Source organism: Novosphingobium sp. UBA6272 (assembly GCF_002440635.1).
Lineage (GTDB): Bacteria > Pseudomonadota > Alphaproteobacteria > Sphingomonadales > Sphingomonadaceae > Novosphingobium.
This window is the reverse complement of sequence record NZ_DJUW01000007.1, coordinates 1-47,803: the sequence shown is the minus strand read 5'-3', so window position 1 is coordinate 47,803 and position 47,803 is coordinate 1. Positions and strand designations below refer to the sequence as shown.

General features: G+C 64.8%; 46 protein-coding genes and 1 pseudogene. 29 read left to right on the top strand and 18 right to left on the bottom strand.

Going from position 1 to position 47,803, the window contains the following annotated elements; genetic code table 11:
* On the top strand, positions 1-179 hold a 179-nt coding region (locus tag B2V17_RS05095), incomplete at its 5' end, for a winged helix-turn-helix domain-containing protein (protein ID WP_292995877.1).
* An 80-nt stretch (positions 180-259) separates the two neighbouring features.
* Here the strand turns inward: B2V17_RS05095 and B2V17_RS05090 are convergent.
* Positions 260-1,078, bottom strand: a complete 819-nt coding sequence (locus B2V17_RS05090; RefSeq protein WP_292995873.1) for a helix-turn-helix domain-containing protein — start codon at positions 1,076-1,078, stop codon at positions 260-262.
* A 131-nt stretch (positions 1,079-1,209) separates the two neighbouring features.
* Here B2V17_RS05090 and trmB point away from each other — a divergent pair, with 131 nt between their 5' ends.
* A complete protein-coding gene (trmB, locus tag B2V17_RS05085; protein ID WP_292995871.1) occupies positions 1,210-1,926 on the top strand; it encodes a tRNA (guanine(46)-N(7))-methyltransferase TrmB in 717 nt (238 codons plus the stop codon).
* Here the strand turns inward: trmB and B2V17_RS05080 are convergent.
* Positions 1,907-2,779 carry an HpcH/HpaI aldolase/citrate lyase family protein gene (locus B2V17_RS05080; RefSeq protein WP_292995869.1) on the bottom strand — a complete coding sequence of 291 codons (873 nt, stop codon included), beginning with the start codon at positions 2,777-2,779 and terminating at the stop codon, positions 1,907-1,909. The genes trmB and B2V17_RS05080 overlap by 20 nt on opposite strands.
* A gap of 144 nt (positions 2,780-2,923) precedes the next feature.
* On the opposite strand from B2V17_RS05080, the gene B2V17_RS05075 reads away from it, so the two are divergent.
* Complete coding sequence (locus tag B2V17_RS05075; protein ID WP_292995867.1) at positions 2,924-3,679, top strand: sulfite exporter TauE/SafE family protein; 756 nt, start codon at positions 2,924-2,926, stop codon at positions 3,677-3,679.
* A 41-nt stretch (positions 3,680-3,720) separates the two neighbouring features.
* The gene (locus tag B2V17_RS05070; RefSeq protein ID WP_292995865.1) at positions 3,721-4,524 is read left to right on the top strand and encodes a lipid II flippase Amj family protein; all 804 of its coding nucleotides are present in this window, start codon (positions 3,721-3,723) and stop codon (positions 4,522-4,524) included.
* A gap of 31 nt (positions 4,525-4,555) precedes the next feature.
* Here the strand turns inward: B2V17_RS05070 and B2V17_RS05065 are convergent, their stop codons facing one another.
* A complete protein-coding gene (locus B2V17_RS05065; RefSeq protein WP_292995863.1) occupies positions 4,556-6,838 on the bottom strand; it encodes an NADP-dependent malic enzyme in 2,283 nt (760 codons plus the stop codon).
* A 138-nt stretch (positions 6,839-6,976) separates the two neighbouring features.
* Here B2V17_RS05065 and mutS point away from each other — a divergent pair, with 138 nt between their 5' ends.
* Positions 6,977-9,547, top strand: coding sequence for a DNA mismatch repair protein MutS (gene mutS, locus B2V17_RS05060; protein WP_292995875.1), 2,571 nt, complete (start codon positions 6,977-6,979; stop codon positions 9,545-9,547).
* A gap of 24 nt (positions 9,548-9,571) precedes the next feature.
* The gene (locus B2V17_RS05055; protein ID WP_292995861.1) at positions 9,572-9,763 is read left to right on the top strand and encodes a hypothetical protein; all 192 of its coding nucleotides are present in this window, start codon (positions 9,572-9,574) and stop codon (positions 9,761-9,763) included.
* Between the two features lie 124 nt (positions 9,764-9,887).
* Here the strand turns inward: B2V17_RS05055 and B2V17_RS05050 are convergent, their stop codons facing one another.
* The 3 genes from B2V17_RS05050 to B2V17_RS05040 are packed head-to-tail and all read right to left on the bottom strand — an operon-like array spanning position 9,888 to position 11,755.
* Positions 9,888-10,478, bottom strand: coding sequence for an LptA/OstA family protein (locus B2V17_RS05050; RefSeq protein ID WP_292995859.1), 591 nt, complete (start codon positions 10,476-10,478; stop codon positions 9,888-9,890).
* Positions 10,475-11,122 carry an LPS export ABC transporter periplasmic protein LptC gene (lptC, locus tag B2V17_RS05045; RefSeq protein ID WP_292995857.1) on the bottom strand — a complete coding sequence of 216 codons (648 nt, stop codon included), beginning with the start codon at positions 11,120-11,122 and terminating at the stop codon, positions 10,475-10,477. Before lptC ends, B2V17_RS05050 begins: the two co-directional genes overlap by 4 nt.
* 12 nt (positions 11,123-11,134) lie before the next feature.
* Positions 11,135-11,755 carry a ribonuclease D gene (locus B2V17_RS05040; RefSeq protein WP_292995855.1) on the bottom strand — a complete coding sequence of 207 codons (621 nt, stop codon included), beginning with the start codon at positions 11,753-11,755 and terminating at the stop codon, positions 11,135-11,137.
* A gap of 63 nt (positions 11,756-11,818) precedes the next feature.
* Between B2V17_RS05040 and ung the strand changes: the two genes are divergently transcribed.
* Together ung and B2V17_RS05030 are read left to right on the top strand one after the other, a co-directional pair.
* Positions 11,819-12,505, top strand: coding sequence for a uracil-DNA glycosylase (ung, locus tag B2V17_RS05035; protein ID WP_292995853.1), 687 nt, complete (start codon positions 11,819-11,821; stop codon positions 12,503-12,505).
* An 18-nt stretch (positions 12,506-12,523) separates the two neighbouring features.
* Positions 12,524-13,492 (top strand): acyl-CoA dehydrogenase family protein, encoded by a 969-nt coding sequence (locus B2V17_RS05030; RefSeq protein ID WP_292995851.1) that lies wholly within the window; start codon positions 12,524-12,526, stop codon positions 13,490-13,492.
* On the opposite strand, the gene B2V17_RS05025 is transcribed toward B2V17_RS05030, so the two are convergent.
* Entirely contained in the window at positions 13,489-14,625 is a 1,137-nt protein-coding gene (locus tag B2V17_RS05025; RefSeq protein WP_292995849.1) for an acyl-CoA dehydrogenase family protein, read from the bottom strand. The two genes, B2V17_RS05030 and B2V17_RS05025, sit on opposite strands and share 4 nt — an antisense overlap.
* A gap of 505 nt (positions 14,626-15,130) precedes the next feature.
* Between B2V17_RS05025 and B2V17_RS05020 the strand changes: the two genes are divergently transcribed.
* A complete protein-coding gene (locus tag B2V17_RS05020) occupies positions 15,131-15,457 on the top strand; it encodes a hypothetical protein (protein ID WP_292995847.1) in 327 nt (108 codons plus the stop codon).
* 1 nt (position 15,458) lies between these two features.
* Positions 15,459-16,016, top strand: a complete 558-nt coding sequence (locus tag B2V17_RS05015; RefSeq protein ID WP_292995845.1) for a DUF4760 domain-containing protein — start codon at positions 15,459-15,461, stop codon at positions 16,014-16,016.
* Here the strand turns inward: B2V17_RS05015 and B2V17_RS05010 are convergent.
* The gene (locus B2V17_RS05010) at positions 16,013-17,683 is read right to left on the bottom strand and encodes a hypothetical protein (RefSeq protein ID WP_292995843.1); all 1,671 of its coding nucleotides are present in this window, start codon (positions 17,681-17,683) and stop codon (positions 16,013-16,015) included. The genes B2V17_RS05015 and B2V17_RS05010 overlap by 4 nt on opposite strands.
* Before the next feature lie 53 nt (positions 17,684-17,736).
* Positions 17,737-18,627: an ATP-grasp domain-containing protein gene (locus tag B2V17_RS05005; RefSeq protein WP_292995841.1), complete on the bottom strand. Its 891-nt coding sequence runs from the start codon at positions 18,625-18,627 to the stop codon at positions 17,737-17,739.
* 153 nt (positions 18,628-18,780) lie between these two features.
* On the opposite strand from B2V17_RS05005, the gene B2V17_RS05000 reads away from it, so the two are divergent.
* Positions 18,781-19,479, top strand: coding sequence for a pirin family protein (locus B2V17_RS05000; RefSeq protein WP_292995840.1), 699 nt, complete (start codon positions 18,781-18,783; stop codon positions 19,477-19,479).
* 24 nt (positions 19,480-19,503) lie between these two features.
* On the opposite strand, the gene B2V17_RS04995 is transcribed toward B2V17_RS05000, so the two are convergent.
* From B2V17_RS04995 to B2V17_RS04980, 4 genes are all read right to left on the bottom strand, one after another.
* Positions 19,504-20,940, bottom strand: a complete 1,437-nt coding sequence (locus tag B2V17_RS04995; protein WP_292995838.1) for a glutamate synthase subunit beta — start codon at positions 20,938-20,940, stop codon at positions 19,504-19,506.
* Between the two features lie 5 nt (positions 20,941-20,945).
* Complete coding sequence (gene gltB / locus B2V17_RS04990; RefSeq protein WP_292995836.1) at positions 20,946-25,586, bottom strand: glutamate synthase large subunit; 4,641 nt, start codon at positions 25,584-25,586, stop codon at positions 20,946-20,948.
* A 226-nt stretch (positions 25,587-25,812) separates the two neighbouring features.
* Positions 25,813-27,789, bottom strand: coding sequence for a hypothetical protein (locus B2V17_RS04985; protein WP_292995834.1), 1,977 nt, complete (start codon positions 27,787-27,789; stop codon positions 25,813-25,815).
* 47 nt (positions 27,790-27,836) lie between these two features.
* Positions 27,837-29,066 carry a TIGR04063 family PEP-CTERM/XrtA system glycosyltransferase gene (locus B2V17_RS04980; RefSeq protein ID WP_292995832.1) on the bottom strand — a complete coding sequence of 410 codons (1,230 nt, stop codon included), beginning with the start codon at positions 29,064-29,066 and terminating at the stop codon, positions 27,837-27,839.
* A gap of 66 nt (positions 29,067-29,132) precedes the next feature.
* Here B2V17_RS04980 and B2V17_RS04975 point away from each other — a divergent pair, with 66 nt between their 5' ends.
* The 7 genes from B2V17_RS04975 (at position 29,133) to B2V17_RS04945 (ending at position 34,877) form a co-directional block, all read left to right on the top strand.
* The gene (locus tag B2V17_RS04975; RefSeq protein WP_292995830.1) at positions 29,133-29,255 is read left to right on the top strand and encodes a hypothetical protein; all 123 of its coding nucleotides are present in this window, start codon (positions 29,133-29,135) and stop codon (positions 29,253-29,255) included.
* Positions 29,248-30,609 carry a putative O-glycosylation ligase, exosortase A system-associated gene (locus B2V17_RS04970; protein WP_292995828.1) on the top strand — a complete coding sequence of 454 codons (1,362 nt, stop codon included), beginning with the start codon at positions 29,248-29,250 and terminating at the stop codon, positions 30,607-30,609. The genes B2V17_RS04975 and B2V17_RS04970 overlap by 8 nt, the downstream gene beginning before the upstream one ends.
* Complete coding sequence (locus tag B2V17_RS04965; protein WP_292995826.1) at positions 30,606-31,703, top strand: acyltransferase family protein; 1,098 nt, start codon at positions 30,606-30,608, stop codon at positions 31,701-31,703. Before B2V17_RS04970 ends, B2V17_RS04965 begins: the two co-directional genes overlap by 4 nt.
* Positions 31,704-31,810: 107 nt before the next feature.
* Complete coding sequence (locus tag B2V17_RS04960; protein WP_292995824.1) at positions 31,811-32,260, top strand: MaoC family dehydratase; 450 nt, start codon at positions 31,811-31,813, stop codon at positions 32,258-32,260.
* A 171-nt stretch (positions 32,261-32,431) separates the two neighbouring features.
* On the top strand, positions 32,432-33,616 hold the full coding sequence (locus tag B2V17_RS04955; RefSeq protein ID WP_292995822.1) for an acetyl-CoA C-acyltransferase: 1,185 nt from the start codon (positions 32,432-32,434) through the stop codon (positions 33,614-33,616).
* 3 nt (positions 33,617-33,619) lie between these two features.
* Positions 33,620-34,180, top strand: a complete 561-nt coding sequence (locus B2V17_RS04950; protein WP_292995820.1) for a carboxymuconolactone decarboxylase family protein — start codon at positions 33,620-33,622, stop codon at positions 34,178-34,180.
* Positions 34,181-34,247: 67 nt separating this feature from the next.
* Positions 34,248-34,877: a DUF4126 domain-containing protein gene (locus tag B2V17_RS04945; RefSeq protein WP_292995818.1), complete on the top strand. Its 630-nt coding sequence runs from the start codon at positions 34,248-34,250 to the stop codon at positions 34,875-34,877.
* Here B2V17_RS04945 and B2V17_RS04940 read toward each other — a convergent pair.
* Positions 34,874-36,118, bottom strand: a complete 1,245-nt coding sequence (locus tag B2V17_RS04940; RefSeq protein WP_292995816.1) for a polyhydroxyalkanoate depolymerase — start codon at positions 36,116-36,118, stop codon at positions 34,874-34,876. The genes B2V17_RS04945 and B2V17_RS04940 overlap by 4 nt on opposite strands.
* Positions 36,119-36,264: 146 nt before the next feature.
* On the opposite strand from B2V17_RS04940, the gene B2V17_RS04935 reads away from it, so the two are divergent.
* Positions 36,265-38,106, top strand: a complete 1,842-nt coding sequence (locus B2V17_RS04935) for an ABC transporter transmembrane domain-containing protein (protein WP_292995814.1) — start codon at positions 36,265-36,267, stop codon at positions 38,104-38,106.
* Positions 38,106-38,915: an undecaprenyl-diphosphate phosphatase gene (locus tag B2V17_RS04930; RefSeq protein ID WP_292995812.1), complete on the top strand. Its 810-nt coding sequence runs from the start codon at positions 38,106-38,108 to the stop codon at positions 38,913-38,915. Before B2V17_RS04935 ends, B2V17_RS04930 begins: the two co-directional genes overlap by 1 nt.
* Here the strand turns inward: B2V17_RS04930 and phhA are convergent.
* Positions 38,912-39,835, bottom strand: a complete 924-nt coding sequence (phhA, locus tag B2V17_RS04925) for a phenylalanine 4-monooxygenase (protein ID WP_292995810.1) — start codon at positions 39,833-39,835, stop codon at positions 38,912-38,914. The two genes, B2V17_RS04930 and phhA, sit on opposite strands and share 4 nt — an antisense overlap.
* A 104-nt stretch (positions 39,836-39,939) precedes the next feature.
* On the opposite strand from phhA, the gene ppk2 reads away from it, so the two are divergent.
* The 6 genes from ppk2 to B2V17_RS04895 all read left to right on the top strand — a co-directional run bounded on the left by ppk2 (position 39,940) and on the right by B2V17_RS04895 (position 44,488).
* Entirely contained in the window at positions 39,940-40,737 is a 798-nt protein-coding gene (ppk2, locus tag B2V17_RS04920; protein ID WP_292995808.1) for a polyphosphate kinase 2, read from the top strand.
* Positions 40,738-40,847: 110 nt separating this feature from the next.
* Positions 40,848-41,015, top strand: a complete 168-nt coding sequence (gene rpmG, locus B2V17_RS04915) for a 50S ribosomal protein L33 (RefSeq protein WP_054945942.1) — start codon at positions 40,848-40,850, stop codon at positions 41,013-41,015.
* 69 nt (positions 41,016-41,084) lie between these two features.
* Complete coding sequence (locus B2V17_RS04910; RefSeq protein ID WP_292995806.1) at positions 41,085-41,741, top strand: LolA family protein; 657 nt, start codon at positions 41,085-41,087, stop codon at positions 41,739-41,741.
* Between the two features lie 403 nt (positions 41,742-42,144).
* Entirely contained in the window at positions 42,145-42,936 is a 792-nt protein-coding gene (locus B2V17_RS04905; RefSeq protein ID WP_292995804.1) for an exodeoxyribonuclease III, read from the top strand.
* Positions 42,933-43,985 carry a GTP cyclohydrolase II gene (ribA, locus tag B2V17_RS04900; protein WP_292995802.1) on the top strand — a complete coding sequence of 351 codons (1,053 nt, stop codon included), beginning with the start codon at positions 42,933-42,935 and terminating at the stop codon, positions 43,983-43,985. The genes B2V17_RS04905 and ribA overlap by 4 nt, the downstream gene beginning before the upstream one ends.
* Positions 43,982-44,488 (top strand): GNAT family N-acetyltransferase, encoded by a 507-nt coding sequence (locus B2V17_RS04895; RefSeq protein ID WP_292995800.1) that lies wholly within the window; start codon positions 43,982-43,984, stop codon positions 44,486-44,488. The genes ribA and B2V17_RS04895 overlap by 4 nt, the downstream gene beginning before the upstream one ends.
* A gap of 33 nt (positions 44,489-44,521) precedes the next feature.
* Here B2V17_RS04895 and B2V17_RS04890 read toward each other — a convergent pair whose 3' ends face one another.
* From B2V17_RS04890 to B2V17_RS04880, 3 genes are read right to left on the bottom strand one after another with little or no spacing between them, the layout of a single operon-like run.
* Positions 44,522-44,740: a PF20097 family protein gene (locus tag B2V17_RS04890; RefSeq protein WP_292995798.1), complete on the bottom strand. Its 219-nt coding sequence runs from the start codon at positions 44,738-44,740 to the stop codon at positions 44,522-44,524.
* A 1-nt stretch (position 44,741) separates the two neighbouring features.
* Positions 44,742-44,942, bottom strand: a complete 201-nt coding sequence (locus tag B2V17_RS04885) for a toxin-antitoxin system HicB family antitoxin (RefSeq protein ID WP_292995796.1) — start codon at positions 44,940-44,942, stop codon at positions 44,742-44,744.
* Between the two features lie 17 nt (positions 44,943-44,959).
* Positions 44,960-45,868: an SPFH domain-containing protein gene (locus B2V17_RS04880; RefSeq protein WP_292995794.1), complete on the bottom strand. Its 909-nt coding sequence runs from the start codon at positions 45,866-45,868 to the stop codon at positions 44,960-44,962.
* Positions 45,869-46,145: 277 nt separating this feature from the next.
* Between B2V17_RS04880 and B2V17_RS04875 the strand changes: the two genes are divergently transcribed.
* From B2V17_RS04875 to B2V17_RS04865, 3 genes and pseudogenes are all read left to right on the top strand, one after another.
* Positions 46,146-46,325, top strand: a complete 180-nt coding sequence (locus B2V17_RS04875) for a YdcH family protein (protein ID WP_292995792.1) — start codon at positions 46,146-46,148, stop codon at positions 46,323-46,325.
* 76 nt (positions 46,326-46,401) lie between these two features.
* Positions 46,402-47,412: a TerC family protein gene (locus B2V17_RS04870; protein ID WP_292995790.1), complete on the top strand. Its 1,011-nt coding sequence runs from the start codon at positions 46,402-46,404 to the stop codon at positions 47,410-47,412.
* A 30-nt stretch (positions 47,413-47,442) separates the two neighbouring features.
* A pseudogene (locus tag B2V17_RS04865) lies at positions 47,443-47,803 on the top strand (hypothetical protein); the annotation flags it as partial.

Sequence of the window (47,803 nt, the reverse complement as noted above, 5' to 3'; positions counted from 1 at the left end):
TGTTCCTCAACCACCTTTATGGTGGGATGGACGAACCCGAACTCAAGATCATCGACGTCTTCATCTGCAAGCTGCGCAAGAAACTGGCGCACGCCTGCGGTGGAGAAAACTACATCGAAACCGTCTGGGGCCGCGGCTATGTGCTGCGCGATCCGGGCGAAGAGGCTCAGGCCGCCTAAGAAATTACCCGCAATTTCGTCACACAGACGGCCCGCTTCCCGAAGGAGGCGGGCCGTTCTGCTTTGCCCGAGATCGCGGCTCAGTCGATCCGGTTGAAGTAGGTCGTTTCCAGTTTCGGAATGCCGGTGCTGGCCCAGATGATCGTTTCGGTCATCGTCTTGCCATCCTTCCCGACAGTGTAGACCCGGGTTGAAACCGGTGCGCCGCTTTTGCCCAGCGTCATCACCAGGGTATCGGGTGCCGGGTGACGCAGCGAAACCGTATCGAGAAATGGCATGTTCCCGGTGCCGGCGACGGGGACACCGTCAGGTGCCGCAGTCGAATCAGCATGCATGGTGGTGCCATCCTTGCCAACGATTTCGACATGGGTGGTCCACTTCCGGTCCGGCGAGACCCTGAAATCGATGGTCACGCGTTGCGGCCGTTCGTCTTCAGGGATGCGCATGACGTCCAGCGACCAGCGCCCCGCGAGCGGCGACTGCTGGGAGATGGAGACCTGCGAAGCTTCCGGCGAAGCGGCCTGCGGTGCGGTGACCGGCCCGGCCATAAGAAGGCCAAGGGCGGCGGCGATTGGCAAAGTAACAGCCATGACAAGTGTTCCTTTCGGTCTGATGCGCCCCGCACTTGGGGGCTGCATCGGACCGTGAGGCGCGCTGCCGTTCGCCGCCAGATCGATATTTTTGTCCCAATTTTTCTGGGCGTCGATCAGCCGGGCCAGTTCGCGGCTGCTGCCGACACCGGTCTTGCGCCGGGCATCGCGCAGCCGTTCGTTGATCGAGGCTTCGGAGCGGCCAAGGCTGGCAGCGATCGACTTGACCGTGTGCCCCGCAGCCAGCAGGCGCAACACTTCGAGTTCCTTTTCGCTAAGCGCAGTAAGCGAGCTGGGCAGGCGTTCCATGACCGACATGCTGCCTGATCACCACAGGCCCTGCCAAGCGTCCATCCCAATTTTCTTGTCCGGCACACCGCCAGGCATTCACTGGCGTGCGAACTTGACCCTTGCCGGGCCGACTGCCAGACGGCGCGGCCATGACTGCGTATAAATCCGGCGATCCGACCACGATCAACCGCCTCTACGGCCGCGCCAAGGGCAAGCCGCTCCGGGCCGGGCAGCAAAGCCTGGTCGATACGCTGTTGCCGCGAATTGCGATGCCCGATGAGGGGCCGATCACATCCGAAGCGCTGTTTGGCGATGTGCGTCCGCTCCATTTCGAGATCGGCTTCGGCGGGGGCGAGCATATGGCGGCGCGGGCCGACATGCTGCCCGACCACGGTTTTGTCGGTGCGGAGCCGTTCCTCAACGGGGTTGCCCAGGCGCTGACCCATGTCGACGGCGACAACGGCGCGCACCCGCCGTTGGGCAATGTCCGGATCCATCACGGCGATGCGCTTGAAGTGCTGCGGCGGATCCCGGACGGATCGCTATCGTTTCTCTATCTGCTCCACCCGGACCCCTGGCCCAAGGCTCGCCATGCCAAACGGCGGATGATGAACGATGGCCCGGTCGATCTGTTCGCGGCCAAGCTGAGGCCTGGCGGCGAATTCCGCTTTGGTACCGATCATGCGATCTATGTCCGCCATGCGTTGATGGTGATGCGCCGCCATACCGATCAGTTCGAATGGCTGATCGAGGGTCCGCAGGACTTCCAGAAGCGGCCCTGCGGCTGGCCTGAAACGCGTTACGAGCACAAGGCCCGCTCCGTTTACCGGCATGAAGTCTGGTACTTCAGGTTTCGCCGGAAATAGCCGCCACCACCGCCAGCACGCGGCGCGCCTGATCGAGGTGCAACAATTCCACCATCTTGCCATCGACCTTGATCGCCCCCTTGCCGGCGTTTTCGGGCAGGACAAAGGCGGCCTCGACGGCTTCGGCCCAGGCGATCTCGGCGGGGCTGGGAGAGAACACCGCGTTGCAGGGCTCGATCTGGTCGGGGTGAATCAGGGTCTTGCCGTCGAAGCCGAATTCCAGCCCCTGCTCGGCCTCGGCGCGGAACAGGTCGAGGTCGCGGAATTCGTTGCAGACCCCGTCGAGCACGACCAAGCCGTGCGCGCGCGCGGCGGCGACTGTCATGGTCAGCACCGGCAGGAACGGGGTCCGGGCCGGGGACAGCCGGGCGTGCATTTCCTTGGCGAGATCATTGGTGCCCAGCACGAATCCGCTGAGCCGCGTTTCGGCGGCGCAAGCGGCTAGGTCATGCAGCAAAGGCAGGCAGGCGCAGGTCTCGATCATGATCCACAGCTGGGTGTGGGCGGGAGCGGCTGCAAGGGCCGCATCGTAAGCGCGCACCTCGGCAACCGAACTGACTTTGGGCACCAGCACTGCATCGGGTCCGGCAGCGGCGATCGCCGAGAGGTCATCTTCGCCCCAGGACGTGCCAAGACCGTTGGCCCGGATGACCAGCTCGCGCCGCCCGAAGCCGTCCTCGGCGACGGCGACAACGGCCATGGCTCTGGCCTCGGCCTTGTGTTCGGGCGCAACCGAATCCTCGAGATCGAGGATCACCACGTCGGCCGGCAGGGTCCGCGCCTTGGCCAGGGCCTTGGGATTGGATGCGGGCAGATAAAGGGCCGAGCGGCGAGGGCGGATGGGCTGGATCATGCCGTGTCATCGCCCGGTCAGGATGATCGCGCAAGCTGCCTGCCGCAGGAAAATTTCGCTTCGGCGCTGCACTGAAAAACTTTCTCGCTGTCGCCGCAACGGAACTCTATCGAAATGGTCGACATAGCCTTGGAGCGACTCGCGATGGAATTCGATCTGGCCGCACTCTTGCCGTTCATAGCCGTCGGCTTTGCCGCCCAGGCGGTTGATGGCGCGCTCGGGATGGCTTTCGGGGTGATTTCCAACACCCTGCTGGTCGGTGTGCTGGGGGTGCCGCCGGCCCACGCCTCGCAGCGGGTCCACGTGGTCGAATGCTTCACCACGGCGACATCAGGGCTCAGCCACCTGCTCCACGGCAACGTCGACAAGGCGCTGTTTTTCAAACTGCTGGTGCCGGGCATGGTCGGCGGCGCAGCCGGGGCCTACGTCCTGACCTCGCTCGATGCCGAGGTGGTCAAGCCGTTCGTGCTGGTCTACCTTTCCGCAATCGGCCTGATGCTGCTGTGGCGCGGCCTGAAGTATCCGCCGCAGGCCAAGCCGGCCAAGGTCGTCGCCCCGCTCGGGCTGCTGGGCGGGTTCCTCGATGCCGCCGGTGGGGGCGGCTGGGGGCCAGTGGTCACGTCGAACCTGCTGATCCAGGGCGCTGATCCGCGCCGGGTGGTCGGCACGGTCAATGCGGTCGAATTCTTCCTGACCCTGACGATCAGCGCCACCTTCATCTATCACCTTGGCTTTGCCGACCTCGCCGGGGCCACCCTTGGCCTGCTCATCGGCGGACTCGCCGCAGCGCCGCTGGGGGCCTGGGCGGCGAAGCACATCCCGGCCAAGCCGATGCTGGTGATGGTCGGCGTGGTCCTGACCGCAACCAGCGCCTTCGGAGTGTGGAAGGCCTGGGGCTAGCCCTGTCCAAGCGCAACCGGCTCGCCTAGAAGGCGGCGGACATGGACAACCAGCTGCTGCTCATCTGCCTGCTGACCGCGGTGATCAACCTGATCGGCGCGCTTGCCTATGCCGCGCGGATCGCCGGGGTGCGGACCGGGCGGATCGCGATGAGTTTTGCCCTGTTCAACCTGCTGGTCCTGGTCAGCCGGATGTCTAATTCGTTCCTCGGGCCGTTCCTGGCCAAGCGGATCGAACTGCGGCTGGCCTCGGGCGGCGGCGATGCGCTGGCCGGAGATTTCCGGCTGGTGCTGGCCAGCGCCACTTTCGCCGTTTTCATCGGCATCCTGCTGGTCCCCACTGCTCAGCGGCTGTTTGCACAGGCGATCGGCTGGTTCCAGCACAACCGCTCGACCGCGCGGCTGGTGCTGCGCACCGCCTCGCCCGCGGGGCTCTCGGCAATCCGCCAGTCGCTGACCATGCCATCGGCCGAAAACCTCAAGCAGCTGGGCAAGCCGAAGGATATCGGTTGGGGTGTGCTGATCGCCAACATGCTGGCGCAGGGGCTGATCACGGTCGGCGTGCTGGCCTCGCTCTATGCCGGTTACCTTAATCCCGAATTCCGCGTCACCGCTTCGCAGCTTTCTGCGGTGATCAACGGCTTTGCCACGATCCTGCTGTTCGCGTTCATCGATCCGCAGATTTCGGTGATGACCGACGACGTGGTCGAAGGGCGGATGGACGCGAATGTGTTCCGCCGCGCGATCATCTGGATTTCGCTGAGCCGCCTGGCCGGCACAGTGGCCGCGCAGGTGTTCTTCATCCCCTCGGCGATGGCGGTCGCCTGGATTGCGAACTACGTTTGATCTGTTTCGGCGTGGCCGAAGAAAACAAACCCTAACCCACCACTCCTGAAGCCGCGAGCACCGCCAGGGTCAGCACGTCCGGTGCAATCGCGGTCATCGGCACGATCTGGACCGGCTTTTCCATCCCCAGCAGCATCGGGCCGATCGTGGCGTTGCCGGCCAGTTCGCGCAGCAGCTTGGCCGAGATGTTGGCCGATTGCAGCCCCGGGAAGACCAGCACGTTGGCCGGTTGCGACAGACGGCTGAACGGATAGTTCTTCATCACCGTCGGATTGAGCGCGGCATCGGGGGCAATATCGCCTTCGTACTCGAACGGCTGCTGCTCGGCATCGAGCAGCGCCACCGCGTCGCGAATCGGCTCCAGCCAGCGCCCCGGCGGATTGCCGAAGGTCGAATAGGACAGGAAGGCAACCCGCGGTTCATGACCCAGGCGCCGGGCTACCGCGGCGGTCTCCTTGGCGATCCGGGCGAGGTCTTCGGCGCCGGGGCGCTCGTTGACGGTCGTGTCGGCCAGGAAGGTGGTATAGTTCTTGCCGATCATCAGGTGGATCCCGAAGGGCAGCTGGCCGTCCTTGGGATCGAGCACCTGCCGGACTTCGCGCATCGTCTGGGCAAAGGTCCGGGTCATGCCGGTGACCATGGCATCGCCGATGCCGAGCTTGAGCAGCAGCGAGGCGAAGACGTTGCGATCCTGGTTGACCATCCGCCGCACGTCCCGTTCAAGGAAGCCGCGCCGCTGCAGCCGATCGTAGAGCAGCTCGACCATCGCCGGAACGTGCTCGCTGATCGCCGAATTCTCGATGTGGAAGGAGTCGGTATCGTCGATCCCGAGCTCGGCCAGCTTGGCCTTGACCTGATCGGTCCGCCCGACCAGCACCGGCTCGCCATAGCCGAAGTCGCGGTACTGGATCGCCGCGCGCAGCACGATCTCGTTCTCGGCCTCCGCGAAGATAACCCGCTTGGGATTGGCCTTGACCGTTTCATAGACCTGGGTGAGCACCGAGGTGGTCGGGTTGAGCCGGGCCTTCAGGCTGTGGCGATAGGCGTCGAAATCCTCAATCGGCTTGCCGGCGACGCCAGTCTCCATCGCCGCCTTGGCGACGGCCGAGGAAACTACCTCCATCAGCCGGGGGTCGAACGGGGCGGGGATGATATAGTCGGGCCCGAACTGGTGCTTTTTGCCATAGGCCGCAGCCACTTCCTCAGGCACGGTTTCGCGGGCCAGCTCGGCGATTGCGCGGGCGGCGGCGATCTTCATTTCCTCGTTGATCGCGGTTGCGCGCACGTCGAGTGCGCCGCGGAAGATGAAGGGGAAGCCCAGCACGTTGTTGACCTGGTTGGGATAGTCGCTGCGCCCGGTTGCGACGATCGCATCGGGCCGCACCGCCTTGGCATCGGGCGGGGTGATTTCGGGATCGGGATTGGCCATGGCGAAGATGATCGGCTTCGGCGCCATCTTCTTGACCCATTCGGGCTTGAGCGCCCCGGCTGCCGACAGGCCGAGGAAGATGTCCGCCCCTTCCAGCGCTTCTTCCAGGCTGCGCGCGGCAGTGTCGATCGCGTGCGCGCTCTTCCACTGGTCCATTCCGCCTTCGCGGCCGCGATAGATGACGCCCGTGCGGTCGCAGACGGTGACATTGTCATGCCGCACGCCCATCGACTTGATCAGCGCGGTGCAGGCCAGCGCCGAGGCCCCGGCACCGTTGACCACCACCTTGACGTCGGCAAATTTGCGCCCGGTCAGGAAGCAGGCATTGAGCAGCCCGGCGGCGGCGATGATCGCGGTGCCGTGCTGGTCATCGTGCATCACCGGGATCTTCATGCGCTCGCGCAGCGCCTGCTCGATCACGAAGCATTCGGGAGCCTTGATGTCTTCAAGGTTGATCCCGCCGAAGCTCGGCTCCATCAGCGCAATCGCCTCGATCAGCGCGTCGGGATCCTCGCTGGCCAGCTCGATATCGATCGAATCGACGTCGGCGAAGCGCTTGAACAGCACCGCCTTGCCTTCCATCACCGGCTTCGAGGCAAGTGCACCGAGGTTGCCCATGCCAAGGATCGCCGTACCGTTGGAGATCACCGCCACCAGATTGCCCTTGGCGGTATAGTCATAGGCCGTGGCCGGATCGTCGTAGATCGCCTGGACCGGAACCGCCACGCCGGGCGAATAGGCCAGGCTCAGATCGCGCTGGGTCGCCATCGGCTTGGAGGCGATGATCTCGATCTTACCCGGGCGGATCGTGCTGTGATAGAACAGCGCCTCGCGCTCGGTAAAACGGACGTTGCTTTCGTTGGTCTGGGTAATGTCTTCGGCCACGGGTAATCTCCGGAATGCCTGCCCGCCCTAACGAAAGGCGCGCCGCCGCGATAGGGGATAGATTGGATGCCAAGCCTCCCGAATCGCCGATACACGCGCTAGGCACTGCCAATGCACGCTCCGCCCCCGGCAACCCCGATGATGCAGCAGTATTTTGCGCTCAAGGCGGAAGCCGGCGATTGCCTGCTGTTCTACCGGATGGGCGATTTCTTTGAACTGTTCTTCGACGATGCCAAGGCCGCCGCGCAGATCCTCGATATCGCGCTGACCAGCCGCGGCGATGGGGTGCCGATGTGCGGGGTACCGGCCCATTCGGCCGAAGGCTACCTGGCCCGGCTGATCAAGGCCGGGTGCCGGGTGGCGATCGCCGAACAGGTCGAAACGCCCGAGGAAGCAAAGAAGCGCGGCGGTTCCAAAGCGCTGGTGGCGCGCGATATCGTCCGCTTCGTCACAGCTGGAACCCTGACCGAGGAGGCCCTGCTCGAACCGCGCCGCGCCAACGTACTGGCGGCGGTCTGCGAAGTGCGCGGCCTGATCGGGCTCGCCGCCTGCGACATTTCCACCGGGCGGATGGAGCTGGAGGAATGCCCGGCCGACCGGCTGGGTGCGGCACTGGCCCGGCTTGGCGCCAGCGAGGTGGTGGTGCCCGACGGCTGGGCCGACGCGCCGCCCGAGGCGATCCAGCGCCCGGGCCGTGATTTTGCCAGCGACGGTGGCGAAGCGCGGCTCAGGGCCGCGCACGGGGTGGCGACGCTCGACGGGTTTGGCAGTTTCAGCCGGACCATGCTGGCCGCAGCGGGGGGATTGATCGCTTATCTCGATCATGTCGGGCGGGGCCGGCTGCCCTTGCTGCTGCCGCCGGTCGCGCGCGAAGGGCAGGCTCATCTGGCGATGGACGAGGCGACGCGGGCCAGCCTGGAAATCCTCGTGTCCAGCCAGGGCGGGCGGCGCGGCAGCCTGATCGAGGCGGTCGACCGCTGCGTCACCGGGGCAGGGGCGCGGCAGCTGGCCGAAGACCTTTCTGCTCCGCTGACCGATGCGAATGCGATCGAGGCGCGGCTGGCGCTGGTCCAGTGGCTGCGCGACGATGCCTTGCTGCGAGCCGACTTGCGCACTGTGCTGCGCGCGCTGCCCGATCTGGGCCGGGCGCTGGGCCGGGTCGTGGCCGGGCGCGGCAGTCCGCGCGATCTTGGCCAGCTGCGTGACGGGCTGAGCGAGGCGCGGCGGATTCATGATCATCTGAACACCAGACCCGATCGCCCTGCATTGCTTGATGCGCTGTTGCCGCGGCTGACCGGACACGGCGCGCTGACCGATCTCTATGCCCGCGCGCTGGTTGCCGCCCCGCCGACCGAGCGCGGCCAGGGCGGCTACATTGCCGAGGGCTATGATCATGCGCTCGATGCGCTGCGCGAGACTTCGGGCAATGCCCGCCGCGCGATCGCGGCGCTGGAGGCAAAGTACCGCGATCAGACCGGGATCGCCGCCCTGAAGATCCGCCACAACGGTGTGCTCGGTTATTTCGTGGAGGTTCCGGCCAAGCACGCCGATGCGCTGATGGCAGCGGATAGCGGCTTTACCCACCGCCAGACCATGGCCGGGGCGGTGCGCTTCAACGCGCTGGCGCTGCACGAGGAAGCGAGCCGGATCGCCGAAGCGGGCGGCCATGCCCTGGCGGCGGAGGAAGCCCATTTCGAGGAACTGACCGCCGAAGCGGTCAAGGCCCGCCAGGCGATCGCCGCCACGGCCGAGGCGCTGGCCCGGCTCGATGTTTCCTGCGGCCAGGCCGAGCGCGCCGCCGAAGGGGGTTGGTCGCGGCCTGCGATCGACCAGGACGCCTGCCTTGAGATCGAAGGCGGGCGGCATCCGGTGGTCGAGACGGCGCTGGCGGCGCGGGGCGAGCGGTTTGTCGCCAACGATTGCCGGCTCGGCCCGGATGATCGGCTTTGGCTGGTCGGCGGGCCCAACATGGGCGGCAAGAGTACCTTCCTGCGCCAGAACGCGCTGATCGTGCTACTGGCGCAGGCTGGCGGCTTCGTCCCGGCTATGCGGGCCCGGATCGGGCTTACCGACCGCCTGTTCAGCCGGGTCGGGGCTTCGGACAACCTGGCCCGGGGCCGCTCGACCTTCATGGTCGAGATGGTCGAAACCGCCGCGATTCTGGCGCAGGCAAGCGAGCGGAGCTTCGTGATCCTCGACGAGGTCGGGCGCGGAACCTCGACCTATGACGGGCTGGCATTGGCCTGGGCGGTGGTCGAAGCAGTGCACGGGGTCAACAAGTGCCGCTGCCTGTTCGCGACCCACTATCACGAGCTGTCGCGGCTCGCCGAAAGCTGCGAGGCGCTGTCGCTGCATCACGTGCGCGCCCGCGAATGGCAGGGCGATCTGGTACTGCTGCATGAACTTGCCGAAGGTCCCGCCGACCGCTCCTATGGCTTGGCTGTCGCCAAACTGGCGGGCGTGCCGGCTCCGGTCGTGGCCCGCGCTTCGGCGGTGCTCGAACGGCTTGAGAAGGGCCGGGCCGAAACCGGCGGCCTCGCCGCGGGCCTCGGCGATCTGCCGCTGTTCGCCGCTGCGATCGAGCACAAGCAGGAAGTGGTCGATACCCTGCGTGAACGGCTCGGCGCGCTCGATGTCGATGCACTCAGTCCACGCGAGGCGCTTGATTTGCTATACGAGCTGAAGCGCGAGGCGGGTAAGCTTCCTTAACCTCGATCGGCTATGAACGGTCCCATGTTCTTTTTCGGCTTCGGCCCCAAGATGCGCCATGTCTTCATCAACCGCTGGAAGGCGGTGATGTGGTCGCTGGGCGTTTTGCTGACTGCCTATTGCACCGTGCCGATGGCCGATCAGGCCCGCCAGCACGAAGAGACCAAGGTCGCCAAAGTCCACGAAATGCACAAGTCGCCGTGGGCGAGGGACTGAAATGCTTCAAACCTAGCTGACCGCATTAGATCGGTTGGTTTCGCAGTCTCAAGCTCTGGCATTGCGGATTCGATTCGGCCGCCTTTACCCAGATCGTGCCGGGATTTTATCGTCCGCGTGCAACCTAGTTGGTCGAACGCTTGGGCACCGTGAAAGTCCCGGAAATCCGGCCGCCCTTGGGTGCCGGCCCGCCGCTTCCGCCCAGCGCCGGCGATCCGCCGCCAATCCGGCCATCGAGGGTCGACAGCCCCGAATTGAGGTCGATCGTCAGCCGCCCGCCCGAAAGCCGGTCCGAACCGCGGTTGAGCGTGACATTGCCGGCGAGGATGATCAGCCGCTTGTCAAAATCGTAGATCGCGACATCGCCCGACGCGGCCTGGTTGCCGCGCTTGATATTCACCCCGCCAACCGCATCGACGCGGTGGATCTTGAAACCGCCGCCCTCGGTCGAAAAGGCCATGGTGGTGCGGCCGGCCTGCAGGGTCATGTCGCCCTGACTGATCACCACGTTGCCGGCCAGGATCGCGCGGTTGGCCTTGCCCTGCAGCTCGCCATGGTCGGCCGAGAAGTTGACCGGGGCATCGCTGTTGTGCCCGGCGAAGACCTGGGCGTTCGACGGAGCCAGCGCGAGAATCGCCGCCGTGCCCAGCGCGAAGCCGCACAGCAGCGAGCGCAGCGCGGTAGCCTTGATCGAGGGGTGGGCGGGCTTGCTCATTGCGGCATCCTGAAACTGGTCTGCACGAACCGCATCCGGACGTTGCCGTCCAGCATCAACACACGGTTGTCTAGATCGGCACTTATCCGCTCCGCGCTGAAAGTGCCAGACGGAATGGCGCCGCTGACCCCGCCCGAACCCATCACCGAACGGCTTCTGAGATCGATCGAAACGTTTTGCGTGGTCAGTCGGTAGCCATCGGCTGCGGTGAACACCACCGGGCCTTCGACAGCGACGGTCTGCGCCGAATAATCGTACTTGCCGCGCACCGCGGTCAGTTCGGCCGGGCCATCGCTGAGCCGGATCCGCGCGGCGAGGTTTTCCATCTGCACCACCGGCACCGTAGAGGTAACCTGAACCGCGCTGCCGGCGGTCACGGTAAAGGGCCGCCCGCGCTTGTCCTCGCCGCGGTACATTGCATTGTTGACGCGTAGCCGCTCCTGAGTGACCGCCACCTTGTTGCGATCGAGCAGGAATGAGAGCTCGCCTTCGGTGAACAGCGGGCCGACGATCATCGCCGCCGCGACCACCCCGACCAGCCCCGGTAGCCAGCGCGCCAGCACGTGGACCTTGCAGTCGTGCGAGCCGCCCGGTGCAGCCCAGAGCCGGCGCTTGTCGCGGATGATGTCGGCAGCTTCGGTCATAAGTGCTGAGGATCAGGCCTCGTGGCTGAACAGGTCCTTGTCGGCCCAGCCGGCAAGGTCGAGCCGGGCCCGGTGCGGCAGGAAATCGAACGCGGCCTGGGCCAGCTCGCTGCGATGCTCGCGCGCCAGCCGTTCGACCAGGATTGCGTGCATGGCGTGGAGATAGCGTACGTCGGAAGCGGCATATTCGCGCTGCGCCTCGCTCAGTTCCGCGCCGCCCCAGTCGCTCGATTGCTGCTGCTTGGACAGTTCCTTGCCCAACAGTTCGCGAACCAGGTCCTTGAGCCCGTGGCGATCGGTATAGGTGCGGGTCAGCTTGCTGGCGATCTTGGTGCAGAACACCGGCGCGGCAACCACGCCCATGTAGTGCTCGATCGCGGCCAGATCGAAGCGCGCGAAGTGATAGAGCTTCACCCGCGAGGGATCGGCCAGCACGGCCTTCAGGTTGGGCGCCTCATAGCTGGAGCCAGGCGCGAAACGGACCAGATGTTCGTCGCCGCCGCCGTCCGAAATCTGGACCAGGCACAACCGGTCGCGCGGGGTGATCAGCCCCATCGTTTCGGTATCGATCGCGACCGGTCCCGGGCCGAGCACATCGGCGGGGAGATCTTCTTCGTGGAGATAGACTGCCATAGACGAAGGTGCTTAGGCTTATCCGTGCGGGGTGAAAAGCCCTGCATTGGCGGAGTTTCGCAAGTGGCCGGTTCCGACGCAGTTCCCGATAGCTGGCGCCAAGCGCTGGAACCGGTGCTGGCCAGCCCCAAGTCGCGCGCGCTCGGTGCGTTCCTCAAGGCCGAAGAGGCAGCGGGCAAGGCGATCTATCCGCCGCGCGGCAGCCACCTCGCCGCGCTGGAACTGTGCCCGCTCGATGCGGTCAAGGTCGTGATCCTGGGTCAGGATCCCTACCACGGACCGGGCCAGGCCCACGGCTTGTCGTTCTCGGTTCAGGACGGGGTCCGGGTCCCGCCCAGCCTGGTCAACATCTACAAGGAGCTGGAGAGCGACCTCGGCCTGCCGCGCCCCGCGCATGGAAACCTTTCGCATTGGGCCCGGCAAGGCGTGCTGCTGCTCAATGCCGCGCTGACGGTGGAGGATGGCAAGCCCGCATCGCATCAGGGCAAGGGCTGGGAAGAGATCACCGATGCAATTGTCGCCGCCGTAGCCGCCAAGGCTGACCCTTGCGTATTCCTGCTGTGGGGCAGCCACGCCCGCAAGAAGGGGCTGAGCGTGCCGGGCCTGATGCAGAGCCAGCACCTGGTCCTCACCGCTCCGCACCCCAGCCCGCTTTCGGCCCATTCGGGCTTCCTCGGTTGCCGTCATTTCAGCCAGGCCAATGCCTTTCTCGAGGCCAAAGGGCGCGGGGCAGTAGACTGGCGGCTGTGAACGCGGCAAGGTGGCGGCATGGCATTCGAACTTCCCCTGACCGAGACCGCGACCCTGCTGCAGCAGTCACTCCAGCGTTATCTGGCCGACCATCCCAAGCCCGACTTTGCCGGGCTGGCCGAGCTGGGCCTGATGGCGGTCGGCGTGCCCGAAGAAGCTGGCGGAGTCGGCGGCGGGGCGATCGAACGCGCCGCAATCATGGCCGAGCTTGGCCCGGCGCTGGCCGGATCGGACTGGCTCGCCCACCATCTTGGCGCCAGCCTGCTTGCCCGGCTCGCGCCCGATCACGGCCTGCTTGCCGCATTGGCGAGCGGCGAAGCGCGGATTGCGCTGGCCCTGGACGATAGCGGCGAAGTGCCGCTGGTGCCCGGCGCGGCAGAGGCCGACTGGTTGATCCTTGCCGGTCCGGCCCAGACCCTGCTGGTCAAGGCCGACGCTTCCGGCCTGTCGCGCCGCCGCCGCGCGATGATGGACGGCTCGGTCGCGGCTGACCTGTCGATCGGTTCCGGGCTTGAGGCGGACAGCGTGCTGGCCGAAGACGTCGATGCAAGCGCTGCGGCCGAGTGGGCCCGCGATGTCCGCCAGACAGCGCTTTGCGCCGAGGCTGCAGGGCTGATGGGGCGGATGCTCGCCGATACCGCGGCCTATCTCCAGCAGCGCAAGCAGTTCGGCGTCGCGATCGCCAGCTTCCAGGTCCTGCGCCACCGCCTGGCCGACATGCAGATGGCCGCGCTCAAGGCCGAGGCATTGACCGAACGCGCGGTTTTGGCCGAAGGCACCCCCGGCTGGGGCCACGCGGTCAGCGCGGCGGCGGTCGAAACGATCGATACGGTCCGCACGGTCGGCGAAGGTGCGGTCCAGCTCCACGGCGGCATGGGCGTGACCGAGGAACTCAGCCTGGGCGGCCAGTTCAAGCGCGGGCTGGCGATTGCGGCAGCGCTGGGTTCAAAGAGTCAGCACCTGATCCGTCACGCCGAACTGGCCTAGTTCAACACCGCCCGGGCGATCAGGTCGCGCTGAATCTCGTTCGACCCGGCATAGATCGTCGCCGCTCGCCCGTTGAGATAGCGCGGCAGCGCGGTGGCAAGCAGGTCCGGGCTTTGTCCGTCGGCAATCGCCCAGCCGGCCAGGCCCGCGATCTCGCAAGCCATTACGTCGATCCGCTGTGCCGCTTCGGTCCCCTGGACCTTCAGCACCGAGGCATAGAGCGCCGACTTGGCATTGTCTCCGGCAGTCTGCGCGGCGATCGACTTCATCTCGAGCGCTTCGAGGGCTTCGAGCGTCACCGCCTCGCGCCGCAGCCGTTCCTGCAGCACCGGATCGTCGCCGGCTTCGCCCTGCAGCTTGCTCAGATGCGCGAACAGCCCCGGGGCATAGCGCCCGCCGCGCTCGAAAGTCAGCAGGTACTTGGCAACCGACCAGCCGTCATTCTCCTCGCCCAGCCGGTTCGCCACTGGCACGCGGACATTGTCGAAGAACACCTGGTTGAGCTCGTGCTCGCCAGCCAGCGAGATGATCGGATCGACCTTCAGCCCGGGGGCCGCCATGTCGATCAGGACAAAGCTGATCCCGGCTTGAGGTTTGCCTTCGCTGCTGGTGCGGACCAGCGCAAACATCCAGTTGGCGAAGTGCGCGTGGGTGGTCCAGATTTTCGAGCCGTTGAGCACGTAGTGATCGCCGTCCCGCTCGGCCTTGAGCTTGAGGCTGGCCAGGTCGGATCCCGATCCGGGCTCGGAAAAGCCCTGACACCAGTAATGCTCGCCCGACAGGATACGGGGCAGGAAGAAATCCTTCTGCTCCTGCGTGCCGTAATGCATCAGCACCGGGGCGACCATCTTCAGTCCCTGCGGCAGCAGGCTCGGCGCTCCGGCCCGGGCGCATTCGGCGGCGAAGATGTACTTCTGCATCGGCGACCAGCCGGTCCCGCCGTACTCGACCGGCCAGTCGATCGCCCCCCAGCCGCGCGCGGTCAGGATCTTCTGCCAAGGGATCGAGTGATCGGGATGGGCAAAGACCGAAGTCGCCCGCTTGCCCGCACGCGCCAGCTCGGGCGGCAGGCTCTCGGCCAGGAAGCTGCGCACCTCGGCGCGGAAGGCGGCAAGATTATCGGGTTCGGTCATGGCACGATGGTGCCTTGGCGCGGCGCGGATGGCAAGCGGCGGTGCGGTGCAATCGGGCGCGCGGTCAACTTGCGCACCAATCACAGCGAACTGCACGCAGGGACGCGGTCAGCGGGCCAATCCGGGATCGACAAAGCCGCACCCGCGTACAAAACCCCCACTGATTTCAAACGATAATCCCGAGTTTGTTGATGAAACGTATCCACAGGGCAGGATGTCACAAAGGGATAGGCATGCTTGGGGACGGATTCACGAAGGATCGGTGAAAACATGCGGAAAGCCTGCCGGTTGCCGTAAGGGAACGCGTCGGCCAAGGCCGGGCGGGCCGCAAGGATGGCAGGGTTGGGGCGTGTCGGAAAGCTGGCCGAGTACTGCCTTGAAAATCATAGCCGACTATTGCATCTGATGACTTGAAGAACCGCAATGGCCGGGCCTCCCACCAAAAAGGGTACCTATGTCGATAGTTCGCCGCTGTTTGGCATTACTGCTTGCCTCGATCGGGTTCATGGCCCTCCCCGCCCGGGCCGAGACTGCGGATGTGCTGGTTGATGCAGACCAGTTCGCTTGCCTGGCCGAGCGGATCCGGATGGTCCCAGCCGACCCGCAGGGCGTCTATGTCAGTATCCGTACCTGCCGAACGACAGGTCCCAAGATCATGCGCCACCTGGTTCCGCCTCCGCGCCGCCTCGATGCGAACGGCGTGGAAAGCCTGTTGTTCCTGCGGGCCTGGGAAACACGTTGCATCCGCGCGAACCGCAATCAGCTGGCGCGGATCACTGCTCCGGCCGGTTCGGGCCGGCTGCGCCTGAATCTCAAGGCATGCGGACAATAGCATGACGCATGAAGCCACCGGGCTGGGCCTCTCCGGCCGCTGGGTTGAACTGACGCAGATCGCGTCGAACGTGGCGGTGATACTCAGCGCACTGATCGTTCTGCCGCTCTATCTGTTCCAGCGCGAAGACACGATCCGCCTGGAACGGCAGCAGATCGCGGCCGAGCTGTTCATGCGCAAGTACGATGACAAGCTGTTCGAATCCTATGTCCGCGTGGCCGAAGCCTTTGATGCCAGCAACGAGGCCTTCGAGATTTTCTACGGCAACCAGGAAGTCGGCAAGCGCCAGCTGGCCCAGTCTATCGTCAGCAAGGCCGGACTTCAGAACATCAAGCTGGTTACCGACTATTTCGATGACATCCTGGTCTGTGTCGAAGAGCAGGTATGCGACGCGGACATGGCGCAAAGCCTGATCGGGCAGGACATTCGCAACTTCTATTGCAAGGCCCGGTTTGCAGGCATTCCCGAACTGCGCCAGGAATATGCCTATCCGGACTATGGCATCCGGCTTGAAAAGTTCGCCGGAGATTGTGCCAAAGCGGACGGCACGAAGTCCTAGTCGTCCAGCTTCCAGCCCAAGTTGTCGGCCAGTGCCTTGCGCAGCCGGGGCACGTTGTTCAGGCAGGTCTGCTCGGCCTTGGGGCTCACCAGTTCATCCTGCGCCTTGTCGGCAATACTGGCGAACTCGGCATTGTTCCGATTGACGGCCACAGGATCCCGGTTCGCGAGCAAGATCGACGCAGCCCCGAACTGGCGCAAGGGATCCTTGAGGTCCCGCACTGCAACAGCCACGGTTCGAACACCCTGGCGGCAATCGCCGTCGATTAGCTGGATACCGGCAATCGTCAGGAGATCGGTCGGGTCGGGTCGCCCGAAACTGTTGGTTTGTGCCATGCCAACCACTGACTTTGCCTTCCGCAGGCCGGGATTCAACCTTGATCCTGGGGCCATGGCGAGGAAATCGGACCAGGCCTGGGCGATCGTCAGCTTTTGCCGGTCCTTGATCGAGAGGTTGCCTGGCTTGCCGATCAGCGGTGCCGCGAGACCAAACCTGGCTGCCCAAGATGCCGCAACCGCCGGCTTCAGGGTGCCGTCGAGAGTACCGTTGATGGCTTCAAAACCGGGAGCAAGGACGTATGACGTAGTCATCCCGGCCCTTGTCAAAGTGCCCGTTTCGGTCCGGATGGGCATTTTGAGCAAGGCCTTGATCGCAAGTGCCTGCGCTGCCGGATCGCGCGGCCAGTTTTCCGTCCATTTCGCCAGAGCGGCCATTTCGCCGATCAAGGCGGATACTTCGGCCGGTAGTTCCAGATTGCAGGGTGCGCTGGTCTTGGGTGAGCTCAGCGTCACATTGTTCATCAGCACCGGCAGTACTGACAAGGCAAAGCTTGGATCCTGGCCGCTGCGCCAGCGGTTGATCGCGGTCAGATTGGGGCTGATGGCCTGGCGGATCGCTGCCGAACGCGCGGCCCGGCAATAGGCGGCATCGTGAGCGGCTGGTGCTTGCTCCTCATCGGCCAGCAGATAGTCAAACTCGCGCCTGCCGTTGAACAGCAACGAATCCGATGCCGGCCAGGCCCGCCCCGATGCAAAGATCGAAATGGCCTGAAAGTCCGCCGCCAGTTCATTGTCGGTCCGGGCCAGCCGGGCGAAGGGCGATCCGCCGCGCTCGATGATGACGTGGGAATATTCATGGGCAAGCGCGAAGACAAATGATGAGAGGACCATTTGCTCGATCAGCGGGGTCAGATTCTCGAATTCGCGCTTGTCGGTCATCTGGTCTTGCGAACCATCAAGAAGCCCGTTGATGAATCCCAGCATGCATGCCCGGCGGTCGCTGCCCAACGAGACAGGGCAGGATTTTCTCGCCATGCTTGCCACGTTGGCCCTCTGCTCGGCATCTTGCGGATTGAGGAGCAGGGCCCACAGGGCCAGGCCGCAACTGGTGCGCAGGTATGTAGCCGAGACGACAATTTCATAGGACTTGCCGCTCTGGGCAAGGGCAAGCACATCAAATTCATCTTCGTCGACAGCAATTCGGACATCAGCCAGGCTGCGCTGATAGCGCTCCGAGAACAGGCTGCGCACCTCACGGCCAAGCTCTGTCGCGCTGGCCTGAGTCAGCGGTTCGGCAAAACGATCACAAACGGCGGCTTGGGCAGGCAGCGCCGCAAGTGTCGCAACAAGGACAAGTGCCAGCCTGAGGATCGATGCGATTCGCAGCATGATTCAAAGAATTACCCTGATCGCACGCCTTGGCAACAGGCGCGCATTGCGGGTCAGAGGAGTTGCGCCAACAACCCCTCCGCCATCCTGACCCCGAATTCCGCCCCCTGCTGCGGATAGAGGTACGGCTCGATCAGTTCCGCCTCGATCACCGCCAGTTCGCCACCTTCCAACCGGACCATGTCGATCCGCGCGTAGAGCGGGGGTTCGGCAAATGGCAGCAGGGCCATCACCGCTTCGGCTGCCGCGCGGTCTGCGGGCGCTGGTTCCAGCGCTACCTCGCGCCCGCCATAGAGCGACTGGATCCGGTAATCGCCGGGGGCGGCGCGCTTGACCAGTGCGTGGCTGAGCCGGCCAGCGATGAAGATGAAGCTCAGCTCGCCTTCCTGCTGGATTGCCGGGAGGAACGGCTGGATCATCGCCGGCTGATCGATCCGCCAATCGGCAGCAGGGGGCGCGGCGCGGGTGAAGCTGTCCTGTCCGATCGCTCCTGCGCCAACCCGGCGCTTCACCACGACCCGGTCGCAGCCGAAATAGTCGAAGGCTGCCGCGATCTCGTCCGGCCCGGCGCATTCGGGCCACAGCGTTGGGATCGAGGGTGCGCCGCGCGCTTCCAGTTCGCGCAGGTAAAGCTTGTCGGCGTTCCAGCGGATCACCTGGGCCGGATTGGCCACCACCACGCTTGCCGCCTCGAGCGCTTCGAGCCGGACGAGGAATTCGTCCTTGGCCTCGGTATAGTCCCACGGTGTGCCGAGGTAGGCGAGATCGAAAGCGGCCAGCTGCTCCAGCGGGGCGCGCCAATCGATTGCGGTCAGTTCGGCGCGCGCGCCCAGTCCAGCCTGGATCGCATCGAACAGCAGGTCATGCTCGAAGGCGTCAGGTCGGCGGCTGGGCGAGCCGGGCAGAGTATCGGGGCAGGCGAGGAAGGCGATGCAAGCAATCATGGCGGGGCCGTAGCTTTCCTAAGGGGCTTGGGCAAACTGGTTCACGCAAAGGGCGGTGACCACCTGGAAACCATCTGGCGTAGATGGGGAGAGCGCCTATCTTGGTGCCGTTGCCCGGCCCATTTCCGAAACGGCCGGATGTGGAGATACCCGATGATCGAACTGCGTCCCTTTGCCTCGCTCGGCGCCGCCAACCATGGCTGGCTCGATGCCCATCACCATTTCTCGTTCGCCGGCTATCACGATCCGGCGCGGGTCCACTGGGGCGCGCTGCGGGTCTGGAATGACGATGCCATTGCCCCCAAGAGCGGGTTTCCGCCGCATGCGCACGACAATATGGAGATCATCACCTATGTCCGCCAGGGCGCGATCAGCCACAAGGACAGCCTCGGCAACGAAGGCAAAACCGAAGCCGGCGACGTTCAGGTTATGAGCGCCGGAACCGGGATCCGCCACGCCGAATATAATCTGGAAGACGAGGAGTGCCGCCTGTTCCAGATCTGGATCGTGCCCGATCGCGGCGGCCACGCGCCAAGCTGGGGGACCCGGCCGTTCCCGAAAGAGGGCCGCGACGGCAAGTTCGTCACGCTCGCCTCGGGCCTGCCGGAAGATGGTGATGCGCTGAAGATCAACACCAGCGGGCGGGTCGCCGCCGCTTATGTCAAGGCGGGCGAGACGGTGCGGTACGAGACTGCGCCCGAGCGGCATCTCTATCTGGTCCCGGCCAGCGGGCGGGTGCGGATCGGCGCGGTTGAAGCGGCGGCGCGTGACGGGATCGCGATCATTGGCGAGGATGCGATCGAAGTGACCGCGCTGGAGGACGCCGAACTGGTGCTGGTCGACGCGGCTTGATTTGCCGGCCGGGCGAGATGCCGCCTAGCGTGGCAGCTCGCTCACCCCCATCAGCATTTCGTCGACTGCGCGGGCGGCCTGGCGACCTTCGCGGATTGCCCAGACGACCAGGCTCTGGCCCCGGCGCATGTCGCCGCAGGCAAAGATCTGCGGGTCGCTGGCGCGGTAGTCGGTGACATTGGCGGCGACGTTGCCGCGCGCGTCGAGCTCGACACCGGACTGGGCCAGCAGCCCGATCTTGCGCGGACCCGTGAAGCCCATCGCCAGCAGGATCAGGTCGGCGCGCAGCGTGAATTCGCTGCCCGGCACTTCCTGCATCCGTCCTTCGACCCACTCGACCCGGACGCATTCGAGTCCGGTGACCTGACCGTCGGTCCCGGCGACGCGCTTGGTCAGGATCGCCCAGTCGCGCTCGACGCCTTCCTCGTGGCTGGTCGAGGTGCGCAGCTTGAGCGGCCAGTCTGGCCAGGTCAGCAGCTTGTTTTCCTTCTCGGGCGGCTGGGGCATGATTTCGATCTGGGTGACCGATGCGGCGCCCTGGCGGTTCGAGGTTCCGACGCAGTCGCTGCCGGTATCGCCGCCGCCGATCACCACGACGTGCTTGCCGGTCGCGGTCAGCGAGCCGCGCGGCGCGGCCCGCAATTCATCGTCACCGGCATTGCGCTTGTTCTGCTGGGTCAGGAATTCCATCGCCAGCCGCACGCCGGGCAGTTCGGCGCCGGGGATTTCGAGCCGGCGCGGCTCTTCGGCTCCGCCCGACAGGACGATCGCGTCGAAGTTTTCCTTCAGGCTTTCGATCGAGACGTGGACCCCGACTTCGGTCGAGGTGCGGAATTCGACGCCCTCGCTCTCCATCTGCACCGCGCGGCGGTTGATCAGGTGCTTTTCGAGCTTGAAGTCAGGGATGCCATAACGCAGCAGGCCGCCGATCCGGTCGTTCTTCTCAAACACCGTGACCGAATGCCCGGCCCGGGCGAGTTGCTGGGCTGCGGCCATGCCGGCCGGTCCCGAGCCGACCACCGCGATCGCCTTGCCGGTGCGGCGCGCGGGCACTTCGGGGCTGATCCAGCCTTCCTGCCAACCCTTGTCGACGATCGCGCATTCGATCGACTTGATCGTCACCGGCTGGTCGACAATGTTGAGCGTGCAGCTCGCCTCGCACGGCGCGGGGCAGATCCGACCGGTGAATTCGGGGAAGTTGTTGGTCGAATGCAGCACTTCCAGTGCATTCTGCCAGTCTCCTTCATAGACCAGATGGTTCCAGTCCGGGATGATGTTGTTCACCGGACAGCCGTTATGGCAGTACGGAATTCCGCAATTCATGCAGCGGCTGGCCTGCGCCTTCAGCGCCGGCTCAGGATGCGGAATCACGAATTCCTTGTAGTGGTGCAGCCGCTCCTTGGGATCGGCATAGGTGCGATCCTGGCGGTCTAGCTCGAGAAAGCCGGTTTCCTTGCCCATGTCGTTTACTCTGCTGCGACCGAAGCGGCAGCCAGCCGCTCGGCCTCGATTTGCTTCAGCGCCTTCGCATAGTCGCGCGGCATCACCTTGACGAACTGGCTGACCGTGGTCTGCCAGTCGTCGAGCAGGGCGCGGGCGCGCCGGCTGCCGGTGTGGAGGTGGTGGCGTTCGAGCAGCACCCGCAGCCGTTCGGCATCGTGGCGCAGATGATCGCCCATGCCGTTGTCATAGACGCTCTGGGTGCGTTGCTGCGGCCGGCCGGCGCCATCATCCTCGTCGCGCTCGGCGCCGATCGGCAGCAAATCGACCTGGGCCGGGTTGCACAGCCGGGCGAAGGTCCCGTCCGGATCATGGACATAGGCGATCCCGCCAGACATGCCGGCGGCAAAGTTGCGGCCGGTCTTGCCGATCACGCAGACCACCCCGCCGGTCATGTATTCGCAGCCGTGATCGCCGCAGCCTTCGACCACCGCGACCGCGCCCGAATTGCGGACCGCGAAGCGTTCGCCCGCGACCCCGTTGAAGAACGCTTCGCCGGCGATCGCGCCATAGAGCACGGTGTTGCCGACGATGATGTTGGCGCTGGCATCGCGGTCGACATGGGCCGGCTGACGGACGATCACGCGCCCGCCGGACAGACCCTTGCCGACATAGTCGTTGCCGTCGCCGGTCAGGTCGAGCGTCACTCCGTGCGCCAGCCACGCGCCAAAGCTCTGCCCGGCCACCCCGGTCAGCTTCACCTTGATGGTGTTGTCGGGCAGTCCGGCGTGGCCATAGCGCCGCGCCACTTCGCCAGATAGCATCGCCCCGACGGTGCGGTTGACGTTGATCACCTTGCGTTCGATCACCACCGCAGACTTGCTGTCGAGCGCATCTGCTGCGGCGGCGATCAGCTCGTTATCGAGCGCCTTGTCGAGCCCGTGATCCTGGGTGCCGCTCCAGCCCAGCGAGGGGCTGTCGCCCAGCGGAACCTGATGGAGGATGCGGCTGAGATCGACACCGCCGGCCTTCCAGTGGTCGATCGCCTGCTTCATATTGAGCCGGTCGACCCGCCCGACCATTTCGGCAACGGTGCGAAAGCCCATCTCGGCCATGATCGCGCGCAGTTCCTCGGCAACGAAGAAGAAGTAGTTGATCACATGCTCGGCCTGGCCGGTGAAGCGTGCACGCAGCACCGGATCCTGGGTTGCCACGCCGACCGGGCAGGTATTGAGGTGGCACTTGCGCATCATGATGCAGCCGGCCGCGATCAGCGGCGCGGTGGCAAAGCCGAACTCGTCGGCGCCGAGCAGTGCTGCCACAGCGACATCGCGCCCGGTCCGCAGACCGCCGTCGGCCTGAACGCAGATGCGGCTGCGCAGGTTGTTGAGGATCAGCGTCTGCTGGGTTTCGGCGAGGCCGATCTCCCACGGGCTGCCGGCATGGGTCAGGCTGGTCAGCGGCGATGCGCCGGTCCCGCCTTCATAGCCCGAGATCGTGACGTGATCGGCCCGCGCCTTGGAGACGCCTGCCGCAACCGTGCCGACCCCGACTTCGGAGACCAGCTTGACCGAGATCCGCGCCTTGGTGTTGACGTTCTTGAGGTCGTGGATCAGCTGGGCCAGATCCTCGATCGAATAGATGTCGTGGTGCGGCGGCGGGCTGATCAGCCCGACCCCGGGGGTCGAGTGGCGGGTTGCGCCGATCGTCTTGTCAACCTTGTGGCCGGGCAGCTGGCCGCCTTCGCCGGGCTTGGCGCCCTGGGCCATCTTGATCTGCACGTCGTCGGCATTGACCAGGTATTCGGTGGTCACCCCGAACCGGCCGCTGGCGACCTGCTTGATCGCGCTGCGAAGATTGCGGCCATCGGGCATCGGCTTGAACCGCGCTGGATCCTCGCCGCCTTCACCGGTGTTGGACTTGCCGCCGATTCGATTCATCGCCTCGGCCAGCGTGGTGTGGGCTTCCCAGCTGATCGAGCCATAGCTCATCGCACCCGTCGCGAAGCGCTTGACGATTTCGCTGGCCGGTTCGACTTCGCTGATATCGAGCGGCTTTTCCGCCTTCTTCAGTTCCATCAGCCCGCGGATGGTCAGCATCCGGCTCGACTGGTCGTTGATCGACTGGGCGAACGCGCGGTACTTGTCCGGCACGTTGCCGCGCACGGCGTGCTGCAGGCTGGCGATGTTCTCCGCGGTCCAGGCATGTTCCTCGCCGCGCAGCCGAAGACCATACATCCCGCCGACATCGAGCATGTGGCGGTAGATCGGATTGTCGCCATAGGCGGTCTGGTGGCGGCGAACGGTTTCCTCGGCCACCTGAGCCAGGCCGATCCCTTCGATCGTGGTCGCGGTGCCGGTGAAATACTTTTCGATGATCGCGCCCGAAAGGCCAACCGCGTCGAAGATCTGCGCTCCGCAATAGGACTGGTAGGTGCTGATGCCCATCTTGGACATCACCTTGAGGATGCCCTTGCCGACGGCCTTGATGTAGTTCTTCTGGACAGCCTTGGCGTCGAGCGGCAGGCCCTTCTTGACCCGGATTTCCTCCAGCGTTTCAAAGGCGACATAAGGATTGATCGCTTCCGCGCCATAGCCTGCCAGCACGCAGAAGTGGTGGACTTCGCGTGCTTCGCCGGTTTCGACCACCAGACCGGTCTGCATCCGCAGGCCCTGGCGCACCAGATGATGGTGGACCGCCGCGGTCGCGAGCAGGGCCGGCATCGGGATCCGGTCGGGACCTTGCGCGCGGTCGGACAGGATCAGAATGTTCTTGTCCTGCAGCACCGCCTCGGTTGCCGCCCAGCACATTTCCTTGATCGCCATTTCCAGGCCCTCGGCGCCGCTCGCCGCATCCCAGGTGGTGTCGATCGTTTCGGTCCTGAACGCGCCGTCGAGCGCGGCTTCGACCGAACGGATCTTGGCCACATCGTCATTGGTCAGGATCGGCTGGTCGACCTCAAGCCGCTTGTGCGTTCCGGCTTCCATCCCGAGCAGATTTGGGCGCGGGCCGATCATGCTGACCAGGCTCATCACCAGTTCTTCGCGGATCGGATCGATCGGCGGGTTGGTGACCTGGGCGAAATTCTGCTTGAAATAGTCGTAAAGCAGGCGGCTCTTGTTGGAGAGGACCGCAATCGGGGTGTCGGTGCCCATCGAACCCAATGGATCGTCGCCATCGCGGCCCATCGGCTCAAGGAAGCGCGAAATGTCTTCCTGCGTGTAACCGAAGGCTTGCTGGCGATCGAGCAGGGAAGTGGTCTCTACCGGTAGCTGGGCCAGCTCGGGTTCGACCACGTCGAGATCCTTGAGCTTATACTGCGCGGCCTCAAGCCAGTCCTCATAGGGCTGCTCGGCAGCGAGCTGGGTTTTCAGCTCTTCGTCTTCGATGATCCGGCCCTGCTCGAAGTCGATCAGCAGCATCCGGCCCGGCTGTAGCCGCCACTTGCGGACGATATTGTCTTCCTTGATTGGCAGCACGCCGCTTTCGGAGGCCATCACCACCAGGTCGTCATCGGTGACCAGGAAGCGGGCCGGGCGCAGGCCATTGCGATCAAGCGTCGCGCCGATCTGGCGGCCATCGGTGAAGGCGACGGCGGCGGGGCCGTCCCACGGTTCCATCAGCGCGGCGTGGTATTCATAGAATGCGCGGCGTTCGGGCGACATCAGCGGGTTGCCGGCCCAGGCTTCGGGGATCAGCATCATAACCGCGTGGGCAAGGCTGTAGCCGCCCGCGAGCAGCAGCTCGAGCGCATTGTCGAGGCAGGCGGTGTCCGACTGGCCGTGCGGGATCAGCGGCCACATCTTGTCGAGATCGGCGCCGAGCAGCTCCGATTCCATCGTGCGGCGGCGGGCGTTCATCCAATTGACGTTGCCGCGCACCGTGTTGATCTCGCCATTGTGGGCGATGAAGCGATAGGGGTGCGTCAGCTTCCAGCTCGGGAAAGTGTTGGTGCTGAAGCGCTGGTGGACCAGGCCCAGCGCCGAGACGCAGTCCGGATCGCGCAGGTCGTCATAAAAACTGCCGACCTGGGTCGCCAGCAGCAAGCCCTTGTAGACCACGGTGCGGCTGGAAAAGCTTGGCATATATAGCTCGGTCAGGCCGGGCAGGCCGTGCTTTTCGGCCAATGCCGCCAGCGGATTCTGCGTCTGCTTGCGGATCGCCAGCAGCTTGCGCTCGAACGCATCCTGATCGGCGCAGTTTTCGCCGCGTTCGATGAAGCATTGGCGGATCACCGGCATTTCGGCCTTGACCGTCTTGCCCAGGCCTTCGACCGATACCGGCACGTCGCGCCAGCCGATCAGGCGCTGGCCTTCCTTGGCGATGAATTTTTCAAAGATTCCAACGATGAAATCGCGGCTCGCATCGTCCTGCGGCAGGAAGCACATGGCCACGCCATAGTCGCCCGGCTGTGGCAGCTTGAGCCCTTCGCCTTCGGCCCACTTGCGATAAAGCCGATCGGGCAGCTGGATCAGGATACCCGCGCCATCACCCAGCAGCGGATCGGCGCCCACAGCGCCGCGGTGATCGAGGTTTTTCAGAATCTCAAGCGCCTGGCTAATGATCGCATGGCTTTTCGCGCCCTTGATGTGGGCGACGAAGCCCACGCCGCAAGCGTCGTGTTCATTGCGCGGATCATAGAGGCCTTGAGGCGCCGGAAAACCCATCGAAAACCTTCCTGTACCAGCCGGAATGAACGCGATTCGTGCACGCAGCATCAACAAACCGCAGAATTCCAGCAATTAAGCGCAAGATTCCCCGCCGCGTAAGGCAGCAAAAATTGCGCAGACCTTCCCCATGGCGACAGGAAGCTGCTTTTGCAACTGCGAAAAGGGCCGGTTCGCTGGTGCGACCGGCCCCATAGCTATGCAGGGTTTGTGATGGCGGAAAGGCCTAGGCTGCGCCGCTCATCCGTTGCAGGTTGGCAAGCGCCATCCGCAGCGCACGATCGGCTTCCTCACGGTCGACCGACGGGGCGACGTCACCGGCTGAAACCTGCTGGCCTTGACCAGCGCTGGCCGGGGCATCGAACGGACGGAATGATGTTTGCGAGGCGGGTTGGGCCATCTGGCCGGGGAAGACAACCACCGGTTCGATCGCGGTTGCTTCGGCTTCGGGTTCCTCGATCCGGACGAAGCCACTGCGTGCCGGAGCAGGGGCGATACCCAGCAGCGAGGCGTAATTTTCTTCAGCCACCTCGGCCTGAGCCATTTCGGCTTCTTCGGCGGGTTCGGCGGGCGGAGCGAAGGCAGCCGGCATCGCTGGCGCCGCTGCTGCGACCGGTTGCGGCATGGCGATGTGGCGCGGCGGAAGCAGGTGATCGATCGGTTCGGCTTCGTCCTCAAACCCGCCCAGCTCAAGCGGACGCATCGCGGTGGGGATAGACGGGCTCGGCATCTGCGCGGCCGGTTGCGGCACCTGCTCGGCGAAAGGCGCAGCGAACGGCGCGGCAAAAGCAGCGGGCTGCAGCACTGACTCAATGCCCGGAACGGATTGGGGTGCGGGGTCATAGGCCTGCGGCACCGGAGCGGCCTCAGCCGTATCCGGGACATTGAACGGCGCGGCTGGCGCTTCGGCGGCTACGGCAGGTTCGGCCTGCGGCATGGCGAAGGTCGGCACTTGCTGAACTGGCGGAGCCGTGTCGGCGGGCGTACCGCCAAGCGCGGCACGGCGCCGCGCCATCGAGGCGGCGAGCCGGGCTGAAAGATCGTCCATGGCAAGTCCAGCCGGGCTGGGGAGCGGCTCCGCTGCGACCGGCTCGAGCTGGGCGGCCACGACGGGAGCTGGTCCGGGCTGGCTGGTCGTGGGCGCAAAGGCCTGCGGGACTGCAGGTTGCTGCACCGCATCGAGCGAAGAAGGCGGCACTTCGGCGTTTGGCACGGCAAATGGCTGTACCAACGGCGCGGGGGGCACTTCGAAGGCTTGCGGCATGGCAAAAGAAGCTTCGCTCGCGAAGGATGCCGGGGTGGCAGCCTGCTCGCGCGGCGGGAACAGCGGCTGCGGTTCGGGGGTCTCAAAGACAGTGGTCTGATAGCCGGCGGCCTTGACGAAGTCTTGGCTAACGTGCTCGCCCGCAACCTGTTGGCCGAAGATCTGCTTGGGGGCCTCGGTTGCTTCGGTGACTCGCGGCAGGCCGAAGACCTGGCGGCCATCGGCTGCTGCTGCGGCAGCCTCGGCAGCGGGATGGTTGGGATGCGCCTCGACCGCCGGCTGCACGGCATGGTCGAGCGGCTGGAACATCTGGCGCGGCTCTGCAGGTGCGACTACCGGCTGCGTTACGAAGCCGGCAAGGTCGGTGTGCTCAGCCGGCGACGGGGCCGGATAGCCGCCCAGATCGAGCGGAGCTTCGACCGGTTCGGCCCGCAAGCCGACCGACGAAATATCCAGGATTTGCGGCGCCCCACCGGGGAGCGGGGCCATGTCATGGGGCACGAACTGTTCCTCCTCGTGCTCGATCGCCAGTGCACGGCGGCGCGGGGCGAGAATTGGACCAGCGCTTTCGGATGCTGCTGCAGGGCCATAGGGCTGGCGCACCGGCGCTTCGTCGGCAGCCAGCTTGCTGCGCTTGCGCTCGCGCACTTCGATCTTGGGGCGGGCCAGGCGGCGGGCAATGGCGATCCCGATAGCACTGCCGATCGCCGCAAGGATCAGGGCAACCAGAATCCGGGAAGTGATCCCCAGCGGCGGCGCGGCGGCCGGGATCACCAAATCGATCCGGCTCTTGATGACCAGGCTTTCGAGCAGCGAGGGGCGAACCGCCAGGCTGCCGAGCCCGAACAGTGCACCGAACCACAACGCGATCACAGCCGGAAACAGCTGATGCTGCGTAATCGGCTTGGTCTGCGCTTGCTTGCGTGGTTGTTTGGCCACCAGCGTTAACCCCTTTCAATCACCATCGCGCCGCGCGGTCCAGCCAGTCAGGCGGCTGCCGGGATGCGGCTATTCGGACTGAGGGGTATCAGCCTTTGGTAAACATCGTGATAACGATGTATGTTCAGCGCCCAGTCGTGGCTCTTCGCGACGTGGGCAAGTCCGGCGGCGCGGCGCTGGTTCCAGATCCTGGGCGCGCCGAGCAGATCGGCCAGTGCGGCGGCGCAGGCGGCTGGATCGTCGGGCGGAAAAAGAGTGCCGGTGACCCCGTCGCTGATCAGTTCGCGGTGCCCGCCGACATCGGAAGCGGCCACCAGCTGGCGCTGGGCCATGGCTTCGAGCGGCTTCAGCGGCGTGACCAGATCGGTCAGCCGGCTTTTCTTGCGCGGATAGGCCATGACATCGACCAGCGCGTAATAGCGCTCGACCTCACTGTGCGGGACACGGCCGACAAAGCAGATCGCCTCGCGCGCACTCGAGGCTTCGGCCTGAGCCTTCAACGCGGCCTCCATCGGTCCGCCGCCGACCAGCAGCAGCCGGGCATCGGGCAAGCGCTCACCCAGCAGCGGCATAGCCGCGATGAGATCGTCCAATCCCTCATAGTCATAGAAGCTGCCGATAAAGCCCACCACCGGGCCCTTGCCGAGCCCAAGTTCGCTCGCCAGCGCCGCGTCGCGCGGAGCCGGTTCCCCGAACAGCGAGAGGTCGACCCCGTTGGGGCTGATCGTGATCTTGGCCGGGTCGGTTCCGCGCAGGACCAAATCGTCCTTCAGCCCCTGACAAATCGTCACCACCGCATCGGCGCCTGCTACGACATGGCTTTCGAGCGCGCGGGTCAGGCGGTATTTGACGCTGCCCTCGCTGCCGGTCCCGTTCGAGACGGCGGCATCTTCCCAGAACGCGCGGATTTCGTAGACCACCGGAATGCCCAGCCGCTTGCCTGCGATTAGCGCGGCCTTGCCGCAAAGCGCCGGGGAATGGGCGTGGAGCACATCGGGCCGCCAGCTTTGCGCCAGGGCGACGATAGCCTCGGCCAGAAGATTGATCTCACGCCATTCGCGCAGACCGATCGGGCCTGTGGCGGATCCGCGGGTGCGATGGAACAGGATCCCGTCGGCTTCCTCGGCGACGGGGCCATCCTTGCAATGGCGCAGTCCGGTAATCCCGCGCACTTCATAGCCTGCCGCCTGCTGCGCTTTCAGTATCGCGCGTGTGCGAAAGGTATAGCCGCTGTGCAGCGGCAGGGAGTGGTCAAGGACGTGAAGAATCCGGGTCATCGCCGCTTGTCCTAGGGCAACAAGGCTTAACGCGCCGTCAACTTGCCGCTGCTAAGCAGTTGGCCCATGGTCGATATCCTTGCCCTGACCCTGTCCCACGGCTTGCTGCTGTTTGCCGTCTGGAAGCTGTTGCAGCGCGACGACCTCGACCTTGAGGTGCCCGACGCCGGGGAGCAGCCGCGTGATTAACCTGGGCCTGTCCGGATTCGTCGCTGCGCTGTTCGCGCTTGGCCTGCGCCGCCCGTTCCTGTGGGTGCTGGCCTATCTTTATGTCGATATCCTGGTGCCGCAGAAGATTTCGTGGGGTTTTCTATCGCAGCTTCCCGTTTCTCTGATGGCCTTCGTCTTCGCCTTTGGCGGCTGGGTCATGCTCGATGACAAGCGCGATACCCGCTTCACCATGCGCCAAGGGCTGATGGTCTTGTTGCTGGTCTATTGCGGGCTGACCACGATGTTCGCCGACTATCCCGAACCCGCGGCGGAGAAATGGGCCTGGGTGTGGAAGGCGCTGCTGTTCGCGATCATCCTGCCACTGACCTTGCGCACCCGCTTGCGATTCGAAGCGGCGGCCGTGTTCATGGTGCTGACGGTTGGCGCGATCCTGATCAGCGGTGGAATCAAGACACTCGCGGGCGGGGGCGGATACGGCACCCTGCGCACCCTGGTGGCCGAGAATGCCGGAATCTACGAAGGTTCCACGCTTTCAACCATTGCGATCGCAACAATCCCGCTGATCTGGTGGGTGGCGCGATACACAACGATTTTCCCCAAGTCCAAGCTGGTGACGCTCTATGCTGCCGGGCTGACCTTCGCGGCGATGCTGATCCCGATCGGGACCCAGACCCGCACCGGATTGCTTTGTCTGGCATTGCTTGCCGTATTGGCGCTGCGCAGCGTCAAACGGCGTTTGCTGTACATCTCCCTGGCCGCAGTCCTGGCCGTGGTGGCGATCCCGTTCCTCCCGGAAAGCTATACCAACCGGATGAACACGATCGAGAATCACAAGGCCGACCAGTCCGCCTCTACCCGGGTCGCGGTGTGGATGTGGACGCTTGACTATGTGAAGGATCATCCCTTCGGCGGCGGGTTCGATGCCTATCGTGGCAACAAGATCAAGGTCGAGATGGTCGAAGTCGAAGGCACCGGCAACAATGCCTCGGTTGATGTGACCGAAGCTTATGACCAGTCACGTGCCTATCACTCGAGCTATTTCGAGATGCTGGGCGAACAGGGCTGGCCAGGGCTGTTGCTGTGGCTGTGGCTGCAGGTGCTGGGGCTGTGGCAGATGGAGCGAATCCGCCACAAGTGGAAGAACCGTACCGAACCGGGGCAAACCTGGCAGGCCCCGCTGGCCAATGCCCTGCAACAGGCCCAACTGGTCTATCTGGCCGGATCGGTCTTCGTCGGGATCGCCTTCCAGCCGTTCGTCTTCATGGTAATCGGCCTGCAATGCGGCCTGTGGTCCTACCTCAAACGGGTTGAGGCACCGCAGCGCGCGCCGGTCCGGCGCGGGGCCCCGACGCTGCGGACCAAGCCGGCATGAGCGGTGCAGGCCCGCGCCATCTCGATGCGCTGACCGGGATCCGCGGGATCGCGGCCTGGGGGGTGGTACTTTATCATATCCGGCTGTCGCTGACCGCGATCCTGCCTGATCCGGTTATCGCCGCGGTCGCCAAGGGTTATCTGGCGGTCGACTTGTTCTTCATCCTGTCCGGTTTCGTGATCTGGTACAATTATGCGGCTCGGATCACGCAGGGCGGCTGGGCAGAGACGCGCCACTTCCTGTGGCGGCGCTTTGCCCGCGTCTGGCCACTGCACGGCGCCATCCTGGCGGCATTCGTCGGCTTTGCCGCGCTGCTGATCGCCACCGGGCGCGATGCCTCGGGCTATCCGCTGGCCGAATTGCCGCTTCATCTGCTACTGGTCCAGAACTGGGGGCTGACTTCGGACCTGTCGTGGAACCACCCGGCCTGGTCGATCAGCACCGAATTTGCGGCCTATCTGCTGTTTCCGCCGCTGGTATTGGCGGCGCGGTGGGACCGGATGCCGAGCTGGGTGCCTGCGATCGTTGCGGCTGCGCTGGCCGGAGCGATCCACCTCCTGTTCGCACTGAACGGCTATACCGGATTGGGCGACGACATTCCGGGCATGGGGCTATGGCGCTGCCTCGCGGGCTTCGCGATGGGCTGCATGCTGTGCCAGCTGTGGCAGCGCTGGCAGAACGTGCCGCGCGGCGGTGTTTATGCCGGGCTGGCCTTTGTTGCCCTCGCCGCCGGGGGCTTGGCGCTGGGCTTGCCGGAAACTGTCTGGGTTCCTGCCACCTTCTTCACCGGGCTGCTCGCCCTTGCGCTCGGTAAGGGACCGCTGGTGCAGCTGCTGGGCGGCAAGGTCCTGAGCTATCTTGGCGAGATTTCCTATTCGACCTATCTCGCCCACTTCCTGCTGTTCATTCTCTTCAAGCTGGTCTTCGTCGATGCCTCGCTTCAGTTAGGCTGGGGCGGGCTGGCCGGGTTCCTGGCACTGGTCCTTGCTGCTTCGATAGGGCTCTACCACGGGCTGGAAAAGCCGGCGCAGCGCTGGCTCAACGCCCGGTCGCCGCGCTGGGCCTCGCGCCCGGCACCAAGTCCGGCCGAGTGATTCGGTCACAAAGCGGCAAATCCGCCCCCGCCTTTCCGTAGCGGCGTTGCCTTGACACGCGGCTTGGGCCACAACACCGCCTTTCCCGCTTGCTTAAGGAGAGGCACATGACCCCGCAGGAACTGCAGGCCAAGACCGGCGAAGTAATCGGCGTTTCGGACTGGTTCGACGTTACCCAGGAACGCATCAACATGTTCGCTGATGCGACCGGCGACCATCAGTTCATCCACATCGATGAAGAAAAGGCCAAGCTGACCCCGTTTGGCGGGACCATCGCGCATGGTTTCCTGACCCTCTCGCTGTTGCCGGTACTCGGTGCAATGACCGAGGGCGCGCGGATCAGCGGCGTCAAGATGGGCGTCAACTATGGCGGCAACAAAACCCGCTTCATCTCCCCGGTGCGCGCCGGCAAGCGCGTTCGCGCCCATACCAAGCTGGTCGAGCTGGTCGAGAAGCGCCCCGGCCAGTGGCAGCAGACCAACGAGATCACCATCGAGATCGAAGGCGAGGACAAGCCCGCCCTGATCACCGAATGGATCACGATGCTGTTCGTTTGAACTTCTTAGCCCCTCCCCGATGGGGAGGGGTTGGGGTGGGGGTTCTACCGCGAGCCCAGGAACCCACCCCGCTGCGACGAGGCAGTCCTTCGACAAGCTCAGGACTGCCAAGTCTCGCTGCCCCTCCCGGACCGGGAGGGGTTAACCGGATCAAGGATAAGGACCATTCCCATGTCACGTGACGCAGTCATCGTCTCCACCGCCCGTACCCCGCTGACCAAGGCAGGACGCGGCGCTTTCAACAACACCACCGGCGCGACGCTGGGGGCCTTCTCGATCCGCGCCGCGGTCGAACGCGCCGGGATCGAGGGCGGCGAAGTCGATGACGTGCTGATGGGCACCGCGGTGCAGCAGGGCTCGACCGGCGGCAACGTCGCGCGCCTCGCCGCGCTGCGCGCCGGGCTGCCGGTCACCGTTCCGGCGATGACGATCGACCGCCAGTGCTCCTCGGGCCTGATGACCATCGCCACCGCCGCCAAGCAGGTGATCGTCGACAACATGGACATCTGCGTCGCGGGCGGCGTGGAAAGCATCTCCAAGGTGGTTGGCAGCGGCAAGATGTTTGTCGAGCCGGACCGCGAGCTGCTGGAAATGCACCCGCACATCTACATGCCGATGATCGGTACCGCCGAAGTGGTGGCCAAGCGCTACAACATCAGCCGCGAGTATCAGGACGAATATTCGCTCCAGTCGCAGCAGCGCACCGCTGCCGGCCAGGCGGCGGGCAAGTTCGACGCCGAAATCGTCGCCTGCGCAGCGACGATGGCGGTGGTCGACAAGGAAACCAAGGAAGTCTCCTACCACGACGTCACCGCGACCAAGGACGATTGCAACCGCCCCGACACCACGCTCGAAGGCCTCGCCAGCCTCAAGCCGGTGATGGGTGAGGGCAACACGATCACCGCCGGCAATGCCAGCCAGCTGTCGGACGGTTCGTCGGCCTGCGTGGTGATGGAGGCCAAGGTCGCCGAAAAGCGCGGGCTGACCCCGCTCGGCCGCTATGTCGGCATGGCAGTTGCGGGCACCGAGCCCGACGAAATGGGCATCGGCCCGGTCTTCGCGATTCCCAAGCTGCTCGAGCGTTTCAACCTGAAGATGGACGACATCGGCCTGTGGGAACTCAACGAGGCCTTCGCCGTCCAGGTGCTGTACTGCCGTGACAAGCTGGGCATTCCTGACGAGCTGCTCAACGTCAACGGCGGCTCGATCTCGATCGGCCACCCCTTCGGCATGACCGGCGCGCGCTGCACCGGCCATGCGCTGATCGAAGGCAAGCGCCGCGGCGCCAAGTACGTTGTCGTGACCATGTGCATCGGCGGCGGGCAAGGTGCCGCCGGACTGTTCGAAGTCCTGTAACCCATGCGGCTTCCCGCGCCCCGGATCGCGCCGCTCGGCGATGCCGAGCTGTCTCCCGAGGCGCGGGAGGTGCTCCAGGCGATTCCCGAATACGCCCGCGGCTTCAACATCTTCCGCACCCAGGCGCACAATCCAGATGCGCTCGGCGCGTTCCTCGCCTGGGGCAATTACGTCCTCTCGGCCCGCAACAGCCTGACCGCACGACAGCGCGAACTGGCGATCCTGCGGGTCGGCTGGAACTGCAAGGCCGGTTACGAATGGGCCCAGCACGTGGTGATCGGCCTCAACTCGGGCATTGCCGAAAGCGAGATCCCCGCGATCAAGGCCGGACCCGATGCGCCCGGCTGGGACCCGCTTGAAGCGGCAATCCTGCGGGCCTGCGACGAACTTGGCCAGAACCACCACATCGCCGACGCGACCTGGGCTGCGCTGGCCCCGCTTGGCGATACCGGCCGGGTCGACCTGATCTATACCGTCGGCCAGTACACGCAGGTTTCGATGCTGCTCAATTCCTGCGGGGTACAGCTCGATCCGATCCTTACCGCGGACCCCGATCTCGGCTGAGCTTGCCATTCGCCCACGCCGGGCGCATTCTCAGGGTTCTGGTCTGGGCATATAAGGGGAGCGCCGGATGACCGAACATCTTGGGATCATGGAAATTCTCGGCATTGCCGGGTCGGTCAGCCTGCTGTCCGGCTGGCGGCTCTACCTCACCGTGCTCGCGACTGGCCTGGCGATGCGCTACAACGTGCTGCCGCTGCCCGAACATCTGGCTTCGCTGCAGGTTCTGGCCAATCCCTGGGTCATGGGCATCGCGGGGCTGGCCGCCTTCATGGAATTCTTTGCCGACAAAGTAGTCTGGCTCGATTCGGTCTGGGACACCGTCCATACCTTCATCCGCCCGATCGGCGGGGCGCTGCTGGCCCTGGCGGTGATCGATCCGGCCGATCCGGCAACCCAGGCGATTGCCTTCATCCTCGGCGGCGGGGCCAGCCTGCTGGCCCACGGCGGCAAGGCCAGCGCGCGGGCGGTGGTCAACACCAGCCCCGAACCGTTCAGCAACATCGCCGTCTCGGCGGTCGAGGATGTCGCGACCACCGGGCTGCTCTATCTGGCCTATAGTCACCCGGTCGCTGCTGGCGTGGTCGCCGCCGTGCTGCTGGTGCTGGCGATCGTGCTGATGGTAATCGCCTGGCGGGTGCTGCGGCGGATTTTCCTGAAGGTCCAGGGCGAGCCGAAGCCCGCCCTGCCAGAGGTCTAGGCCACGACCTTCAGCGCCGGGCGGTCGTGCCGGGCGATCCAGTCTTCCAGCACCGGGGCGATCTTGTCGCGCCACTTGCTGCCGTTGAAGATGCCGTAGTGGCCGACTTCGGGCGCAAGCAGGTACTGCTTCTTTGCCTCGGCCAGCCCGGTCGCCAGATGCAGCGCGGCCTTGGTCTGGCCGATCCCGGAGATATCATCGCGCTCACCCTCGACCGCGAGCAGCGCGGTGTCCTTGATCAGGCCGAGATTGACCCGGCGGCCGCGGTGGACGAATTCGCCCTTGGGCAGCGAGTGCTTCTGGAACACTTCCTCGACCGTCTGGAGGTAATAGGCGGCGTTGAGATCGCAGACCGCGCGGTATTCGTCGTAGAACGCCTTGGTCGCATCGGCGCTCTCATCGGCGCCTTCGACCAGGTGCTTGAACATGTGATAATGGCTCAGCATGTGATTGCCCAGGTTCATGCTCATGAACCCGGCGAGCTGCAGAAAGCCCGGATAGACGCGGCGTCCGGCGCCCGGATACTGCAACGGTACGGTCGCGATCACGGTATGGCGGAACCATTCGATCGGGCGCTGCATGGCCAGGTCATTGACCGAGGTCGGCGCTTCGCGGGTGTCGATCGGTCCGCCCATCATGGTCAGGGTCAGCGGACGGCACGGATGCTTGTTCTCGGCCATGATCGCGGTGGCGGCGAGGGTCGGGACAGAAGGCTGGCACACCGCGAGGGCATGGGCGCCGGGGCCGACATGTTCGAAGAAGTCGATCAGGTAGTCGATATAGTCGTCGAGATCGAACTCGCCGGCCGAAAGCGGCACCATCCGGGCATCGGCCCAATCGGTGATGTAGACTTCGCAGCGTTCGATCATTCGTGCCACCGTGCCGCGCAGCAGGGTGGCGAAGTGGCCGCTCATCGGCGCGACGATCAGCAGCCGCGGCGCGTTCTCGGGCAGGCCGGGGTGGGAAAAGCGCAGCAGATTGCCGAACGGCTTGTGCATCACGATCGCTTCGGTCACCGGATGAGTCTGGCCGTCAACGGTCACGGTTTCGATATCGAATGTCGGCTTGCCGTAATTGGCCGAGGCATGGGCAAAGACCTCCAGCGCCGATGCCATCATTGATCCGCCGGCGCCATAGCCGAAGGGCAGCGCCGGATTGCCCAACATCTCGGCCCCGATCGAGGCCCAGGTGCTGGCGGCGTTGAGCCAGGAACGTTGCAATTCGTAAGCGGTGTAAAGCACGGTGTGCGGACCTCCTGTTTGGCCGGAATGTGGCCCCAATCGGTTCATTGTGCAATGCACAATATTACGCTGCACTGCACATTGGCCCGTTCCGGAGACCCGCGATATCCCCTTACGCCGCGCTTCGGTTGTGCTAGGGCGCCGCCATGAGTTCAGATCCGCAGGTCGCACAAGCCACGCCCGCAACCGAAACCGCCGCGACCGAGCCGCCTCCGGCGCGCAATCTCGGGCCGCTGCGGATGGTCGCGCGCGAAACCGCCAAATACCCGCGACATATGATCATGGCTCTGCTGGCGCTGACGGTCACAGCTTCGGCCACGCTGGCGATCCCTGCGGGTTTCCGGATGGTGGTCGATCGCGGCTTTGGGGAAGGCGGCGATATCGAATCGATCGCGCGTTGGTTCCGCTACCTGCTGCTGATCGTAGTAGTGCTGGGGCTGGGCACGGCGGTGCGGTTCTACTTCGTGTCGTGGCTGGGCGAACGGGTGATCGCCGATATCCGCCTGAAGGTGCAAACCAACCTCATGCGTCTTTCTCCTGGGTTCTTCGAGGAAAACAGCCCGAACGAGATTTCGTCGCGGATGACGTCGGATACCGCGTTGATCGAACAGGTGGTCGGCACCACGGTCTCGGTCGCCTTGCGCAATTTCATCACCGGAATCGGCGGGGTAGTGATCCTGTTTTCGCTTGCTCCGAAGCTGACTGCCGGGTTGCTTGCCGGACTGGTGGTGGTCATGACACCGCTGCTTATGTTCGGGCGGCGGATTCGCACGATTTCCCGGTCCAGTCAGGATCGGGTCGCCGATATCGGCGCCATGGTCGCTGAGGTCCTTGGCGCGATGAAGGTGGTTCAGGCCTTCAACCAGGAAGATCGCGAGGCCCGCCGCTTTGCCGATTCGGTCGAGCTCAGCTTTGCAACCGCCAAGCGCCGGATCGTGCTGCGCGCGGTGATCAGCGCGCTGGCGATTGTGGCGATCTTCGGCGCGATCGTCCTGCTGGTCTGGCAGGGTGCGATTGGGGTAGCCGAAGGGACCATTACCAGCGGAACGATTGTCCAGATTGTGTTCGTCGCGGTTATCGTGGCCGGTTCGTTCGGCGCGCTGACCGAGGTGTATGGCGATCTGCTGCGCGGCGCCGGAGCGGCCAGCCGTCTGTCCGAACTGCTTAACGAAAGGCCGCAAATTGCGGCGCCCGAACGCCCGCTCGCCCTTCCCAGTCCGGGGCGCGGCAAGCTCAGCTTCGAGGGAGTGACCTTCCGCTATCCGACCCGGCCCGAACATGCCGCGCTGCTCGATTTCTCGCTGACCGTGGAACCGGGCGAGACCGTGGCGATCGTCGGTCCTTCGGGCGCGGGCAAGAGCACCTTGTTCCAGCTGGCAGAGCGGTTCTACGATCCCCAGACCGGGACGATCAAGATGGACGGTGTGCCGATCACGGCGGTCGATCCCGCCGAAGTGCGCCGCCGGATCGCGCTGGTTCCGCAAGAGGCGATCCTGTTCGCCGCCAATGCCCGCGACAATCTGCGCTATGGCAACTGGGAAGCCGACGACGAAGCGATCTGGGAAGCGGCCCGCGCCGCCAATGCCGAAACTTTTCTGCGTGACCTGCCAGACGGGCTCGACACCTATCTGGGTGAAGGCGGCGCGCGGCTTTCCGGCGGGCAGCGCCAACGCGTGGCGATCGCGCGTGCGGTGCTGCGCAAGGCTCCGATCCTGCTGCTCGACGAGGCGACCAGCGCGCTCGACGCCGAAAGCGAACTGCTGGTCCAGCAGGCGCTCGACCGCCTGATCGCCGATCGTACCACGCTGGTAATCGCCCACCGCCTGGCTACCGTGCGCGGCGCGGACCGGATCGTGGTGCTTGATCAGGGCCGGATCGTCGAGACCGGGACCCACGACCAGCTGGCCCGGGCCGGCGGGCTTTATGCCCGGCTCGCCTCGCTCCAGTTCGATGAACGCGCCTATGCGGCCCAGAAGGAAGCGGACTGATGGATCCGATCGTTACCGCCATCCTGCTCGGCATCGTCGAGGGCGTTACCGAATTCATTCCCGTCTCTTCGACCGGGCACCTGATCCTCGCCGCCGAGCTGTTCGGCTATGACGCCGACACCTGGAAGGTGTTCAACGTCGTGATCCAGCTGGGCGCGATCCTGGCGGTGGTGGTGCAGTACTGGCGGACTTTCTGGGCGGTCGGTATGGGGCTGTTGCGGCTTGAGCCGATGAGCCTGGCTTTTCTGCGCAACATCCTGCTCGGATTTCTGCCCTCGGCAGTGCTGGGCCTGCTGCTCAAGGATTATATCGACATTCTGCTCGGCAGTCCGATGGTGGTCGGCTGGGCGCTGATCCTGGGCGGTATTGCGATCCTGGGGATTGAGCGCTGGGCCAAGCCTGGCCCGGCCAGTGGCGTCGCGCAGCTTCCTGCCCGACAAGCCCTGGGCGTCGGGCTGTTCCAGTGCATTTCGATGATCCCCGGAGTCAGCCGTTCGGGCGCGACGATCATGGGCGCCTTATCGATGGGCATCGAACGCCGCACCGCGGCCGAGTTCAGCTTCTTCCTGGCAATCCCGACCATGTTGGGGGCGACCACACTTGAACTGGCCGATAACCGCGCGGCGCTGATGGCCGGGACCGGTACGGTCGGCTGGACCGAGATCGCGATCGGCTTCGCGGTCAGTTTTGTCGTCGCGCTGGCGGTGATCAAGGCTTTTGTCGCCTTCGTCAGCCGTTCGGGCTTCGCGCCGTTCGCCTGGTACCGGATCGCGGCAGGGGCACTCGCGATCTTCCTGTTGTCCCGCTAGACCGGCTTCGCGCCCGAACCCCGCCCGCCACGCAGGAAATATTCCTGGGTTCCCCGGTGCAGCACGTCGTCGATGTCGATCACCGCGGTGTTGGCATAGGTAAAACTGGGGCCAAGGCTGCGATAGAGCCGGTCGAAATCGCGTTCGACCGTATCGTGATAAAGCTCGTCAAAGCTCTCGATCACGAAATAGCTGGGTTGCAGATCGTCGATCACATAGTCGGTCCGCATCACCCGGTCGACATTGAGCATGATCCGGTTGGGGCTTTCCGCCTCAAGGCAGAACACCGCCTCGGCCGGGCCTGACAGGATCCCGGCACCATAGGCGCGCAAGCCCTGCTTTTCGAGGATCAGCCCGAATTCGACCGTGTACCAATAAAGCGCGCCCAGTGCCTTCAAGCGGTTGTAGCGCATGGCCTTCCACCCGGCGCGGCCATACTCCTGCATATAATCGGCATAGGTCGGGTCGGCCAGCATCGGCACGTGGCCAAATACATCGTGGAACACGTCGGGTTCCTGAATGTAGTCAAAGGTCTCGCGGGTGCGGATGAAGTTCCCGGCTGGGAAGCGGCGATTGGCCAAATGCCAGAAGAACACGTGGTCGGGGATCAGCATCGGCACCGGGACCACCGACCAGCCGGTCAGCGCGGTCAGCTCTTCGGACAGGTGGCCGAATTCCGGCACTCCGCCGCGGCCAAGGTCTAGCTTGTCGAGCCCGGTCAGAAAGGCACTGGCGGCGCGGCCGGGCAGGACCTGCATCTGGCGAGCGAACAGTTCGTCCCAGATCGCATGCTCTTCCGCGCCATAGCTCCGCTGGGCCGGTTCCAACCAATCATCGCCGACCTGAGCCGGACGCTTGAGTGGGGCGGTAAACACCGCCGGGTCGGGATCGGGCAGGCGGGCAAAGTCAGTCTCGGACATGGTTGCAAGTGTAACCATTCCAATCCGGGACAGCAAGGCTGCGCGATTGGCTTGATTGCGCGGCCCGGCAGGCGCACCAAGGCCGCGAAAGGGAATCGTAGCCCATGAAGAAGCTCAAGAAAAAGAAATTTGCCGCGCTCTTCGCTCCGCTGGAGGAAGAGTTGGTTGCCATGGCCCGCTGGGTTGCCAAAACCGGCGCGCGGGTGGTGGTCCTGTTCGAAGGCCGCGACACTGCGGGTAAGGGCGGCGCCATCAAGGCTTTGGCAGGCCCAATCAATCCGCGCCAATGCCGGGTGGTGGCGCTGCCCAAGCCGAGCGAGGCTGAGCGTACCCAATGGTACTTCCAGCGCTACATCGCGCACCTCCCCGCGGCGGGCGAGATCGTGCTGTTCGACCGCAGCTGGTACAACCGTGCCGGGGTCGAGAAAGTCATGGGCTATTGCACGCCCGAACAGACCGAGGCGTTCCTGGCCCAGGCCCCCGCATTCGAGGAATTGCTGGTTCAGGACGGGATCCTGCTGTTCAAGTACTGGCTGACGACCGATCAGGAACAGCAGGAGAAGCGTCTGGCCGAGCGGCTTGAAGATCCGCTCAAACGCTGGAAGCTCTCGCCGGTCGATCTGGCTGCGCGCGACAAGTATGACAGCTATACCGCCGCGCGCGAGGCGATGCTCAGGGCCACCCATACCAAGGCCGCGCCCTGGACCCTGGTGGATTTCAACGACCAGCGCCGCGGCCGCCTGACTCTGATCCGCGACTTGCTCGATCGTTTGCCCGATACCCATGTCGACCCGGAACCGCTGGAGCTGCCGCCGCTCGATCATGCTCCGTCGGAGGAAAGCTTTGTCGTGCTTGGCCCGATTGCGCCCTATGAGGGCAAGGAAAAGCGCGCGAAGAGTTGACTTTCGCGCGTTCCTGACGCATTGGCGCGGCCTTCCGGGGCGGCGTCAATAGCCGCCCTCGCAGTTTTTAGCGCCTTCGGGCATCGAATCGAAAGTTCAGGACAAGCGCCATGGCGAAGCCCGCAACCGTCAAGATCCGCCTCGTGTCGACCGCCGACACCGGCTTCTTCTATGTGACCAAGAAGAACCCGCGCAACACGACCGAGAAGATGAGCTTCCGCAAGTACGATCCGGTCGTGCGCAAGCACGTCGAGTTCAAGGAAGCCAAGATCAAGTAATGGCGCACTCCGCGGGGGAACCGCGGGGGTTCATTGCGAGTTCAAGGGTCCGCGACTAGCAGGACAACCATGAACACGATCAAGCACAAATTCCGTTCGTTTGCAGGTGCCGCCGTTTCGGCGGCGCTTGTCGTTTCCGCCCCCGCCGCGATGGTTGCCACCGCGCCGGCAGCCCAGGCGCAATCCGGCGACATGGCTCAGGCCGTGGCAGCTCTGCGTGGCATCTCGACGATGCGGGCCAATTTTGTCCAGATCGACCGCAACGGCAAGCGCGTCGGCGGGGTGATGACGCTGAAGCGCCCTGGCCGAATCCGCTTCCAGTACGAAAAGGGCGTGCCGTTCCTGATCGTATCGGACGGCAAGGCCTTTACCTTCGTCGACTACCAGGTTCGTCAGGTGCAGCGCTGGCCGATCAGCAACAGCCCGCTCGGCGCGCTGCTCGATCCCAAGCGTGACGTGATGAAGTACGGCAAGCTGGCTCCGGTGAGCAGCCCCAATCTGGTCAGCGTCGAAGTGCGCGACAAGGGTCACCCGGAATTTGGCGTGATCACCCTTGTCTTCGTGCGCAAAGCCACCGCGCCGGGCGGGCTGGAATTGACCAGCTGGGCCGCGCTCGACTCGCAGAACACGCTGACCCGCGTGAACCTGTCGAATCACCAATACGGTATTGCCGTCCCCGACAACACTTTCCGCTTCAACGACCCGCGCGGCACAACTCGTCGATGAGGTCCCACGGCCTATCGCCGGACGTGCGATAGTTGCGACAATTCGCGACAAGGCTTTCGCGATTGTTCATGGCCGAGCAAGGGAATCTGCCCTAGAAATGTCCTCGACGGCGCGGCTTGAGACGGGTTTCCCCCCTGTTGCCCAAGTCTCCTGTTGGTCGCTCCGTCAAGCGTGACGAACGCACAAAGGAACCCTCGGTCCACTGCCCCCGGACCGAGGGTTTTTGCTTTTGTGCATGGATCGCCGCAAACAGGTTTGCGGCTTGCGCCACCCACCGCCCCGCACCCCCGGCCCAACCACCCAAAGGGTACCTTGAACGGGTGGTTGGGCCGGGGGTGCGGGGCGGTGGGTGGCGCGAGGGTCCGGCTTGCCGGACCCGAACATCGCACCTAAAGCCTTGCCCATGGTTTCTATCGCCACCTGGAACATCAATTCGGTCCGGCTGCGGATCGATCAGGTCGAACGGTTTCTGACCGAACAGGCCCCCGACGTGCTGTGCCTGCAGGAGATCAAGACGCAGGAGAGCCTGTTCCCGCACGAGACGTTCGAGCGGCTCGGCTATGTCCACCGCGCGGTGCACGGACAGAAGGGCTACCACGGCGTTGCGACGGTCAGCCGGATCCCGCTGCGCGAGCTGACCCGCAACGACTGGCAAGCCAACGGCGAGGCCCGCCATGTCGGGGTCGAACTGCTTGGTCCCGGTCAGGGAATGGTGCTCGAAAACGTCTATATCCCGGCTGGCGGCGACATTCCCGACCGTGAAGCTAACGCCAAGTTCGGGCAGAAGCTCGATTTCCTCGAGCGGATGGCGGCCTGGGCCGATGCGCTTGACCGACCGACGCTGCTGGTCGGCGATTTCAACATCGCCCCGCTGGAATGCGATGTCTACGATCACAAGGCGCTGATCAAGGTGGTCAGCCACACGGCCGTAGAGATCGAATCGCTTTACCGGCTGCGCGATGCCCACGGCTGGGTCGATCTTGGCCGCAAGCATATCCCCGCGCCGGAACGCAACTGGACCTGGTGGTCCTATCGCACCTACTGGCAGGAAAAGGACCGCGGCCGGCGGCTCGATCACATGTGGGCCTCGCCCGAATTGGCCGCCCAGTCGCGCAGCCACCGCTTCGTCGAGGAAACCCGCCGCTGGGAGCAGCCCAGCGATCACGTGCCGCTGATCACCGAGTTCGATCTGTGAGCAGCCCGGCCCGCCGGACTGCGCAAGCGATCGATGCGCTGCGCCACGGCTGGCCGATCGCGCTGGATGGCGCATTTACCTTGCTGCCGGCGGAGACCGGGCTGGGCGCGGCCAAGGCCCGGACCATGCTGATCTCGGCGGCGCGCGCGGTCACGCTCAAGCTGGCCAACCAGCGCGAGGCTGCGGTGCCAGAAGCCCCGGTGCTGATCCGCGGCGCCGATCCGTTCGATCTGGCCGCGGCGCGGGCGCTGGCCGACCCAGCGCTCGACTTGACCTGGCCGATGAAGGGACCGTTCCGGGCCGAACCTCTAGTGCACGAGCACGCTGCCCGCGCCGCGATGGAGCTGGCCCGGCTGGCCGGAATCCTGCCGGCATTCCTGGTCGATCCGGACCCGGCCGGTGAAGCGGTGGCGCTTTCGGCCGACGATCTTGCGGCCTGGAAGGACACCGCCCACCTGTCCATCGCCGCCCGCGCGCGGCTGCCGGTCGAGGCTTGCGACGAGGCAGAGATTATCGCCTTCCGCTCGGCCGATGACCTCCGCGAGCATGTCGCGCTGGTGATCGGGCGGCAGAGCGGGGACAAGGCACCGCTGGTCCGGCTCCACTCCGAATGCCTGACCGGTGACATCCTGGGCAGCCTCAAGTGCGATTGCGGGCCGCAGCTCGATGCCGCGCTCCGCGCCATGGCGGCAGAGGCAGGGCAAGGCGGCTGGGGCGTGCTGCTCTATCTGCGTCAGGAAGGGCGCGGGATCGGCCTGATCAACAAGCTGCGCGCCTATGAATTGCAGGATCAGGGGTTCGATACGGTCGATGCCAACAACCGGCTGGGCCTGCCGACCGAAGCGCGCGACTTTCCGGTCGCGGCGCGGATGCTAGATCTGCTGGGGGTGCGGGCGATCCGGCTGATGACCAACAACCCGGCCAAGGTCGACGCACTGGCTGCCGCCGGGGTGACAGTGGCAGAGCGGGTGCCGCACCAGCTGCCGCCCAATCCGCACAATGCGCGCTACCTCGATACCAAACGGGACCGCACCGGGCATTTGCTGTGACTGAATTCACGATCCGGCCAGAAGTGCCCGGCGATGAGGCCGCGATCCATGAATTGGTCAAATGCGCTTTCGCGCCGATGCCATTTTCGGAGGGTGATGAGCAAGATCTGGTTGATGCCCTGCGCGGGGACGGCGATCTGGTTCATTCGCTGGTTGCGGTCGATCCAGCAGGAACCATCATCGGCCACATTTCGTTCAGCCCTGTGACCATCGACGCCCAGGCCAGCGGCTGGTTCCAGATGGCACCCGTATCGGTTTCGCCCGAAGTTCAACGAACCGGGATCGGTTCGGCGCTGATCGAAACCGGGATCGCTCGATTGCGGGCCGATGGCGCAGCCGGTGTCGCGGTGGTCGGCAACCCGGCCTATTATGAGCGTTTCGGCTTCCGCGTGTTCGAAGGCCTCGCTCCCGCATCGGAGCACGATGCACCATACTTCCGGGCGATGGTGCTGGCCGGATCGGCGCCGCGCGGCATCCTGCGTTATGCCCGGGCTTTTGGTTGACTGGCCAGTGTCGCAGGGCGGGGAGCGGATTCTCTACCTGGCATAGCTTTCAAGAAAGCCGCACTTGCTGCAGCGCCAGGTTTCAATGTCCCTTTTCTTCGCGCTGTCGACCTTCAAGCCTGTCCAGATGCTCTTGACCGGCGCTCCCTCGATCCAGCTACTCACCGATCGCCGGCTGCTTTGCGGATTGTGATCGAGAATGAAGCCTATCACCATCGAGCCCGCGCATTTCGGGCAGGTGTTCGATCGCATTTCAATCTCCCTTGACAGGCCGACCGCGTTTTACAGGTTCGCTGGTCCCGACCTTGACCCCGCGTCTGGCCAGCGCTTCGCGCAGCAGCACTTCGACCTGGGCGTTGACCGAGCGGAAGTCGCCCGCCGCCGCCCGCTCCAGCGCGGCATAGAGCGCTGGATCGAGCCGGAGCGGGAACGACTTCTTGCCGGGGCTGGCCATTGCGGGTCAGGCCTGAATCAGTACAGCGAGCCGGTGTTGACCACGGGCTGGGTGTCGCGCTCGCCGCACAGCACCACCATCAGGTTGCTGACCATCGCTGCCTTGCGCTCGTCGTCGAGCTCGACCACGCCCTTTTCGGAGAGCATGGCCAGCGCCATGTCAACCATCCCGACCGCGCCTTCGACCAGGGTCTTGCGCGCGGCGACCACGGCTTCAGCTTGCTGACGGCGGAGCATTGCCCCGGCGATTTCCTGAGCATAGGCCAGATGGGTAAAGCCGCACTCGTCAACCGTGATCCCGGCCATCTGCAGCCGGGCAATCAGTTCCTTGCGCAGTTCCACCCCAACCTCGTCATGATTGCCGCGCAGGGTAATCTCGGCATGGGCGAAATCGTCATAGGGATAGCGCGAACCGATCGTGCGCACCGCCGCCTCGATCTGGACCATCACGAAGGCCTTGTAATCATCGACGTCGTAGAGCGCCTGAGCGGTATCAACCACGCGCCAGACCACCTGTGCCGCCATCTCGATCGGGTTGCCGCGCAGGTCGTTGACCTTGATCTTGTCGGACACCAGGTTGTTGGCGCGGACCGAGATCTTGGTCTTGCCCATCCACGGCCAGACCCAGCGCAGCCCGGTATTACGGTCGGTCCCACGGTACGATCCGAACAGGGTGATCGCGGCGGCCTGATTTGGCTGGATCATGTAGAACCCGCTCGACAGGATCACCAAGCCGATGGTCATCAGGCCGGTCGAGACGACAAAGCCGAGGATCTCGCTGTCGAGCGGATTGCTCGCCGCGAAGCGGATGATGCGCCACACGGTCAGCACCAGCAGCGCCAGAAAGGTGACGAAGATCAGATAACCGCTGGTCGACCAGGCGCGGCGTTCGGCGCTGGCGGTCATGGCATTGTGCGAATCGGACATGGGCTTTCCCCTAAAAGTGATATCACCTTAATATCGCTTTCCGCGAAGCTGTCAATTGGGCTTGAAATCGGAGCGAATCAGTCGTAATACAGTCCTCGCGGGACCGGGCCCCTCTGGCGCGGCGCATTGACCAAAACCCCATCCTTGGTCGGCGCTGCGTGATGTCGGACCGCATCGGATACACCGATGCCAGGGTCCGGGTTAACCCCCTCCATGCCCATCAAGACCCGGCTCGGTGTGTCCGATCGTACCAACCAGTGCGATAGGGAGCACAACCATGTCCGACCGTCTGTTCCGCTTGCTGGAACGTCACCAGAAACTGGACGATGCCTTGCGCCATGTGCAGGCGCGCCGCTGGCCCGATCCGTTCGAGATCGCGCGGCTCAAGAAGCTGAAGCTGGCGATCAAGGACCGCCTCGCGCGGCTTTCCGCCAACAACCGCCGCGCCCGCGCCTGATCGGCCACCACCTTCATGCCGGCGTTCCCCATACGGGAGCGCCGGCCCTTTCGCACATTTGTAACAGGGGACTGAAATGGAATTCCTGACCGCCGACTGGCTCGGCACGCCCTTATGGTTCTGGCTGTCGTTCGCCGGGATCGTGCTGGCGCTCACCGCCTTCGACCTCGGCATCCTCCACAAGGAGGACCGCGAAATGGGGATCGGTGAAAGCCTGAAACTCACCGCCTTCTACATCACTATCGCCATGGCCTTTGGGGCCTGGGTGTGGATCGAGAAGGGGGCCGACCTGGGGATGAAGTACTACACCGGCTTCTTCATCGAAAAGGCGCTGTCGATCGACAATGTCTTCGTGATCAGCCTGATCTTCACCTTCTTCGCGATCCCGCCCAAGTACCAGTACCGCGCGCTGCTGTGGGGTATCCTGGCGGTGATCGTGTTGCGCGGGGCGATGATCGCGGCTGGCGCTGCGCTGGTCGAGCAGGCCTATTGGGTGCTGTACATCTTCGCCGCGTTCCTGGTCTTCACCGGAATCAAGATGTTCTTCGCCGGGGATCACGATCCCGATATCGCCAAGAACCCGGTCGTCCGATGGATTTCCACCCATATGCGGGTGACCAAGGAACTGCACGATCAGCACTTCTTCGTGAAGGTGCCTGACGAGAAGACCGGCAAGCTGGCCACTGCTGCCACCCCGCTGTTCCTGGCGCTGGTGGTGATCAACCTGGCCGACCTGGTCTTTGCGGTCGATTCGGTCCCGGCGATCTTCGCGATCACCACCGATACCTTTATCGTCTATACCAGCAATATCATGGCGATCCTTGGCCTGCGCGCGCTCTACTTCGCGCTCTCGGCGATGATCCACCGCTTCTACTACCTGAAGTATGCGCTGGCCGCGGTGCTGGTGTTCATCGGTTCAAAGATCTTCGTATCCGACTTCGTGCTGGGCGGGGCCAAATTCCCGCCGGTGCTGAGCCTGGTGGTGACCTTCGGGATCATCGCGGTTGGGGTGCTCTACTCGCTGTGGGCGACGCGCCACGGCGAGGATGCGGCGCCCCACATTCCCCACGACGAAATTCGGCCCTAACCTAACTATTGTTCCAAGGAGAGTGTTGTGATGAAGACCAAGTTCCTGATTGCCCCGCTGGCCGCCGGCCTGGCCCTTGCCGCAGCTCCGGCTGTGGCCCACAATCATGGCGCTGCCCCGGCGGCGACCACGCCGACCTACGCGCCGATCACCACTGCCGAAGTGGAAGAAGCCCAGCGCGCCTGGTGCGGGGCGCTGGTCGCGATCGCGACCGAAGCCGATACCAAGGGCCAGCCCGCCGCCAAGGCGCTGGCGGGGCAGGTGCTCGACAGCGCCTATGCCTACAACATGGGTCCGGTGCTGTTCAAACCGACCCTGACGGTTGCCCCGCAGACCTTTCGCACCACGCGTGAAGGCGCGCTGGCCTATTTCGTCGGCGGCGACGCGGCCT

Bases quoted from the DNA above. Each gene is read 5' to 3' on its own strand.
- B2V17_RS05090 (WP_292995873.1), bottom strand. From the start codon at position 1,078: ATGGAACGCCTGCCCAGCTCGCTTACTGCGCTTAGCGAAAAGGAACTC.
- trmB (WP_292995871.1), top strand. From the start codon at position 1,210: ATGACTGCGTATAAATCCGGCGATCCGACCACGATCAACCGCCTCTAC.
- B2V17_RS05080 (WP_292995869.1), bottom strand. From the start codon at position 2,779: ATGATCCAGCCCATCCGCCCTCGCCGCTCGGCCCTTTATCTGCCCGCA.
- B2V17_RS05075 (WP_292995867.1), top strand. From the start codon at position 2,924: ATGGAATTCGATCTGGCCGCACTCTTGCCGTTCATAGCCGTCGGCTTT.
- B2V17_RS05070 (WP_292995865.1), top strand. From the start codon at position 3,721: ATGGACAACCAGCTGCTGCTCATCTGCCTGCTGACCGCGGTGATCAAC.
- mutS (WP_292995875.1), top strand. From the start codon at position 6,977: ATGATGCAGCAGTATTTTGCGCTCAAGGCGGAAGCCGGCGATTGCCTG.
- B2V17_RS05055 (WP_292995861.1), top strand. From the start codon at position 9,572: ATGTTCTTTTTCGGCTTCGGCCCCAAGATGCGCCATGTCTTCATCAAC.
- B2V17_RS05050 (WP_292995859.1), bottom strand. From the start codon at position 10,478: ATGAGCAAGCCCGCCCACCCCTCGATCAAGGCTACCGCGCTGCGCTCG.
- lptC (WP_292995857.1), bottom strand. From the start codon at position 11,122: ATGACCGAAGCTGCCGACATCATCCGCGACAAGCGCCGGCTCTGGGCT.
- B2V17_RS05040 (WP_292995855.1), bottom strand. From the start codon at position 11,755: ATGGCAGTCTATCTCCACGAAGAAGATCTCCCCGCCGATGTGCTCGGC.
- B2V17_RS05030 (WP_292995851.1), top strand. From the start codon at position 12,524: ATGGCATTCGAACTTCCCCTGACCGAGACCGCGACCCTGCTGCAGCAG.
- B2V17_RS05025 (WP_292995849.1), bottom strand. From the start codon at position 14,625: ATGACCGAACCCGATAATCTTGCCGCCTTCCGCGCCGAGGTGCGCAGC.
- B2V17_RS05020 (WP_292995847.1), top strand. From the start codon at position 15,131: ATGGCCCTCCCCGCCCGGGCCGAGACTGCGGATGTGCTGGTTGATGCA.
- B2V17_RS05015 (WP_292995845.1), top strand. From the start codon at position 15,459: ATGACGCATGAAGCCACCGGGCTGGGCCTCTCCGGCCGCTGGGTTGAA.
- B2V17_RS05010 (WP_292995843.1), bottom strand. From the start codon at position 17,683: ATGCTGCGAATCGCATCGATCCTCAGGCTGGCACTTGTCCTTGTTGCG.
- B2V17_RS05005 (WP_292995841.1), bottom strand. From the start codon at position 18,627: ATGATTGCTTGCATCGCCTTCCTCGCCTGCCCCGATACTCTGCCCGGC.
- B2V17_RS05000 (WP_292995840.1), top strand. From the start codon at position 18,781: ATGATCGAACTGCGTCCCTTTGCCTCGCTCGGCGCCGCCAACCATGGC.
- B2V17_RS04995 (WP_292995838.1), bottom strand. From the start codon at position 20,940: ATGGGCAAGGAAACCGGCTTTCTCGAGCTAGACCGCCAGGATCGCACC.
- gltB (WP_292995836.1), bottom strand. From the start codon at position 25,586: ATGGGTTTTCCGGCGCCTCAAGGCCTCTATGATCCGCGCAATGAACAC.
- B2V17_RS04980 (WP_292995832.1), bottom strand. From the start codon at position 29,066: ATGACCCGGATTCTTCACGTCCTTGACCACTCCCTGCCGCTGCACAGC.
- B2V17_RS04975 (WP_292995830.1), top strand. From the start codon at position 29,133: ATGGTCGATATCCTTGCCCTGACCCTGTCCCACGGCTTGCTGCTGTTT.
- B2V17_RS04965 (WP_292995826.1), top strand. From the start codon at position 30,606: ATGAGCGGTGCAGGCCCGCGCCATCTCGATGCGCTGACCGGGATCCGC.
- B2V17_RS04960 (WP_292995824.1), top strand. From the start codon at position 31,811: ATGACCCCGCAGGAACTGCAGGCCAAGACCGGCGAAGTAATCGGCGTT.
- B2V17_RS04955 (WP_292995822.1), top strand. From the start codon at position 32,432: ATGTCACGTGACGCAGTCATCGTCTCCACCGCCCGTACCCCGCTGACC.
- B2V17_RS04950 (WP_292995820.1), top strand. From the start codon at position 33,620: ATGCGGCTTCCCGCGCCCCGGATCGCGCCGCTCGGCGATGCCGAGCTG.
- B2V17_RS04945 (WP_292995818.1), top strand. From the start codon at position 34,248: ATGACCGAACATCTTGGGATCATGGAAATTCTCGGCATTGCCGGGTCG.
- B2V17_RS04935 (WP_292995814.1), top strand. From the start codon at position 36,265: ATGAGTTCAGATCCGCAGGTCGCACAAGCCACGCCCGCAACCGAAACC.
- B2V17_RS04930 (WP_292995812.1), top strand. From the start codon at position 38,106: ATGGATCCGATCGTTACCGCCATCCTGCTCGGCATCGTCGAGGGCGTT.
- phhA (WP_292995810.1), bottom strand. From the start codon at position 39,835: ATGTCCGAGACTGACTTTGCCCGCCTGCCCGATCCCGACCCGGCGGTG.
- ppk2 (WP_292995808.1), top strand. From the start codon at position 39,940: ATGAAGAAGCTCAAGAAAAAGAAATTTGCCGCGCTCTTCGCTCCGCTG.
- rpmG (WP_054945942.1), top strand. From the start codon at position 40,848: ATGGCGAAGCCCGCAACCGTCAAGATCCGCCTCGTGTCGACCGCCGAC.
- B2V17_RS04910 (WP_292995806.1), top strand. From the start codon at position 41,085: ATGAACACGATCAAGCACAAATTCCGTTCGTTTGCAGGTGCCGCCGTT.
- B2V17_RS04905 (WP_292995804.1), top strand. From the start codon at position 42,145: ATGGTTTCTATCGCCACCTGGAACATCAATTCGGTCCGGCTGCGGATC.
- B2V17_RS04890 (WP_292995798.1), bottom strand. From the start codon at position 44,740: ATGCGATCGAACACCTGCCCGAAATGCGCGGGCTCGATGGTGATAGGC.
- B2V17_RS04885 (WP_292995796.1), bottom strand. From the start codon at position 44,942: ATGGCCAGCCCCGGCAAGAAGTCGTTCCCGCTCCGGCTCGATCCAGCG.
- B2V17_RS04880 (WP_292995794.1), bottom strand. From the start codon at position 45,868: ATGTCCGATTCGCACAATGCCATGACCGCCAGCGCCGAACGCCGCGCC.
- B2V17_RS04875 (WP_292995792.1), top strand. From the start codon at position 46,146: ATGTCCGACCGTCTGTTCCGCTTGCTGGAACGTCACCAGAAACTGGAC.
- B2V17_RS04870 (WP_292995790.1), top strand. From the start codon at position 46,402: ATGGAATTCCTGACCGCCGACTGGCTCGGCACGCCCTTATGGTTCTGG.